This is a genomic window from Carboxylicivirga agarovorans (assembly GCF_050589845.1).
Taxonomy (GTDB): Bacteria; Bacteroidota; Bacteroidia; order Bacteroidales; family Marinilabiliaceae; genus Carboxylicivirga; species Carboxylicivirga agarovorans.
Map to the genome: position 1 here is coordinate 115,344 of NZ_JBNGPA010000006.1, position 57,671 is coordinate 173,014.

Consider the following 57,671-nt stretch of genomic DNA (forward strand, 5'->3'; position numbering starts at 1 on the left):
GGTAAAGCGTCTCTCATTAATAATCTCCTTAATTGGTAATCCTGATATTTTAATATGGGATGAGCCATTTAACGGACTTGACCCTTTGGGTATTGAAAAGTTGCAAGATTTGATTGAACAAGAGATCAAAGCCGGTAAGTTAATACTCCTCTCCACTCACCTCTTAAGTGAGCTGTCCAATACCATTGAAAAAGCTTTTATTATGGAAGATGGCCAGGTTAAAAAAACACTCACAAAAGATGAATTAAATACAAGCGATGATAAATCGACCATTTTAAAATGGTTACAAGTACAGGCATAATATGATCAAACGCTATCTAATATACGAATACCAGCTTTTGGCCAGCCGGCGAACACTCATTCCGCTACTGGTTCTTGCGTTAATACTATTGTTATCGTCATTTTTATCCCTCTGGACAGGAAACAATGACCATCTGACGGGCAATGAATTAGCCAGGTATTTGGCCACTAGTTCCATGTCATCCACTTTACCGGCACTATTCTTTGCCATGTGGCTTATACAAATGGTCTCTCACCTTGTAACATCGGGTTATTACAGTAGCTTGCTGTATTTTGGAAGCTCCAGAGCAAAACTGTTTGTCTACTGCCAGTTTCAGCTTGTGGTTTACTTGCTACTGTTTCTGTTCATCAGTTATATTGTTAATTCATGTGCGGGCATTTTCTTTGGCGTCTTTCCCTGGCAGCTACTCTTTGAACTTAAGCTCAACAGCTTGTTGTCATACACATTATTTTTGTATGCCATTGGTAATGCAGGTCTGCTTATAGGTCTTTATAAACCCACGCATTTAATTGTACTGCCTTTCTTCTTTTACTGGCTGATGGAATCATGGCTGGTAAGCTACCTTGTCCGCAAATTTGAGACGGATTATATTCGCGCATTGCCATTGTCCAGCTTTAAAGCAATAATAAGCAATGCGGTTTTAAGCCCCTATATGATGTTTATTGTGAGTCTGTATATCTCGGTATTATTATTCCTCACTCAACGCATCATCCTAAGCAAGAACTTCCGATAATATAGCACCTTATACAATGACTAAAAAAGCCCCATTCATAATTTCCATCATATTCATCCTGGTATTGATCAGCAACAATGCCATTTCCCGATGGGAACAAACGGCAGTATTCCGCAAATACCATAACATTGATGAACCAATCCGCAAAATATTACAGCAAGATGATTTTCTGGCTGATGAAAGTAATAATAGAATATTTGTCATCAACCTATGGGCCACCTGGTGTCAGCCATGTGCCAGAGAAATACCACACTTAAACAAGCTTGTGGACCAATATGAAGAAGACGGTGTTTTGTTTTTAGCCATCAACAGTGAGAAAGAAAAAGATGTCATTGAATGGCTAGACCTTCAGAAAAATGATTTCATCTATTTTCATTTACATGATCACCCCGATTTAACCAATTACCTTTTTCAACTTAATCCCGACCAACAATACAAAGCCGGTCTGAAACCTCAGCACCTGCCAACCAACCTCATTATAAAGAATGGTGAAATACTCTATTACCAAACAGGCTTTAGCGAAGAAAATATTCAAGCTTTGGAACTGGCAATTAAAGATTGCATCAAAAAGTGAGTTCTGTTATTCAATTTAATGTTATAAATCATGATTTTAATAATTTTAGGTACTATATGCGCTGAAATAATTTGAATTTATTACATTGCACTTCCCAATGTCAAAATGCCTAATGATCAAACAGGAAGTACATACCTTCATTTTGAAACAGTGCCATAATAACTACAGGCGCTGCATTATGCATTTTTCGTTTTCATCATTAGCCCTGATCAGCTTGTATGGCCGCTTTGGCACAGGTTTATTTGAGTGCTGGATTTCCTGATATTATTTTTTCTACCTGATTATTCTTAATGGCATTCTGCCATTATCATATTCGCGTGTACTCTTGTACATGTAACTCAACAAGCTAAACTGTTTATAAGTAAATCAAATTCAATGAAGAAGTTAATTATTCTTTTCTGTGTTACATGCTTTCTGGCGCCGGCAATAAGCCAGATAAGCATTGACACAACAGACTATCAGCGAGCCGAAGAATTTATTTCGTCGAACATTACTAAAAAGTACTACCGCTCATGGGTTAATCCTCATTGGGTAAAAGATGCTTCGTTCTTTTGGTATTCGGTCAACACAAAAAAAGGAACCGAATACATTAAGTGCGAGACTAATAACGGCCATAAAAATCCCTTATTCGATCAGGAAAAACTGGCAGCACTACTGTCAAAAGAACTTGATAAAGAAATAAAACCCTATGATCTGCCAATTGCATCCTTAGAAATGAACAAGGATGGTAAGGTATTGACATTCAAAACTCATCAACAATGGTATAAATACAATGTAGCCGATAACTCACTAAAAATATTTGATAAACCTCAGAAACAGAAGTTATCATCAGCCTCGCCTGACAAAAGCCGGCATGCAGTTGTACACAATTACAATATATGGCTGAAAACAGGTGAGGACTCTGTACAAATGACTTCAGATGGCACCCCAAGATATGGCTATGGTGTTTCTCCATCCTGGTATTCGACCAAAAACATTGAATTGGAAAGCGATCATCCCCTGGAACTGGATATAAACTGGAGCCCCGATGGCAAATACATAATAGCCGGCAAATATGATCGCAGGCAAGCCAGAAACCTGTATTTGTATAAAGTACTACCTGATGAAGGCCACCGCGCTGAAGTCCGGGAATATGAACGTCCCATTGCCGGTGATAGTATAGTACCAACGGTAGAATATGTTCTGATCGATGTTGAGCAAAAAACAGTCAAGCAACTGGATATACCCGCCAAAGCAACATTTCTGGCCTATGGCTTCGATTGGACAAACGATGGTTCTAAAGCTTACCAGGTAAGCTATGTGAGAGGCTACAAATCTGTTGAAATATTTGAACTGACAGCACAAACCGGCAAAGTAAGAACTGTTTTCACTGAAAGTGCCAATACATATGTTGACCCGAATACAAGCGATTTGCGCATTCTGAATAAAGAAAAGCAACTATTATGGTTATCAGAGCGTGATGGCTGGCAACACATCTATCGTATTGATCAGGTAAGTGGTAAAGTCATCAACCAGGTAACTAAAGGTGATTTTGTTGTACGTGGCATTCAGCATGTTGATGAAAAAGGAAAGCGTATCTATTTCACAGCTGGTGGTAAGGAAGATGGCCTTGATCCTTATTATCCACTGCTATATTCTGTTAGATTTGATGGTTCAGGCCTGAAGCAATTAACATCAGAACCAGCCTCCCATACCTTGTTCTTTAATGAAAACGGCCGGTTCTTTGTCGATAATTATTCAACAGTGCAGGAGCCAAATGTCGCCTTGCTCCGACGAAGTAAGGACGGGCGTATCATTGCCAAACTTGAAACAGGTGACATTTCTGAAATTCTGGCCATGGGCTGGCAAAAACCCGAACCCTTTAAAGTAAAAGGACGCGATGGCCAAACAGATATTTATGGCGTTCTGTTTAAACCATACAACTTTAATCCTGATAAGAAATACCCGGTTATTGAAGGCACATACAGCGGTCCGCAAACCATTCGTGCTCCAAAAACCTTTTACCGTGGTTTGTCTAATGATGATACCCCTCTAACGCAACTGGGTTTTGTGTTGGTAAATATTGATGGAATGGGTTCTGCATTCCGCTCAAAAGCCTTCCACGATGTTTCATACCGAAACCTTGGAGATATTGGTGGACCGGATAAAATAACCGCCATCAAAACATTGGCTGAAAAATACCCATGGATAGATATGAACCGTGTTGGAATATTTGGTCATTCTGCCGGAGGATATGATGCAGCAAGGGCACTATTGGCTTATCCTGAGTTTTATAAGGTAGGCGTGGCCACCGCCGGAAACCACGACCACCGATCAGCTAAAGCCTGGTGGCCCGAGCTGTACATGGGCTACCCGGCAGGCAGCAATTACGATGAACAAAGCAATTATACTCATGCTAAAAACCTGCAGGGACATTTGATGCTTGTGCATGGTGATCAGGATCAGAATGTGAACCCGACAGCATCCATGCGGTTAGCGGCTGAACTGATTAAAGCAAACAAAGACTTTGAACTATTGCTAATCCCCAATAAAGATCACGGTCAGGTATACTACGACAAATACATGATTCGCAAGCGCTGGGATTTCTTTGTGAAGCATTTGCATGGTATTGACCCACCCAAGAATTATAAGATAAAATAATTATCCTGCTGAATATAAATTACTAATATTAAACCCCATTACATATGTTTTCAAAAGACACTTATATTAAACGCCGTCAACAGCTGGCAAATGATGTTGACAAAGGCTTGTTATTATTTATCGGAAACACAGAAAGCCCGATGAATTATGCCGATAATACGTATCGCTTCCGTCAGGATAGCAGTTTCTTATATTTCTTTGGTTTAAATCATCCTGACCTGGTAGGTATAGTTGATGCCGAAAGCGGAGAAGCAGCCATTTATGGTGATGATTACACGATTGATCATATTGTCTGGATGGGCAACCAGCCTACCATTGCCGAGCGTTCGCTAAGCTGTGGTGTTAATAAAACGGGCACTACAGCCGACCTTGTGGCAACTCTCGCTAAGGCAAGATCAAATGGCCGCCCTATCCATTTCTTACCTGTTTACCGTGGCGAAAGTAAAATAAAACTACTGGAATGGCTTAATATCCAGCCATCTGAAATAAAAGAAAAAGCTTCACTGGAGTTGGTACATGCAGTTATTAAGCAGCGCAATTATAAAAGCGATGAAGAGATAGTTGAAATAGAAAAAGCGGTTAACACAACAGTTGAGATGCATTTGGCTGCCATGCGCATGGCACGTCCCGGTATGACAGAGGCACAGATTGCTGCCGAAGTAGAAAAGGTAGCCCTGGCTGAAAATGGTGGTATCTCCTTCCCTGTCATAGCAACCATTAACGGACAGACACTTCACAACCACTATCATGGTAATACTTTGGAGAGTGGTCAATTGTTTTTGCTTGACGCAGGAGCTGAAACATCAATGGGCTATGCCGGAGACATGTCAAGTACCTTCCCTGTAGGTAAAACATTTACATCACGACAAAAAGACATTTACCAGGTAGCTTTAAATTCTCACGAAAAAGCAATATCGATGCTAAAGCCTGGAGTGGCTTTTAAGGAGATATACCTGGAGTCGGCTCGCGAAGTATTGCGCGGCATGAAAGACCTTGGGTTTGTTAAAGGCAATATTGATGATGCCGTTACAAATGGTGCTCATGCCATGTTTTTCCCTTGCGGATTGGGGCACATGATGGGGCTTGATGTCCATGACATGGAAGACCTTGGTGAGCAATATGTTGGATATGACAATGAAGCAAAAAGCACACAATTCGGAATGAAATCTTTACGCCTTGGTCGTAAACTGGAACCGGGCTTTGTACTTACCATTGAGCCTGGTATTTACTTTATTCCTCAGCTTATTGACAAATGGAAATCTGAAAAACATTTGACAGAGTTCTTAAATTTCGATAAACTTGAAGAATACAAAGATTTTGGTGGCTGTCGGAATGAAGAGGATTTCTTAATAACAGAAAATGGTTATCGTTTATTGGGTAAACCGCTTCCAAAAACCATCGAAGATATTGAACAAGAACGCTTAAAAGCATTTTAACCGGTAATTATGCGAATTTTATCATCACAGGTTATTGATCAAGCTGCCACACCTGCTTTATGGACAGACATTATGGAATTAGCCCTGAGATCATCGTTTGACCAGGACTATTTTACACCCAACAGAATGCATGTGGATATTAATGACAACACTTTGTTATTAATGCCATCTGTTGGACCTGATATGTTTGCAACAAAGCTGGTTTCTGTATTTCCTGAAAATGTAAAAAAAGGAAAAGCAGCCATTAACGGAACTGTTGTTCTAAACGATGGCGCAACAGGAGAATCATTAGCACTGCTTAATGGAGCAAAGTTAACAGCTATGCGAACTGCTGCTGTAGCCTGTGTTGGTATTCGTCATTTATCAGATCCTTTAGCAACTACACTGGGCATTATCGGAGGTGGAGCACAAGGGCGTCACATCGCATGGCTGGCCAGTCATGAGCGTGACCTGGAACGGGTATATGTATATGATCGTTCGCCTCAAACCATCAATGATTTTATCAATTTCATGACCGATAAGTGCCCTGATGTGGATGTTGCTCTTTGCGAAGATGCACAACAGGTGGTGGTTAACAGTGAAATTGTGGCAACAGCAACAACATCTGTTGAACCTGTCATTCCTAACCTCGAAGATCTGATCCTTGGAAAATGCTTTATCAGTGTTGGTTCCTACAAACCGGAAATGAGAGAATTGCCCGAATCAATTTTCAGACTGATTGACAGTGTATGGATTGATGCAGAACATGGCATAAGCGAAAGCGGTGACCTCATCTATCCTCTGGAGAATGAATTGGTGAAACCCGAACAGGTAAAGCATATTGCGGAGCTTATTGAACAGCCAAACAACCTGGGATTCAGAGAAACACGCCTGTTTAAAACTGTTGGTCAGGGCATCTTCGATCTATTTGCAGCAAAGCTTGTTTATGAAAAAGCCTGCGAGAATAACTTAGGACATGAAGTGGAGGTTTAACAACACAACCAACGATAAGAGGTTCATTTTCAAACATTAGTAACAGATGACCAGTGATCTATGATCAATAAGAATTAAGCATCCTCTTAAGACTTAATAGTGATTAAGGTATATCAGTTAAACAGGCTTGACACTTCTGCTTTTCAACTATTAAACAGCTCAACAATTCAACTTACTACAATGATCAATTTAAACAAGTGGAACTGGACACCTCCAAAGGAGTGGCTCCGAATCCAAACTGTCGATCTGCATACTGGTGGTGAACCTTTGCGTGTGCTATATGGTGGTCTTCCTCATGTACCAGGAAAAGATATACTTGAGAAACGCCGTTACTTCAGAGATAATTTAGACCATATAAGAACCGGTACCATGTTCGAACCACGGGGGCATGCAGATATGTATGGCGCCCTTATAACAGAGCCGATAACTGAACAGGCTGACTTTGGCACCTTCTTTTTACACAATGAAGGATACAGTACTATGTGCGGCCATGCCATTATTGCCCTTACCAAATTAGTATTTGATACTGGTATGATTAGGAAGGAGGGTGATGAACCCGAACTGATCATTGACGCACCTCCTGGCCTGATTCGTTCAAAAGCCTTCCGTAAAAAGGGCATTGTTGAAAAGATATCATTCCTCAATGTACCATCATTTTTACTACTCAGAGACGAGACAATAACGGTAGATGGAATTGGCGAAGTAACTTTTGATGTGGCCTATGGCGGTGCTTTTTATGCCTTTGTTGATGCCGATAAATTAGGTATTGGCATGGAAGAGAAGAATTACAATCAATTGATTGATTGGGGACGGCGTATCAAATATGCCGTTATGGAGAAATACGATATCAGGCATCCCTTTGAAGAAGACTTAAGCTTTTTATACGGTACCATTTTCACCGGGAAACCACAAAATCCTGATCACCACAGCCGCAATGTCTGTATTTTCGCAGAAGGTGAAGTTGATCGCTCATCAACCGGATCAGGCGTGAGTGCGCGGGCTGCCCTGCACCATGCAAAAGGTGAATTAAAACAAGGTGAACGCATCACCATTGAAAGTATCCTGGGAACGACTATGGATGTGATGGTAACAGAGGAAACAAGCTATGGACCACACAAGGCTGTTGTGCCCGAAGTGACCGGGACAGCACATTTAACAGGAAAAAATGAGTTCTGGTTCGATCCTGAAGATACTTTAAAGGAAGGCTTCATTTTCAGGTAGGTAAAGATTCAATGACCTATAGATTATTTCAATTGAAATAAGAGAGCCACGACTAGCCATTACGAATTCCTGGTTCCTGATATCAGGAACCAGTTGCAAGAATATTAAAATCAATACAATGAAAACATTAATATCGACACTTATTCTTATGCTAGGTACATGCAGTCATATTATGGCCTGCACAGTAATTGCAATAGGAAAAAAAGCCTCTGCCGATGGATCGGTTATCGTATCACACACAGATGCAGGCCCTGATTGTCGCATCAACCTGGTACCTGGTCAACAATTTAAAGCTGGAGAAAAAGCTCCTGTTCACTGGGGCATGATCGAAACGGGACGCCCGTTGGGTGACTATGGCGAGGTAATTGGTCATATTCCTCAGGTGGAAAAGACCTATTCCTACTTCCAGACTGCTTATCCACAAATCAACTCAAAACAACTGGCTATTGGCGAGAGTACATTAAGTCAACGACCTGAATTGATGGTCGACCGTTCTGTGTGTGAGCAGATAATGACGATAGAACAAGCCCAGGCCTTTGCTTTACAGCGTTGCACCAAAGCTCAAGATGCTTTAAAACTTATTACCAGTTTACTCGAGACATACGGTTTTCTTCCATCGTGCATTGATGAAAGTGAGTCACTGGTCATTGCTGATACTGACGAAATATGGGTGTTAGAAGTATTTAGCGTAGGTAACGCCTGGAAAAAAGACAGCGGCAAGCCGGGATGTATCTGGGCGGCACAGCGTGTGCCCGACGATCATGTGATGATCATTCCTAACTGGAGCATTATTAAGCAGATAGACATTGAAGACGAAGACAACTTCAGAGCGTCATCAAACTATAAACAGGAAGCCATTGACCGCGGCTGGTACAAGCCAGAATCAGGCAAACCCTTTATCTGGCAAGAAGCCTACTCTCCTATTCCTCGCGAATGGTCCACGTCTCGCTTCTGGCTGTTTTATGCCACTTTTGCCCCTGAATATACCAAGTGGCCCGATCGCTTCACTTCATCGGTTTGGGAAGGTGAGAACCAGTATACACAATACATTGAACCACTATCCATTTATCCGTTTTCAGTTAAACCCCAGAGAAAATTATCTGTACAGGATGTGATGGCATTTCAGCGTTCAACCTTTAAAGGAACAATTTACGACAAAGAAAATGCCCCGGCCTGGTATTACCCTGATGAAAAAGGCCAACTAACCAAAAGTGCTTTTGCTACGCCATTTCCAACAAAAGAAATGCGTCGGGTAATGAATATAAACAGCCGCCGAAATGTGGCACGTGCCAGAGGTGAATACGGAATGGTGGCACAGTTGCGTTCATGGCTGCCCGATGAGATTGGTGGTGTTTACTGGTTTTATGTAGACAATGCTTATACCAGTGCCTATGTCCCAATATACACAGGTGTGACTGACGTGGCAGAATGTTACAAAGTATACAATCCTGAATACTATCAGGACAACAGCATTCGCTGGGCGGTAGATTTTGTTGACAACCTGATGTATCTGCGCTGGCAGGATGCCCACAAAAAGGTGATTGAAAAACGCGACCCAATGGAAGCACGTTTCTTTGCAGAGCAAAAGTCTGTTGATGAAAAAGCACAGGCATTAATGAATAAAAGCCCGAAAAAGGCAAAGGCCTACCTTACACAGCTTACCATTGACCGGATGAATGAAGTTCATGAGTTATTTAAAGAGCTGAAGCTGGATTTAATTTCTGAGTTTACCAATAATAAGCAAGGTATATAGGTCACCAGTAAGTTATAAACAGTGAAAGGCTGAAAACAAAAAAGGGATTTGCTTAAATGCAAATCCCTTTCTTCTATCTATTTGTTAGAATTACTTCTGAACAACCTCAATTAAATCAAGGTCAAAAATCAGCGTTGAGTTAGGGCCTATTTTAGCACCTGAACCACGCTCTCCGTATGCCAGTTCGGCAGGGATGTATAAACGCCACTTACTACCTTCGGGCATTAACTGTAAAGCTTCAGTCCAGCCTTTAATTACACCTGTTACAGCAAACTGGGCTGTATCCTGACGCTCAACTGAACTATCAAAAACAGTTCCGTCAAGTAAAGTACCGTGGTACTGACACTTAACGCGATCAGCTTTTGTTGCAACAGCACCATTTCCTTCTTTCAGCACTTCGTACTGCAGGCCTGATTCTGTAGTTTTTACTTCAGGGCGTTTGGCATTTTCTTCCAAAAACTTTTGTCCTTCAGCAAGGTTAGCAACTGCTTTTTCGGCGCGTTCTTCATCTTTTACTTTTCTGATTGACTCCATCACTTTACGCAAGTACATATCGGCAGTCATTTCAGTAAAATAAGATTTATTATAAGCAAACTCATTCATGAAACCTTTCATAAAAGCAGCTTCATCAATTTCATTGAACATACCTTTCAGGTGGTCTATGTTTGCTTTTTTTACTTCAGCCTGACCTAAAGCCTTCGCCAACTTGACACATGTTGTCGAGTCAACTTCTAAAGGCCAGCGTTCAAACTGTTTTTTCAAATTAGCAGCCTGAAGATAACCCAGTGCATAACTCACACTATCTGTCTGGTCTGCAAAATCCATTTTTCCGGTATTGGGAACTTTAGTACATGAAGCCATTACCATCACTACTAAGGTAAGGGCGGCTAATAGATTTGTTACTTTCATCTGATAATTATTTAGTTGAAATTTGGCAGGTGAAACAAGCCTGTGCATATTTCACCTGTTATTTGATTAAAGTTTGTTTACTTAATAGCCAACAACTCAACTTCAAAAATAAGCGTTGTGTGTGGTCCGATATGCTGTCCTGCACCGCGCTCACCATAAGCAAGGTCTGATGGAATGTATAAACGCCATTTACTACCTACAGGCATTAACTGTAAAGCTTCAACCCAACCCTGGATAACACCATTAACAGGGAATGTAGCAGGCTCACCGCGTTGTACTGAGCTATCAAACACAGTTCCGTCAATTAAGGTACCGTGGTAGTGACACTCAACCTGATCAGTTGCAGCAGGCTTGTCACCATTACCTTCAGTCACAACTTCATACTGCAAGCCGCTCTCTAAAGTAACAACACCTTCTTTCTTCGCATTCTCAGTAAGGAAGTCTTTACCGGCCTGAATAGCAGCTTCAGCCTGCTTAGCCTGTAATTCACCAAAGAATTGTTGTAATGTCTGATTAGCTTCGTCAGCTGTCATTTGAGTTTCTTTACCTTCAAAAGCAGCTTCCAGCCCTTTTGTAAATTCTGAATATTCAATCGACTCGATACCTGATGCTTTTAAATTCTGAGCCAGGTTCATCCCAAGGGCATAACTAATTTTGTTCATCTATTTTTTATTTAAAATGTTTCGAATAAAATCAGCTGCGAAAATACATTATTTAAGTGAAATAGAAAACTAACTTTTATACTGCCTCATGCAGTCAAAGAAGCTTATCAGTCTTCAATATTTCTTGCTATGGATGCTATACATTAAAGAACAAGGTCAGCAAATTACAAATAAAGAAGAACTGCAATTTGCTGACCTTGTGTGACGATTTTAAATATGACCTCGCTTCACTGGCAAAAGAGAGTCACTTAAAAGCTATACATTTCATTAAGAACCATGGTAAACTCTTTTTCGCCCGGTTTTCTATATTCAACCTTGGGTCCGTTCCATGCCTGGGGCCATCCTCCGATAATATTATTCAAATAAACAAGTTTAACCGGGTGCTTGCCTTTGGCAAGAGCTATTGTGCTGTTGTTTCGTGAGAACCGTTTTACTTCACCATCATTATCGATCAACAACTGACCTGCCAGATAAAACTGATCAAGGTTGGTCTGAAATTCATAAATGCCATCTTCTTCAATGGTCAGATAGCCTGTAAAAATATGAGACGATGGTTGTTTATAGTCTGTTTCACGGTATCTGGAACCACGGTTTTCAACAGCACCATCCCTTTCGTTCCAATCATTTACCTTAACAATGCCGGCAACACTTACAAAAGTCGTATCTGTGTACTGTTCTGTTAATCCCTCTTTAGATGTTACCGGATTTTTTGCATTGATCAACGCTGTCTTAACAAGCTCAACCGTTCTAACCTGACTTAATTTCCCATGTGGCAGCAGAGTAGCAATCTTTATGGTTTTATTAGCTGCGAATATTAAAGCATCCTTATATAATTCGGAATCTTTGCCGGGTTCTGTACCATCGGTTGTATATACCATCGGATAGTTACGGGTATTGGAAAACTCTATACGTGCATTATCGGTGTACACAACCCTATTAACAGGTCCTTCTGGCAAAGGGATGTGATAGTTAATGTTATGCAAATCTAAACGGGGTAAGGCCTTATCAAGACGATTGACAAAACTCTCATAGTCCTTATTTTCCTTTTTGCTCCAATTAACTTCAGCCAGTGCAATTAAACGCGGGTATACCCTGTATTCAACCAGCTCAGGTGTATACATATATTCGGTCCACACATTGCCCTGTGTACCCAGCACATGATGCGCTTTTTCCTCATCCAACTCTGATGGAACAGGCTCATAGTTATACGACTCTTCTAATGTTGTATAACCTCCAATGGCAACCGGTTCAACCCGATAATCGCCCTGATAATGATCCAGGTAGCACCAGTTACCGGGTGTCATCACCACATCATGACCTTGTGAGGCTGCTTCAATACCGCCTTTTTCACCACGCCATGACATAACAGCCGCCGATTCGGCCAATCCACCTTCCAGAATTTCGTCCCATCCGATCATCTTTTTCTTATGGGCGATCAATACTTTCTCAATGCGCTTAATAAAATAGCTTTGCAATTCATGCTCATCCTTAAGACCTTCCCGGCGCATTCGTTGCTGACACTTATTACAATCTTCCCAGCGTTCTTTTGGGCACTCATCTCCTCCGATATGAAAGTATGGTGACGGAAATAAGGCCACAACCTCGCTTATTACATCTTCAAGAAACTGGAAAGTTTCATCGTTACCAGCGCAATAAACATCAGGTTCAACCCCCCATACGTTTCGCACTTCAAACGGACCTCCTGTGCAGGAATACCCGGGATAAGCAGCCAGGGCTGCAAGGGCGTGACCCGGCAGCTCAATTTCAGGAACTACAGTTATAAAGCGTTGAGCTGCATAATCGACAATCTCTTTGACCTCCGCCTGTGTATAAAACCCTGAGTACTCATGCCCCTCGCCTTCAATACGCTTGGCACCAACCTCTGTCAGTTTCGGGTATTTTTTTATTTCAATGCGCCATGCCTGATCTTCAGTTAAATGCCAGTGAAAAGTATTAAGCTTAAACATGGCCATCATATCCAGGTGTTTCTTAATAGCATCAACGGGCACAAAATGACGACATACATCTAAATGCATACCTCTCCATTTGAATCGTGGTTCATCTTTAATTTCAACCACCGGAATGTTCCAGGCCGGCTTACTCACAGTCTTTGAACTCTCTATATCAGCGGGTAACAATTGCAGTAAGGTTTGTAAACCATAGAATAGCCCACGCTCAGAACCTCCACTGATGTATATAAAATCTTTGGTTACGGACAAAGCATAAGCTTCTTCACCTCCTGGCATTGCAGAATTAATATTCAGGGAAATGAAATTCGATTCAGGCTCTACCCTGACTTTCTTTAGATCATAACCCGTTGACTGTTTTATTTTACTGGAAAAGAATTGTATGATGGCGGCAGAGTCTTCTCCTTGAGTGACCCATTGAGTTGATTCATCCAGAATAAAAGAGCCACCTCCCTGCGACAGTTCGGCCGGTTGAGGGATAATATGAACAGCTTTAAACTTCTTCATCTCTTTCTTTTGGGGCGAACAGGCAATACAGGTTATCATCAGAAAGATGTTAATCCACTGGCAGGCTTTAGTAGTCATCATAATTTATAAGGTTTAAGTTTTATCACTTCTGGTCCATCATACTTCCTCAGGCACATATCAAGACTTAAAGTGACACGTAAATATATTACTAAAAAAAATAAAATGCTTGGCGAATCATTCTACTAAAACGATATCTGTTGGCACTGAACAAATAATCGTATCTTCGCAGCAGAAAAGTTAAAAAGGATTATGACACACAAAGCAGGTTTTGTAAATATAGTAGGAAACCCTAATGTAGGTAAATCAACTTTATCCAACGAATTGGTGGGTGAGCGTTTATCTATTATCACATCAAAAGCACAAACGACCAGGCATCGTATATTTGGTATTGTGAATAAACCCGAATATCAAATTGTTTTTTCTGACACTCCGGGGGTATTAAAACCTAATTACAAGCTGCAGGAGTCGATGCTCAAGTTTTCAAAGTCAGCGTTGACCGATGCCGACATTATACTGTATGTGACTGACACCTTTGAGAAGCCAGATAAGAATGATGACTTTTTGAGTTCAGTTCAAAAAACAGATATTCCGGTATTGCTGGTTGTGAATAAAATTGATCTGATAGACCAGAATAAACTTGATGATATAATGGATTTCTGGAAAGCTCAGTTGCCCAATGCCGAAGTTTTCCCCATGTCGGCATTACATAAATTCAATGTGCAGAATCTGTTTGATCGTATCATTGAATTATTACCCGATTCACCTCCATACTTTGATAAGGAATCGCTGACTGATAAATCAGAACGCTTCTTTGTAACTGAGATCATCCGTGAAAAGATACTCGTTCAATACAAAAAAGAAATCCCTTACTCTGTAGAAGTAGAGGTCGAAGAATTTAAAGAAACCAAGGAACGTATTGATATTCGTGCTGTTATTCATGTGGCACGCGAATCTCAAAAAGGAATAATTATAGGTCACAAAGGTGTTAAATTGAAGTGGGTGGGTATCGAAGCCCGCAAAGACATGGAAGGCTTTTTTAAGAAAAAAGTAAACCTCACCACCTATGTAAAAGTAAGCAAGGACTGGCGCGATAAAGAAAACTTTTTACGCGGTCATGGTTATGAATTGAAATAGTAAAACCATCTAAACCACAAATAAAGATTGGTGTAAAGCAGGAGTTTAACTACCTTTGCAGCCCCGAAAAAATAAAAGAATATTCGTCATGGGAAATATAGTTGCAATTGTTGGTCGCCCAAATGTAGGTAAATCAACACTTTTTAATCGATTAACCGGAACACGCCAAGCCATTGTAAATGAAGAAGCCGGTGTAACCCGCGACCGCTTGTACGGTAAAGCTTTTTGGAATGGTGTTGATTTTTCGGTGATTGACACCGGGGGTTATGCAACCAATTCTGATGATATATTTGAAGAGGCTATTCGTCGCCAGGTATTGATCGCCATAGAGGAGGCAGATATTATTGTTTTTGTGGTTGATGTGGTAAGTGGTATTACCGACTATGATGAAGGGGTGGCCGATTTGCTACGCCGCTCTCAAAAGCCGGTATTAATGGTGGTTAACAAGGTTGATAACAATGAGCGAATCACCGAATCCAGTTATTTCTACGCCCTGGGATTAGAGCACCTCTATCCTATCTCTGCAATAAATGGTGCCGGTACAGGTGAATTTCTGGATAAGCTGGTTTCTATGTTCCCCAAAGAGGAAAATGAGCAAGAGCTTGATTTACCTAAGTTTACCATTGTTGGGCGTCCCAATGCAGGTAAGTCATCAATCATCAATGCCTTTATTGGTGAAGAGCGCAATATAGTAACACCCATTTCAGGTACCACCCGTGATTCTATTTTTACGCGTTATAATAAGTTTGGTCACGACTTTTACCTGGTTGACACAGCAGGTTTACGCAAGAAATCAAAGGTCAACGAAGACTTAGAGTTTTATTCGGTGATGCGTGCCATACGCGCTATTGAAAACTCTGACGTTTGTATGCTGATGATTGACGCCACACGAGGTTTTGAGGCACAGGATCAAAAAATATTCAATCTTATTCAGCGCAACAAAAAAGGCATTGTAGTTCTGGTTAATAAGTGGGACCTGATTGAGAAAGACACCCATACTGTTAAGAAATTTGAAGCAATGGTGCGTGAAGCAATGGCTCCTTACACCGATTTCCCCATTGTGTTTACCTCTGCATTAACCAAACAGCGTATCCACAGGGCAATTGAAGAAGCATTGCAGGTGTATGAAAATAAAGAGACAAAAATTACAACCTCTAAATTAAACGATACACTACTGCCGTTAATTGATAAGTTCCCACCACCATCAACCAAAGGTAAGTTCATAAAAATTAAGTATGTAACGCAGCTACCTACGCAGTCTCCTACTTTTGCATTTTTCTGTAACCTGCCTCAGTATATAAAAGATCCGTATAAGCGATTCTTAGAAAATAAGATTCGTGAAAACTGGAATTTTAATGGTGTACAGGTCAATATTGTACTACGTAAAAAATAAAATCAATGATACCCTCATTGATTAATTATTCGAGGTGCCACATTTACCAAGTGTAAAAGTAGCACCTCGAATAATATAAAGCATTGCAAACTTTTTATCTATATTTGCCATTGGCTCAGCTTTTCAGTGCCATTTGATGTATTATAATTCGAACGAATTGATTCTAATAAATTATGATATCTAGCTTCAACAAATACCTTTTACCCCTAATTATAAGCCTTCTATTTGTATCGCATTCTCAAGCGCAACGAACGCTGGGAGCCACCGGACCTGACCAAATGGGTCAACGCGGCGGCGATCAAATGGGAGAAAATGAACAAGCTCAGGTTGATTTTATCCCTCCCGATGTACGCACCTGGCATTTAAGAGATCATTTCACCTTTAGCGACACCGTTGCTGTTGATACGCTTTCCAATGGCTACCAGGTTTATAATCCTATTTTTAGAGAAAGCATAGCTCAAAACTGGCTGGGAAATATGAATTCGGCCTATCAATCAATGATATTTGATGAGCAACAACGTCACTATGGTCACATGTTCTATAATTCATTCCTGTGCTATATTCCACAGCCACATGAAATATATTTCTACGATACCAAAACACCCTACGTCAACCTGACCTATCATTTTGGTGGTCCTAAGCGTCGTTCAGAAGAGGCCATTAGTGCCTTATATACGCAAAACATTAACAAAGACTTTAATGTAGGACTGCAATATCAACTCAATTCATCCATAGGCTTATACCAGGGACAAAAATCAGAAAACCAAAACTTTAAGTTCTGGAGCTCTTACAACGGTAAACGCTATAATATGCATATGGCATTTATCTATGCTAAAATTGAGAACCAGGAAAACGGGGGTATAAACCTGGCTGAAGCTGAAAGAGATTTTAACGATCTGGATCCAGAAGAAATACCGGTTTTTTTCCAATCAGCCTATACAAACATTAACAATTTACAGTTTTTTTACAACCATTCATTATCCATTGGTAATATCAACGTAAAAAACGATAAGGACTCAACCATGACTGAGCTTCCTGTCAGTACCATTTTCCACACCCTGAAATTTGATCAGGGAATACGCGAATATGAGATTGACGATCTGGAATCATACTATATAACCGAAACACCATTCTATCCGAACATTTATCGTGATTCGATACAAACAAGAGACAGTACTACATATAACAACCTGGTAAATACCTTTCAGATTAAGTTTAATGAAGAAGCTAATTCTCTACTACGTTTTGGATTGCGGGCTTTTATAACCAACGACATCATGTTTTATAAATTTCCGGGACAAACTTCCTGGAGAGAAGATGAAAACGGCGACCCCTTACCAACCTATCAAACACGCGACACAACACTGGTTACATCGGCAATTGGAGGCCAGATATTTAAAAACCTGGGGGAAAACTTCTGGTGGAATGCCGGTGTTAAATTATATTTTCAAGGTTATCGGGCAGGAGATTCTGAGATTACAGGTAATTTAAATTCTCGGTTCCGTATTAATAAAGATACGGCAGGTTTCTTTGCCAATGGTGGCATTTATCTGCGACAGCCTGAGTTATTTGAAAACCAGTACTATTCAAACCACTTGCAGTGGAGCAACGACTTTAACCAGGTAAAGAGTGTACGTATCAGAGGTGGTATTCGCATCCCCACGCGACGAATAGAATTGAGTGGTGGTGTCAACATTCTAACCGATCACATTTATTGGGAAGAATCCGGCATCCCTTCTCAAACAAGCACGGTAGTGCAGGTATTCAATGCACGCTTAAAAAAGCACTTTGTACTGGGCCGTATTCACAGTGTGAACGATGTAATACTGCAATACACCAGTCATGATGAGTACATTCCTGTACCCAAGGTGGCACTTTATAACTCAACCTATTATCAGAATACATTATTCCAGGTTCTACATTTTCAAATTGGTTTCGATGCCAGGTATAACAGCGAATACTATGCACCCAAGTATATGCCGGCCAGTGGCCAGTTTGTTAACCAGCGAAACGAAAAAGTAGGCAATTATCCGTTTGTTGATGTATTTGCCAACCTACAGCTAAAACGTGCACGTATTTACGTTAAGTTTGACCATATAAACGAAGGCTATCCTGACGATCCTTATTATACAGCCTATCAATATCCAGGCAATCCACGCAGCCTTAAATTTGGCGTATCGTGGAATTTTTATGACTAACAAAGTAACCTAAACAAGAATAAAAGGGTACAAGTCATTAACTTTGAAGTTGATTTAATACCTTGTTATGATGAAGTTTATTCCGTTATTGTTTGTCGTTCTGCTGACTTTGGGTTGCCAGCTTAAAAATGAGCAGGTCACCAAAAAGGAAATTGTTGAATCAGCTCCGATCGACTTAGACGACATCGTTAAACGGGGCAAAATAAGGGTTGTAACCGACTACAATTCAACCAACTACTTCGTATACAAGGGACGTCCGCTGGGTTATCAACTTGAACTTTTACAAGCCTTAAGCAACACGCTTGGACTTAAACTTGAAATTGTTGTTTCAAATGATGTTGAAAAGAACTTTGACAGTCTGTTGAAAGGAGAGGTAGATCTGATTGCAACCAATCTTACAATAACACGTGACCGGACACACCAGGTCACCTTCACCGAACCACACTGTGTTACTCATCAGGTGTTAGTGCAACAAAAAACGTCTGATGATGATAACTATACTAAAGCAATCATCCGTAATCAGCTTGACCTGGCAGGTAAAACTGTTTACGTTCAGGAAAATTCGGCTTATGTAACGCGTCTGAAAAGCCTTGCAAACGAAATCGGAGACAGCATTCACATCGTTGAAATACCAGACTATGAAGTTGAACAACTAATTGCTTTGGTTGCCGGCGGTGAGATTCCTTATACTGTTTGTGATGATAACCTGGCCAGGATCAACCTGAATTTTTATGACAATATCGATGTAGAAACGGCAATAAGCTTTCCACAAAAAATAGCCTGGGCGGTAAGACCCAATTCATCCGATTTAAAAGATGTTGTTGATAACTGGTTGATTAATTTCAAAAAAACCAATCAATATAAGCGCATCTACAGAAAATACTTTATCAATAAACGCTCAACACACCTCGTAAATTCAAGTTTTCACTCCATTAAAGGAGGACGTGTTTCTGCCTATGACGCAATCATTAAAGAGGAGAGTGAAAAGCATAATTTCGACTGGCGTTTAATTGCCGCCTTAATTTATCAGGAATCCCGTTTCTTACCAGAAGTAGAAAGCTGGGCCGGTGCAATTGGTTTAATGCAACTCATGCCTCAAACAGCAGAAAGCTTCGGCGTAGAAAAAATTACATCTCCACAAGATAACATTCAGGGCGGCCTTAAATTCTTGATTTGGCTTAACAGGCGTTTTGAAGATGATATCCCTGATCCTGATGAACGCTTGAAATTTGTTTTAGCATCGTACAATGTTGGTCCAGGTCATGTTGAAGATGCAATGCGACTGGCAAAAAAGAACAATAAAAATCCACATATCTGGGACGATAATGTGGACTATTATCTGCTTAACAAGTCGAAACCTTCATTTTACAATGACCCGGTTGTTAAATATGGGTACTGCAGGGGTGAAGAACCTTATCACTATGTCAACGACATTCTGGAGCGTTACACGCATTATAAGAACGTGATAACTGATTAGTGAAAATACCTGAGTATTTAACCTGTTCAAGAAACTCGCTTAACATCATGGCTGTTGCACCCCATATGACGTAATCGTCAATATTGTAGAATGGCGCATCAACATGAACACCGTTAATGTTGCGCTTGAAGCGGTGAACGGTTTCGGGCAATAATAACTCATTAACAGGAGCTTCTATCACTTCTGCCACTTCTCTTAAATCGGGAATAAACACCGGTTCAATTTCTGTAATACAAACCTGTGGATAGACGATAAAATTGGAATTTGGAATATACAATGAACTCATTTCAGTGATAAAACTAAGTTCATCACGATTAATACCCACCTCCTCCTCAGCTTCTCTTAAAGCCGTGTCCAGATACGAACAGTCTCCTTTTTCAAATTTTCCACCGGGAAAGCTAACCTGACCACTATGCGCTCCATCATATTTAGGGCGTTGAATCAATGGAATCATCCATTGATTATCTTTTTTATATAAGAGTATCAATACACTACTAACCCTTGCATTCTGAGGATCATATTTTGTATTTCCAGTAAATCTTACCGAGGGTGACATTAATTTCTGTGCATCTTTTCCGGGCAGCGGTCTGGTCAAAGCCCGGACAAGCATCTCAATCTCCTTCTTCATACACTTTTCTTTACAATGTAACTTTGAAAACCAACAGTTTGTTCTCTTTTAAGTTAATTATTTGTGATGATATTTCCTAGACTGCCACACTTTAAAATAAGGCATAAAAAAAGCCGGGCGTTCCCGGCTATTTGTCCCATTTATTAACTTAAACCTTAATTAAGTATTTGCCAGTTTTAAACCAACAACCATACCAATAATTGTAAAAGAATGATTTTTCTTTCTCAATATCGTACACAACAACACTAATCACCTGCTAAACAACGCCTTAAAAAGATGTATGTTTTTTACATTTTTTTTGAATTAATATTTTAACCCGGGAATGAGTATTTTAAAATGCACGAATCCGTACACCTATTGTCACTTAACGGACAATTACTTTTAGTTAAAACGAATGGCTTTGACCGGAAGAATGCGAGACACAAGATAGGTTGGTCCGAGCATCATTGTCATGGTTACAACGAGCACTCCCATGTTAAGAAGCAGCAAGTCAATCAGGTTTAAATGAACAGGAACGGTTGATAGATAGTAGTTAGCAGGATCAAGCTTAATAAACTGGGTATATTTTTGTAAAAGGCAGATAAAAATGCCTATTACATTACCCCATATCATACCTCTACCAATAATAAATCCGGATAAGTAAACAAACACTTTTCTCAGGCTCCAGTCTTCAGAACCCAGTGCTTTTAATATACCAATCATATTGGTTCGTTCCAGAATAAGTATGAGTAGTCCCGATATCATATTGAAACTGGCAACCAGGATTATAAGCAACAGAATAACATAAACATTTGTATCCAGGATATCGAGCCAGCCAAATATCTGTGGCTGCAGTTGTTTGATGGTTCTGTTGCGAAGCATTGTGCCATCCGCCTCCACTTTGGCACTTGTCAGGTAATAGATCTCTTCGTTAAGCTGCTCCATAAGCTTAAATTCAGAAACCCCTATTTCGTAACCTGTAATCTGCGACTCTTCCCAACCATTGAGCTTTTGAACATGTTTTAAATCAACAAAAGCAAACATCTTATCATATTCGGGGAAATGCGAGTTATAAATTCCCACAATATCAAACCGGCGAGCCAGAGCTTTGTCCTGTATAAAATACATCCGTATTTTATCTCCAATCTTTAACTCCAGTAAACGGGCAATCTCTTCCGATACAAGAATTTCATCTGACCGAACCGAATCATTATAAACAGGCAATCTTCCTTCAACCAATATGGATTGGATAAATTCCCAATTATATGCTTCGTCAACTCCCTTTAGAACAACCCCTTGAATGGCATCATTAGCCTTAATAATACCAGGTTTTGTGGCATATCGCTGCATATAGCTAACCCCGTCAAGTGACTGTACCTGGGCTTCCAGACCTTCATCGATCGAAATAGGATTGGTTTCAGGTGAATAATTGTAATCATAGCTCATGATTTGAATGTGAGAGGCAAAACCACTGATCTTCTCACGAATCTCCCCCTTAAAACCAAAACCAACAGCAATAGATATAATCATCACAATAACACCTAAAACGATGCCAAGAGTAGCCACCTTAATAACAGGTCCGGCCAATTTCTTCCCGGATAAACCACCAGAAGCAATTTTACGTGCTATAAAAAGTTCAATATTCAATGTGTACGGTTTTGTACAAAGTTAGAAAAAGCGTTGATAGTTCAGTATTGTCTGATACAATTCTGTTGATAACTACACAATGATATATAAAAAAACCGGGGCATAACCCCGGTTTCTTTGTTCCTTGAGACGTAAATCTATTAAAGAGTTCGTCCCGGATATGCTTTTAAGGCTGCTTCTAAAGTATCCAGAGCATTACCTAAATCTTCTTTGTTAAGAACATATGCGATGCGTACTTCGTTCTTCCCGGCACCTGGCGTGCTGTAAAAACCTGAAGCCGGAGCCATCATCACAGTTTGACCTTTGTGCTCGAAATCACTCAAAATCCACTGACAGAATTTATCTGAATCATCAATTGGTAATTTAGCCACAGTATAGAAAGCTCCTTTGGGTGTTGGTGTGTATACACCTTCAATTTTATTTAAGCCTTCCACTAAGAAATCACGACGTGCAATATACTCAGCATATACTTCATCAAAATACTCTTTAGGGGTATCCAAAGAAGCTTCAGCTGCAATCTGACCAAATCCAGGAGGGCTTAAACGTGCCTGACCGAATTTAAGAGCTGTATCTAAAATTGATTTATTCTTAGTTACCAAAGCCCCAATACGTACACCACACTCACTGTAGCGTTTTGACACCGAGTCAAACATTACCACGTTATTCTCAATCCCTTTCAGGTGCATGGCCGAAATATGCTTCTCACCATCGTAACAAAACTCGCGATAAACTTCATCTGAGAAAAGGTATAGATCATGTTTAAGCACAATTTGCTTTAACTGATCCATTTCTTCCTGAGAGTACAGGTATCCGGTTGGATTATTAGGGTTACAGATAACGATTGCCTTCGTGTTTGGCGTAATCATTTTCTCAAACTCCTCAATAGCCGGTAAAGCAAAGCCATCTTCAATGCTCGAGCGAATCGGCTTAACCTCAACACCTGCCGACACTGCAAAACCATTATAGTTTGCATAGAAAGGTTCAGGAATGATGACCTCGTCACCCGGATTTAAACATGTTAGAAAGGCAAAGGTGATAGCTTCAGAACCTCCGGCAGTGACTAATATTTCATTCTCATCAACATTGATATCAATGCTTTGATACATCTTAGCCAACTTTTGACGGTAGCTCACAATTCCTGCTGAATGGCTGTATTCAACCACTTTCAGGTCAATATTACGAATAGCATCAAGTGCCACTTCAGGCGTTTTAATATCAGGCTGTCCAATATTTAAATGAAATACTTTTGTTCCCTTTGCTTTTGCCGCCTCGGCAAATGGCACCAACTTACGAATTGGTGATGCCGGCATCTGCAATCCTCTATCAGAAATATTAGGCATTGTATTACTTTTTAATGCGTTTCTACATGTTAAAATCTCATGGCAAATTTAGGCTATATATTGATATAAAATTCATGCTTTTCAACAGTTTTTTTGCCTGATTTTTCTCATATTTTCATGTGCCTTTTTACGTCTCGTCAGAATGTTTATTTTTGTCACAAATCATTTTGACCATGCACAAAGGGATCACAACTATAATATTATTGACAGCCATTAGCTTTTCCACTCTTTCACAAATCGTTAGCATCGACAAACGTCGAACTAAAGATCCCAATAAGGGGTTTCAGGGCGATATTAACCTTGGCTTGAACTTTGTGCACACCACCACTGACATGACACAAATAATGTCACGTCTTAAGTTACAATACAACGATAACGATAATACTTACCTGTTTTCATCGGACATAGGATTCAGTAAGGTTGATGACGAACGTAATGTCAATAACGGTGGGCTGATGTTCAAGTATAATCACTGGGTACCTGATAAAATTATTATTGCCGAGGCTTTTTATCAATATCAGTATAACCGCGTAAAGCAATTGAAACACCGTCATGTATTAGGAGGTGGACCCCGCTTTAATATTGCCGACAAAGAAAAATTCTCGCTGTTCCTGGTTGCATATACCATTTACCTGAATGAACTGTTTGAGACTGATACCTATGAACGTCGAAAAAGCCTTGTGAAATTCAGTTCTATGCTTTCAACAGACTGGCAAATGACCGAAAACTCATCATTATCACATAGTACATATTACGAACCTGACTATTCTGACCCTGCCGATTTTCGTATTTGGAGCGAAACGCGATTTAATGTCAAAATAACCAGGAAATTTGCCTTTGCCCTTTATCTGCGCTTTGATTACGACAACCTTGTACCGCCAGAGGTAGATCAATTGTTTTACACTATCAACAACTCATTCAGCCTGAAATTTTAGAAATTTCATGACTTACTGTAACCTTTATTGATTCCTGTGCGCCTTACATTGAAATTATTGTCAATTTGGTGATCAGCTGCTATTATATTTAATAATAACATTTATTTTAGCATAGTTTTTGATTGGTCCCGTAAAGTTCAATCATTTAACTTAAACCAAACTACTTAATTCTAAACCTATGCACAAGATCTGTTTTGTTGTATTGTTATTCATGTTGCCTGCATTATCCTTTGCCCAGGGAGTTAAAGGAATCGTTAATGATGAAGCAGGCAATACAATACCGTTTGCCACCATTTATTTAAAGGAAACAACCACCGGAACAACCACCAATGACTTAGGGGAATACGAAATTCAACTTCCTGCAGGCAAATACACCATCGTTTTTCAAGGCCTGGGCTTTCAAAAAACAGAAGTAACTGTTAATGTAAGCGACAGCTTTATCACCAATGACATTGTACTTAAAAAACAAGAATACCGAATTAAAGAGGTAAGGGTTTATTCCGGTGGTGAAGATCCCGCCTACCCCATTATGCGAAAAGCCATTAGCCTGGCACCCTACTATCAGCGACAGACAGAGCAATATAAAGCTGAAGTATACCTAAAGGGCAGTCTTTACATGAAGAAGATTCCAAAACTTATACAAAGAATGATGAAAGCTGAGGTAGATGACAATGAGTTGGTGATCGAAGAAGGTAAAACTTACACCATGGAATCGATGAATGAAATTGACTTTAGCGCACCAGATATCTATGAGCACACCGTGTTATCTTCACGTTCAACATTCCCTGGTTCTGAAGAAGACAATGTGATGAGTTATATTACCTACAGCTTTTACGAACCTCATCAGGATATGGCCATATCGCCCCTTGCACCCAATGCCTTTTCTCATTATAAATTTGTCTACGAAGGTTTCTTCTATGAAGGCGACGTAGCTGTCAATAAAATCAAGATTGTACCAAGGCGTAAAAGTCAGCAAACATACAGCGGCTACATTTACATTGTTGATAACTTATGGAATATCCACTCGATAGATGTTACGAACAATGCCTTTTTTGGAGTTATCAACGTCAAACAGGTATATGCACCAGTTAAAGAACGCTCCTGGCTACCCATCAGCCACCGCTTTAAGGTAGAAGCATCAATCATGGGTGTAAAAGCTGATTTTCGTTATGCGGGATCGGTTAAGTACTCCGATATAAAACTGAACACCAATTTACCGGTTCCTTCCACTTTAATGAAGCAATATGCTGCCGAAGAAGCTGCTAAAAAGGCGGCCGAAAAGCAGGCGCAAAAGGAACAGGAAATGACACGTCAGCAGAAAAAGATGGAAGAACTGCTGGCCAAAGAAGAATTGTCAAACCGGGATATGATAAAATTATCGCGTCTCATTGAAAAAGAATCCAGAAAAGAGGAAGAGTTAAAAGACCAATCACTGGAAATTAAAAACACCTATCATTTCAAACACAAAAAAGACAGTGTTAAAAAAGATTCTACCTATTGGGAAAGCATGCGCCCCATACCTCTAACAAGCGATGAACTGCGTAGTTTTGAAATCAAAGATTCCATTAAGCTGGCTAAAATGGAGACTGACACCGTTAAAACTGAGAAGAAAAAGAAATCGGTGTTCAGTAAAATATCAGGTGGTTTTCTATCTGGTCACACTTTTTATGCCAACGACTCAGCTACCCGGATTACCTACCATGGTCTTATCGGCTTGAGCCAGGTCGATTTTAATGCCGTTGATGGCTGGAGCTATGAACAACGCTTTACCCTGCGACACACCATAGACTCTCTTCGTTCCTGGGGAGTTACGCCATCAGTAGCCTATGCTTTTTCACGTGAAAAGGTACTATGGGATGCCAATGCATGGTACTCATTTGGTTCAAAAAGCCGAACGAGAATAAGTGTTTCAGGAGGTCAGCAAAGCAAGGATTTTAACAGTAAATACGGTATTGACCGAACACTGAATATGATCTCTTCCTTATTCTTCAAAGACCACTATATGAAGCTTTACCAAAAGGATTTTGCCGCTATTAATGGTTCATTTGAACCTGTTCATGGAATGCGGGTCCGACTGGCTGCCTCTTACAGCTCATATAAACAGCTTGAAAATACCACCAACTGGTCAATTATTGATCAGGATAAGGACTACGCTCCAAACGTACCGCCCAATGACCAGGTAACACCTGAACATCTGATGGATCAGTCTGACATGTTTACATCCCTTGAAGTCAGCTATACTCCACGAATGCGTTACCGTATGTATAAAGGGCGTAAATACAATGTTGGTTCCAGGTACCCTACCTTAACAGTCAATTATCAGCGCGGCTTGAGCAATGTGTTTGACTCTGATGCTGATTATGAGTTGTTCCGTGGTGAGATATCTCAAAAGAAAGAATGGGGTATTTTTAACGCGTTTAACTGGCAGCTTGGTGCCGGATACTTTTCGCGCAATGACCAAATGCACTTTTCACGATTCCAGCATTTCAACACCTCTGAGATACCTGTTAATTTTAAATCGTGGGAAAATGCCTTTATGCTGCTCGATGATTATCGTTACAGCACCAATGAGTGGTTTGCCAAAGCCCACGTTTCCTATACAACTCCATATTTGTTACTGAAGTTCCTGCCGGGACTCAGCAACCGCCTGTGGACCGAAAACCTCTACTCCAGCTACTTAACACAACCTAACTACAAAAATTATGTGGAGGTGGGCTATAGTATGAACCAAATATTCCTGATTGGCAGTGCGGGTGTTTTTGCAGGCTTTGAAGATGGCAGTTATGCCCGATGGGGCTTTAGAGTTGGGATCAATATAAATTAAACATATTAAGAATAATAACAGGCTGTCCAAAAAAAATATTTCTCGCAAAGAACTCAAAAGAGAAAGTTCGCAAAGTTCGCAAAGTATTAAATTATAAAAACATATACTTTGCGGTCTTTGCTTAATACTTGGCGAAATTTGTGTGAAACCTGAATTCACTCCTCTTTCAGGCATAAAATCTACACCCATCCAAAGATCAAGGCAGTTGAAATAAGTGTTAGAAAAACCGATACCAGCAACTGAATAGTGCGCATAGTAACTTTCTTGAGTAATTTCTTCCCCAGTAAAGCACCCCCTATAGCTGCCAATGTAGCCGATATAAGCAGTGTAGTATTTTCGTGCAGGTGTGCCGCCGAAAAACGTGATGCATATACCGACAGGCGTGTCAAATCTACCAGGCACGCAATCACAACTCCAGTTGCAATAAAGGCTTCTTTGGATAATCCGCTTCGCACCAAAAAGGCGGTGCGTAAGGCTCCCTGAATACCTGTCAGACCACCAAAAAATCCACTTAACGCACCGCCAATTATCAGTTTATCCTTAGCAAATCGTATCCGTTGTATTGAGGGAAGCACTTCAATAACTGAAAAAACCATGAGCAGAAGTCCAATTATTAGCTTTACCGGTGAAATATCATATTCATTACCGAACAATGTATATTGAAACAGTGATGGCAAATCCATCATCTCCATTAATAGCCACGCACCTCCAAAGGCAGCCAAAATAGCAGGCACTCCAAATCGCCACAAAACCTGCATATTTGTCTTTCGGCCTACTAAAGCAATTTTAAATAAGTTATTCGTAAAGTGAACCACTCCGGTCAAGGCAATGGCTACATCAATGGGAAAAAACAATGCAAATACCGGTGCCAGTATTGTTCCAAGACCAAAACCCGAGAAAAATGTCAGAATGGCCGTTATAAAGGTAACTAGTGAAATAATTAAAATGTCCATGTTTCTGTATTTAAGATTTATACAGCAAAACTAACGGACACGGTTCTGAATGTGATGGTGCAATTAATTGTAAAAATGGTATTATTGAAAATAGTGATCCCTGTATTGTTTAGGCGTTAAACCGACATGCTTTTTGAAGAACTTAACAAAGTTGGAACTATCTGAAAAATGCAGAAATTCTGCTATTTCATTCATGTTATAATCCGTATGAAGAATGTATCTCTTAGCTTCTAAAACAAGCTGTTTATTAATCACCTCACTGGCGCTTACTTTTAATTCTTTCTGACATATATGATTAATATTCTGAGGCGTTGTATTTAACACTTCAGCATACTCATGCACCTTCTTAAGCCTTGGCACCTCCCTTGATATCAATTGATTAAACCGCGTCAACAAAGTTACTGTTCTCTTTTGTTGTGAATTGACCATCTGCAATTCATCGCTTAGCTTGGTAAATATTGTTAACAGTAAAGCATCCATCACTTTCTTTGATGATGAAAGGCTAAACTCAGCATGCATCAATTCCAATAATGTTTCATAAAACTGTGGAGATTGCAAACTTATTCGAACCAGGTCAAACAACTGCTTTAACAACTTAAGTAATTGACCATCATGGATACTGTCAAATGCCTCCTCTTTAAACAAGAGTACAAAGCCTTTTGGTATAGAAGTAAACTGCCAGTAATGCAACTGACCGGGCTTTAGAAAAAAGCACTCAGCAACCGAAATCTGATAGCGATCAGACTCAATGGAATGAAACCCTTCCCCACTCAACAGAAAGATTAACTCATAATACTGGTCGTGCTTATGCGGTTTGGTCCGCTTGATGACTTCCTTAAAACGGGAAACTTTAAATAATCGCCCTTCCAGTTTATCTTTAATAACTATTCCTGAATCCATTCTGTATTTATTATCAATGAAAGTTAATTACTTTCTGTCATGTTGCAAACAATAACAAGTATGCACTTGTTAAATTCTATGCTGGTTCGCTATCTTGCGGGCTTGTTGTATAGATAATAATTTTGCAAAATATGATTCAACCTAAAAACCATATACTTGTCATTTTTGGTGCTTCTGGCGATTTAACCTATCGTAAGTTAGTTCCGGCTGTATTCGATCTGTTTGAACAAGGATTGTTACCTGAAAAATTTGCCATCCTCGGATTGGGAAGAACCGACTTGAGCAATACCGATTTTCGTCAAAAGATGAAAGACGGTATCAAGCAGTTTTCCTTAAATAAGCCTGATGATGAAGCGAAACTTAACAGCTACCTTGAAAAGCTGCACTACTTTTCTTTTGACACCAAGGAACCCGATGAATACTGCCTGTTAAAAGGTAAACTGCGTGAACTGGATGAAGAGTGTGGCACCGAAAACAATTTTATCTACTACCTGGCAACACCGCCAAGTATGTACAAGATCATTCCCGAGCAGCTTTCACTGCAAGGCTTGAGCGATGAATCAACAGGGTTTAAAAGGCTGATAGTTGAAAAACCGTTTGGCTATGATCTTGCAACTGCCCAGAAGCTTAACAATCAATTACTCAAATACTTTAACGAAGAGCAGATTTACCGCATTGACCATTACCTTGGTAAAGAAACTGTTCAAAACCTGCTGGTAACCCGCTTTTCAAATGGTATTTTCGAACCATTATGGAACCGCAACTATATTCATCATGTTGAAATAACAGGAGCCGAGAATATAGGTGTTGGCAATCGCGGAGGATACTACGAAGGATCGGGTGCAATGCGGGATATGATTCAAAATCACTTATTATTGCTGGTAGGACTGGTAGCCATGGAGCCGCCAGCTTTAATTGACTCCAACAATATTCGTAATGAAATTGCCAAGGTGTTCCACTCCCTGCGACCAATTAAAGAAAAGGAGGTTGCTCAGTATGCCATTCGCGGTCAGTACATTGCGTCTACCATTAAAGGTCAAAAGGTAAATGGCTATCGCGATGAAGAAGGTGTTGCGCCAGACTCTCGTACAGAGACCTTTGCTGCCATTAAACTATTTATCGACAACTGGCGATGGGCCGATGTACCATTTTATATACGCAGTGGCAAAATGATGCCTACTCGTGTAACTGAAATCGTTATTCATTTTAAGGCCACACCACATCACCTGTTTGCCGATGATGAATCCATCGCTAAAAACCACAACCAGCTGGTTATTCGTATACAACCCGATGAAGGAGTACTGATGAAATTTGGCATGAAAGTACCCGGAGCAGGCTTTAAGGTGCAAAATGTTAATATGGATTTTCATTACAGCGACTTATCAGACACCTATTTGCCAAGTGCTTATGAACGCTTACTGCTCGACTGCATGTTAGGCGACAGCACACTCTATCACCGGGGAGATGCAGTGGAAGCAGCCTGGAAATTTGTTGACCCCATACTTAATGCCTGGAAAAGCGACAGCAGCATTCCTGTTCATGGTTATCCGGCCGGAACATGGGGGCCCGATGTTTCAGATGAACTAATTGAAGAAAAAAACATTACGTGGCGCTACCCTTGTAAGAACCTGGCCAATGATGGCAATTACTGTGAATTGTAATTTGAGTCATTAAATTAAGATTCAAGACTATTAACATGATTATAAAAATGAAAAATGAGCTATTGATAACTAATATAAATTCATCATCAGGTCGACAGTTCATCTCCTGATAGCTATCGGAATCGACGGGTAGACGATATAACAGTTTGACAGTTCATCAACCATTAACTCCCAACTAAAGAGCCATGCAAAAGATATTCGATAATAAAGAAGAATTAGCCAGATACTTTGGAGATTTACTATTGAAAGCCAGCCAGGAAAAACCTGAATTACACATCGCACTATCGGGTGGAAGTACGCCAAAGACTATTTTCGAGGTCCTGGCAAAAAACTATGCAAAGTCAATTGACTGGACTAAAATCCGCTTCTTTTGGGGAGATGAGCGTTGCGTCGCACCCAATGACCCGGAGAGCAATTTTGGCATGACCCGCGAATATCTCTTTGACCATGTTAAGACACGCGGAGTAAATATTTTCAGAGTAAAAGGTGAGTTAACGCCTAATGAGGCATTAGCTGACTACATCAGGCAAATTGATGAAAATGTTCCCAAACTCAATGGTCTACCTTGTTTTGACATGATGCTTTTAGGCATGGGCGACGACGGTCATACTGCTTCAATTTTCCCACACCAGGCCCAACTATGGAATAGCAAAGCCATATGCGAACTGGCACAGCACCCTGAAACAGGACAAAACAGAGTGACCCTGAGCGGAAATGTTATCAACAACAGTCAACAGATATTCTTTTTGGTCACCGGCGGCAATAAGGCTGAAAAAGTGGATGAGATCATTAATCAGAAAGGCAATTATAAGCAATATCCAGCTGCAATGGTTGATACAAATAAAACAGTCTGGCTAATGGATGCAGATGCAGCTAACAAATTAATGAAATGATCCGGGAAACTTTTACCATCTCATCTGTTTCAGGAAAGAAGTTATTTGGACAAACCTGGAGAACACCTGCAACTCCCAAAGCTGTGGTCGTATTAGTGCATGGTTTTGGCGAGCACTGTTCTCGTTACACTACATACATCAAGCTTTTCGAACACGAAAACATTGCCTTTATCAGTATGGATCAAATCGGGCATGGTCAATCAGAAGGTAAGCGTGGCCTTATTCAGTCATATCAGCAATTGCTTGATGATGTTGATAAGTTAATAGATAAAGCTGAATCATTGTACCAGGGTATTCCCAAGTTTCTGTATGGTCATAGCATGGGTGGTAACATAGCCTTCAATTACCTGCTGCAACGCAATTACCCGTTTAAAGGCGCCATTATCTCATCACCATGGCTAAGGTTAAGCAATGAATTATCTGCTGTTTCCAGACTCTTTGTCCGCCTTTTTAGTTACCTCATTCCCAATGTAACAACTAAAAGCAGAATGGACTCCAATCATATCAGCAGTAACCGACATGAAGTTCAGGCTTATAACATTGACGAACTCAACCACGGACGCATTTCCTTTCGTCTGCTAAACAACATTATGAAGCAAGGCAGGTGGGCCATGGCCAACAGTAAGCTACTGAAAGTACCAACGCTGCTGCTTCACGGAAGTAAAGACCAGATTACATCGCACCTGGCCAGCAGGGATGTTGCAGCCAAAACACCGGAATCCATCCAATACATCGAATTCGACGGCATGTATCATGAGGTACATAATGATGCGCAACGCGAATTACTTGCCGGTAAATGTATCGAATGGATCAAAAAGAGGATAGAGAACTAAGATCAGAGTCGTTAAAAATACACTACACACTGTATTACTGCCATTTACAATCACTCTTAAAACATCATAAAATCATTACGGGAAGTTTCATAAAACATAAGGAGCATTTTTAAAAACCATTACGGGGATTTTTAAAAATCAATTTATCACAAAAAGAGATCATTAGGATGTTTGTCGATTAAATTTGCCCCTCGCCTTCAGCTCCATTGGTAAAATACAATCGTAAACAAAGCGATTAACAGGTACATCCACGCCATATTTCTCTGCCAGCTTAACCACTGTCCCGTTCTGGTAATCAATTTCTGAAGGCTTACCCTCCCACACATCGCGCGTAAGAGACGAAGTAGATTCATAGGCCACCGCATCAATCACAGCAATGGTTTTATCTATAAAATCAGGCTTAATCTTTACACCCTTTTTCTGCGAAACAGCATATATTTCATTCAACAAGGCAATCATCATCTGCCGTGTTTCTTTCAGCTCGCGTAGTTCACCATAGCTTGTTTTTGTCACTGCCAGCAAAGCACTGGTGCAGATAAAAATAAACTTCTTCCATACATCGGCCTCAATATCACGTGAAGCTTTACAGGCGATACCTGCATTGTCAAATAACTGACTTAAAACCTCCATTTCTGGTGTTTGTACTCCATTTCTCTCTCCGAAAACAATTTCAGGTTTAAAACCAACATGGTTAATCACACCAGGCGCTTCTATTAAACTAAAGATCCGGCACAAACCTCCCATCACCTGCTTTTCAGGGATAACTTCAGCTAATTCATCGGCAGCCATCACGCCATTTTGCAAAGGCAAAACAATACTTTTTTCATGAATGATCTGCTTTATATCATTCCTGATATCCTTTATCTGCCAAGCCTTTACTGCTGTCAAAACTAAGTCGGCATTCGTAATATCGGTGATCGTATCACTAACTTGAGCATTGGGAATATGCATATCTCCATTAACACTTTTGACCAGCAATCCGTTTGACCTGATAGCCTCCAGGTGCTGCCCGCGGGCTATAAATGTTACATCATTGCCTGCCTGAGCCAGTTTGGCTCCAAAATATCCACCTACGCCTCCTGTTCCAATAACTGCAATTTTCATGTTCTTGTAAGTTTTTCTTAAATATCAATAACCTGCCATTGTAATACCTTAACAGGTACATGCCTGTACTTAATTTCATGACAAATATAAATTCATGAATCCGAATATTGTTATTTGAATAAGCAATATCCACGATATTTTTCATATGATTTGTAAATAAACGATTGTTTGGATTTATATGAACAATCGGTTTAAGTGGGTCGATAACATACTACACGATTGACAACTATCCTACAGAAACATGTTAATAATGCGAAGAATTCCTGAAGCGCCAGTTCAATACATCTTGTATATATAATGACCTTTAGATGATTTGGTCTTTCTTATTAATTGTGCCCGTCAATTATTTACATGATCGAGCATTAGCTATATCGGTGCATGGAACAGAAGCGCAAAGAAAAATTGCTGTTGCACCGGATTGATGGGCATGAGTTAACCCGGTGGCTATGTGCCCGCCGAAATGGCTGAACCGGATCGATTTCATGATATATATATTAAATCACCCAATGAAAATTCCTATTTTACAATAATACACTTACAGGAGCAGTTTATAGCAGATTTCTGTACCATTATGCCCTAAAAATGGCTTCGGTAATTCCATGAGTCTTCTTCGGAGCTCCTTCGGTATTTCTTCGGGACTTCTTCGGATCAACCTCGCTGGCAGCGAGGTTGATCCGAAGAAGTCCCGTATTTATTAGGGAGCAGGCGCCTCTGTGCCAGGACGCTTTAACAGGACGATTTTATTGCCATTTTGTTAAATACGAACCCAGCAAACGGGCCTCGGTATATTAAAATCTAACATGATTTAAGCAGATTTTTTCAGGCGAGCCAACGACTCGTTTAAAGGCCGAAAACTATTCAATGAATTGATCTGCTGTTAAAATCTAAAAACAAAAACTAAAATGCATTGTTATAATACCGACTCACCCAATATCGTTATTATGAAAAGGTTATTATCGCTTATAATCCTAAGCGCAGGCTTGCTGCTTACAAGCGGGTGTCATTCTAAGAACACCAGTAAACTACCCAATAATGCAGAACGATTATATAATGATTACTGCATTGGTTGTCACAATGATAATAAATCTCCTTTCACCAACCGGCAATGGTTGTTTGGCAGCAGCAAAGATGAAATTATTAACAGCATAAAACTGGGACGTATATCCTATGGTATGCCATCATTTGAGAAAGGATTAAACGATAAAGAGATCGAACAACTGGCCGATTACATTCTGACACTTTCCGAGGCAAAAACGTCAGAACCTGACGAATCATCATCTTCGTCCACCATACACAAAAGTGAAGTGCAATCTTTCAGGGTTGATACCATTGTCGATGGACCGGATGTTCCCTGGGGCTTAGAGTTTTTACCTGATGGTCAGCTGCTCATTTCTGAACGCAGTGGTGCCCTGTTGCTTTTCACCACTGACAAGCAACTTTTAACCATTAACAATTCTCCTGAAGTATTTGCAAAAGGACAAGGAGGATTGCTTGACCTTGAGCTACACCCCCGCTATGAAGAAAATGGCTGGATATATATAGCCTACTCATCACCTGATGATGACAATAAAGGCATTGCCAATACGGCTATTATGAGAGCCCGCCTGCAAGGCACTCAACTAACAGATAAAGAGTTAATATTTAAGGCTTCTCCTTCCACGAACAAACGTCATCACTTTGGATGTAAACTTGAATTCGATAAAGAAGGCTACCTCTATTTCTCAGTTGGTGACAGAGGAAACCGGGATCGTAATCCCCAGACATTGGATAACGACTGTGGCAAGATTCACCGAATTCATGATGATGGTCGTATACCCAAAGACAATCCGTTTGTCAATGATAAAGATGCACGCCCTACTATCTACTCATACGGACACCGCAATCCGCAAGGCGTCTGTATGCATCCTGAAACAGGACGTATCTGGACCGATGAACATGGCCCCAAAGGTGGTGATGAAATCAATATCATTGAGGCCGGCAAAAACTATGGCTGGCCGGTCATTTCATTTGGCATCAATTATAACGGAACAACATTTACAAACGATACCGCCAAAGCGGGCATGGAACAGCCACTGCATTACTGGGTACCCAGCATCGCCCCATGCGGAATGACGTTCGTCAAGGGCGATCGCTATCCTAATTGGAAAAACAATATACTAACCGGTTCCCTGCGGTTTGAATATCTTCACAGAGTAGTGATCAATGGTGAAAACATTATCCATGAAGAAAAGCTGTTGGAAGGGATTGGCAGAGTTAGAAATGTTGAAATGAGTCCTGACGGCTATATCTATGTGGCCATTGAAAAACCAGGGAAAATATTGAGGCTAGTGCCAATAGATAATTAAATGTTGCATAAGGCTCTATTGACATACAAGTACTGTGCAGTGCGGATTCTAATAGTGATGACCACTCTGCTCATTACATTAAGCAGTCGTGCACAAACGTCTTTTGCAAATGCTGATACGACAGAGATCAAGCCTCTTCAACTTGATGAAGTCACAATAAATGCACCGGTCACCATTCTGTCTGAGCAGCAGTGGCCGGGCAGTATCGTTCATATTGATTCATTGACGATTCATGCCGGTAACTCATTCCTATTGTCACAACAGCTTAATAATATGCCGGGTGTATTAATGCAGCAGGGAGCACTTAATACCAGCAGGATAACCATCAGGGGCATTGGTTCACGCACCCCTTATAACAGCAATCGCATAAAGGCTTATTGGGGAGATATTCCGATAACCGATGGGGATGGTGTAACATCAATAGAAGACATTGGATTTAACGACATCAACAGCATCAGAATATTAAAAGGTCCGTCATCAGCTCTTTATGGCGCCGGATTGGGAGGCGTGGTTCTTATTGATCCATGGCACAGAACTACCCGGACAAGCCTGACTGCAAATAGCGAAACTGGCAGTTATGGAACATTCTCCAACCAGTTGTCGGCTGCGATCAAACACAACAAAGGCACTACAGGGATAACAGCCAATCACCTCACCTCCGATGGCTACAGGGATAACAGTGAATATGAGCGTTTCAACATCACCCTGAAAGCCAGATACAGTCTGGGTACCCATATATTGCATTATCTATATAATTATCGATACCTCAATGCTCATATACCAAGTTCACTTGACAGTATCGACTTTTATAATCAACCTGAAAAAGCAGCTGACTCCTGGGCAGCTATCGAAGGCTATGAAAAATCCCAAAGGCAGATCCTGAACATCGGCCTGAGCTCAGGCCTTGGCAATCGCCTTTCCAACTCACTCAATCTGTTTGGCATTACAACAGGTCTGGATGAACTCAGACCCTTTAACCGTCTTGATGAAAAAAAAAGGGCTATTGGCATCCGTAATAAACTGACATACCAAACAGGTCGTTTCCGACTAACTGCCGGACTTGAGGCCATGAATGAATTCAATACCATAAAACTATATGGTGTGAAGCCAACTAATGAGGGACAGCTATTGAGTGAAAATGACATAGAACGACGCTACATCAATCTTTTCGGCTTACTCGATATCGATGTCACTGATAAACTAATTATACAAACAGGCTTAAACTTTAATAGTACAGCATATAAGAATGAGGATCAGTCAACCGGACAAGAGTCGAACCATCAATACCCGGCCACCCTGTCTCCCCGCTTGGGCATCAATTATGCACTCACTAACACGTCCAATCTTTTCGCGGCGGCTGGTCATGGGTTTTCAACGCCATCTGTCGAAGAAGCACAAATGCCCGATGGTAGCTTTAATGCCTCAGTGAAACCTGAGGAAGGTTACCATTTCGATATCGGTTATCGTTACGAGTCGGTAAATAACAAGACCAAAGCCGATCTGACAGTTTATTGGATGAAACTGAATAACCTACTGGTTACCAAACGCGAAAGCGAAGAAATATTCTATGGCATCAATGCCGGGGAAACAAGTCATAAAGGATTAGAAGTATCAGCCTGGCATCAATTGCTCATTAATACAAACAACACCATCGTTTTTAAAGGTACATTCTCAGGCTCCATCAATCAATTTGAAGATTTCACAGATGACGGGGTTAACTATAGTCAAAAGCATCTTCCGGGTATTCCTGAGTACACAGCTCATCTGTCAGCTGACTATACGCTAAAACACAGCCACTTCCATTTTAACTATCAGTTCTTTGGTCAGCAATACCTCAATGACAGCAACAGTAAAACATATACTGATCACAGTGTACTAAATGGTAAAGTGAGTCATCGTATTCAAATAGCAGGTCTGTCAGGCAGTTTATATCTCGGAATTAATAACATAGCGGATAATCATTATGCGTCGATGCTACTTATTAACGCCCCCTCTTTTGGCTCTAAGCCGCCAAGGTATTATTACCCGGCACCGCCACGAAACTGGTATGCAGGCATTATCATTCAATTATAGGGTATGATGCTGACTGATTAAAATCATGATATATTTCTTTATTTAATTGCAGATTTTTTTCTTTATAATTGTTTTACAACCAATAATTTACAGCACATCACTGGCAATATTGCTTAATTATAGCTAATTAACTGTAAGATAATCCTCTTATTTTAATTCATTCTAAATACAAATATGTTTCCTTAGTTACAACAATTCCATTACTTCGTTACATTTGTGACCCTACGTATATGGCAGACATAGATTACATAGAACACGAAGGCTTTGTGGAAGAAGTTAATCCACAGCATGTAAAAGTGAGAATTGTTAACGAATCGGCATGTGCTTCTTGCCATGCAAAAGGTTCATGTACAGCGGCTGATTTACAGGACAAACTGATTGATGTCTATCAATTTGAAAGTGACCTGCATGTCGGGCAAAAAGTCATGCTTTTGGGTAAGAAATCGTTGGCTCCCAAAGCAGTATTACTGGCTTACATCTATCCTATCATTCTCATTTTAGCGGCTCTTATATCAACATTCTACCTAACTAATAATGAATTATTAGCAGCCGGATTAGCATTGGCCATTCTTGTTCCGTATTATGCTATCATATACGCCAATAAAAATAAGCTGAAAAGAACTTTTTCATTTACTATAAAACATCAAATCAACTAAATATGAATGTTGTTCTGATAACTATAATTTCGTTAGGTGTGTTAGGGGCTTTAGCTGCTATCATACTTTATTTTGTAGCACAGAAATTCAAAGTTTTTGAAGATCCGCGAATCGATCAGGTTGAAGAAGCATTACCAGCTGCCAATTGTGGTGGATGTGGTTTCCCTGGATGTAGGGCCTTTGCTGAGGCCATGGTTAAATCTGATGACATTTCAGATTTAAACTGTCCGGTGGGTGGTGCTGATACCATGAGTGCAGCAGCAGCTATTTTAGGTAAAGAAGTTGCAGCAGCAGCTCCGATGGTAGCCGTTGTTCGTTGTAACGGAACGTGCGAAAACCGTCCTCGCATCACAGAGTATGACGGTGCTACTTCTTGTTCAATTGCATCATCTTTATACGGTGGTGACACGGGCTGTTCAAATGGATGTTTAGGCTTAGGCGAATGTGTTGATGCCTGTGCATTCAATGCCATGTACATGGATGAAGAAACAGGACTTCCTGTTATTATTGAAGACAACTGTGTATCATGCGGTGCTTGTGTGGATGCGTGTCCTAAGAACATCATTGAGCTTCGCAAAAAAGGACCTAAGAACCGTCGCATTTTTGTATCGTGTATTAATACCGACAAAGGTGCAGCTGCTAAAAAAGCATGTTCGGCGGCATGTATTGGTTGTAAAAAATGTCAGAAGATCTGTCCATTCGATGCCATTACTGTTGAAAACAACCTGGCCTACATCGACTACGACAAATGTAAATTATGCCGTAAGTGTGTAGCAGAATGTCCAACCAATGCAATTCATATGGTTAACTTCCCGCCTCCGAAGCCTAAGGTGGAAAAACCAGTGGAAGAAAAAGCAGAATAGAAGCGCTTAAAAAAATAAAAACAGTATTAAACATTATAAAATAGGAGGACCAATCGTGTTAAAAACATTCTCATTAGGAGGGGTTCACCCGGCAGAAAACAAATTCTCAGCCGGTCAAAAGATTGAGGTCTTGCCCGTTCCCGAGCAAGTTTCGGTTCCTATTGCCCAACATATTGGAGCACCTTCAGAGCCTGTTGTTAAAAAAGGTGATGAAGTAAAAGTGGGTCAGTTAATTGCCAAATCAACCGGTTTTGTATCAGCCAATATCCATTCACCTGTTTCAGGTACTGTATTTAAAATTGACGAAGTTTTAGATGCCAGTGGTTACAAACGCAAAGCAATCATCATTAAAGTTGAAGGCGATGAATGGGATGAAAGCATTGACCGCTCAGAAGAATTAGTTAAGGAAATTACAGCTTCGCCAGAAGATATTATTAAGAAAGTGGGTGAAGCAGGTATTGTTGGACTAGGTGGTGCAACCTTCCCTGCTCATGTTAAGCTTTCTGTTCCTCCGGGAAAAAGCTGTGAGGTATTAATATTGAACGGGGTAGAATGTGAGCCATATTTAACAGCTGACCACCAGTTAATGATGGAAAAAGGCGATGAAATCATGGTTGGAACACAATTACTAATGAAAGCTCTTAAAGTGGATAAGGCGATCATTGGTATTGAGAACAACAAGCCTGATGCCATTAAGCACATGAGCGATCTTGCCAAAAATTACACTGGCATTAGCATTCAATCATTGAAAGTTCAGTATCCTCAGGGTGGTGAAAAACAGCTGATCGATGCTTGTATTGGCCGTCAGATCCCTTCGGGTAAGTTACCTATTGAAGTTGGCGCCGTTGTTCAGAATGTAGGTACGACGCTGGCCGTTTATGAAGCGGTACAAAAGAATAAGCCTCTGTTTGAACGCGTTGTTACAGTGACCGGTAAATCTGTAACTAAACCATCGAACTTCCTAACCCGTATTGGTACGCCCCTTAATCAACTGATTGATGCGGCCGGCGGACTACCTGAAGATACCGGTAAGGTAATTGGTGGTGGTCCAATGATGGGTAAAGCACTTTCTTCTATTGAAGTACCGATTACCAAAGGTAGTTCTGGTGTGCTGATCATGCCTCAGCCAATTGCCAAACGACCTAAATTGGAGGCATGTATCCGCTGTTCAAAGTGTGTATCTGTTTGTCCAATGGGATTGTCTCCTTATTTACTGAGCACAGTGTCTGACAAAGCGATTTGGGACAGAGCAGAAGAGGAAAAGATCATGGACTGCATCGAATGTGGCTCATGTAGTTACACCTGCCCTGCCGGTCGTCCATTGCTGGATTACATCCGCTTAGGAAAAGGCAAGGTTGGACAAATCATGCGAAGCAGAACTAAATAATTAAGAATATTATAATACAATATAAAATGAATAGGTTAACCGTATCACCATCCCCGCATGTGCACAGTGGCGACTCTGTGAAAAAGAACATGTATGGGGTGATTATAGCCCTTCTTCCGGCACTGGCAGCCTCTTTGTACTATTTCGGCCTGGGCGCTGTAATAGTAACCTTAACAGCGGTTGTGTCATGCGTATTTTTTGAGTGGGCTATTCAAAAGTTCCTGTTAAAAACCGAGTCAACCGTTATGGATGGTTCAGCGGCTTTAACCGGATTACTTCTAGCTTTTAACATGCCTACCAACCTTCCAATATGGATCATTATCATTGGTAGTTTAGTGGCCATTGGAATAGGTAAGATGTCATTTGGTGGATTGGGGAACAACCCGTTTAACCCAGCCTTGGTTGGACGTGTCTTTTTACTTATCTCATTCCCTGTGCAGATGACCTTGTGGCCAAAACCTGTGGTTTCTCAAGCGCACTATCTTGATGCTGAAACTGGTGCAACACCTCTGTCAATTATGAAAGAGGGATTGGCCAATGGCGAAAGCGTAAGTAGCTTAATGAACCATGCAGATATGCCATCCATTACTGAGATGTTCTTTGGTTTCTCTGGAGGTTCAGCAGGGGAAATTGCCGCAGTAGCCTTATTGGTAGGATTGCTGTTTATGCTGATCAGAAAGATCATCACATGGCACATTCCTGTAGCAGTACTTGGTTCAATCGCGGTATTCACCGGAATATTACACTTAGTGAATCCTGATGCCTATGCAGGTCCTTTGTTTCACCTGTTAACGGGAGGTGTTATGTTAGGTGCTATTTTTATGGCAACCGACTATGTTAGTTCTCCTATGGCTAACAAGGGAATGATCATATACGGTATTGGTATTGGAGTTATAACCGTTGTAATACGTGTTTTCGGTGCCTATCCGGAAGGTGTTTCATTCGCTATCCTGATTATGAACGGATTTGTACCTCTAATTGATAAATATGTGAAACCTAAGCGTTTTGGCGAAGTTGTGAAACCAGCTAAAGCTTAATGCAGGAAAAATAAGATCATGGCAAAAACAGAATCGACGCTTAAAAATATGGTTTTAACCCTGCTGGTAATCACATGTATAGCAGGGGCTTCACTGGGCGCTATGTATGAGCTCACTAAAGGACCTATTGCAGCTGCAAAAGCTGCCAAGCAGCAAGCTGCAATTAAAGAAGTAGTACCTGGGTTTGACAACAACCCGGGTGAAGAAATGTATGAACTGACATCGAAAGAGGGTTTTGTAATTAAACTTTTCCCGGCTAAAAAAGGCGGTGAGCTAATTGGTGTTGCTATCGAATCACAAACCAATAAGGGGTTTAGTGGCAATATTAAAATAATGGTTGGCCTAAAGCCTGACGGTAGTATCATTAATTACCAGGTGCTGGAACATAAAGAAACACCAGGTTTAGGTACCAAGATGGCCGATTGGTTTAAATCCGACAAAGGCAATCAAAGCATTTTGGGTAAACACCCCAAAAACAACAACCTGACTGTCAGCAAAGACGGTGGTGAAGTAGATGCTATTACAGCAGCTACCATTAGTTCACGTGCATTTTTAGATGCGGTGCGCATCGCTTACGAAACATATACTGAAAACCAAGGCAGCCAGCCGGTTGCTGTAAATACCTCGTCTGAGGAAGGAGGTGCAGAATGAATCAGTTAAATAATTTTACCAAAGGATTTTTCAAGGAGAATGCTGTATTTACCCTTCTTTTGGGTATGTGTCCTACGCTTGGAGTAACATCTTCAGCCTTTAACGGTTTGGGTATGGGATTGGCAACAACGTTTGTATTGGTTATGTCAAACCTGGTGGTTGCTCTTATCAAAAACTTTATTCCGGATAAAGTACGTATCCCTTCATTTATTGTGGTGATCGCAACTTTTGTAACGATCGTAGAAATGACCATGCAGGCATATGTACCGGCATTATTTGAGTCATTGGGATTATTTATTCCACTGATTGTAGTAAACTGTTTAGTACTGGGGCGCGCTGAAGCATTTGCTTCAAAAAACAATCTTATCTCATCTATCATCGATGGATTGGGAATGGGACTTGGTTTTGCAATGGCCCTTACAATTCTAGGTGCTATCCGTGAGATACTGGGTAGCGGTAAAATGTTTGGAGCAGCTATCTTCCCTGAACATTATGGTATGTTGGTATTTGTTTTAGCACCAGGTGCTTTTATTGCACTGGGATACCTGATCGCATTTATTAACCATGTTAAAAAGGAGGCTTAAACCATGGAATATGTATTAATTGTAATATCGGCCATCTTTGTTAACAACATTGTATTAAGCCAGTTTTTAGGAATATGCCCTTTCTTAGGTGTTTCTAAAAAGATTTCTACCGGTATTGGTATGACAGGTGCTGTTACCTTTGTTATGGTAATTGCAACCATTGTAACATTCTTTATCCAAAAAGCAGTACTTGAACCTTTTGGGGTTGAATACCTGCAAACAATAACCTTTATTCTGGTAATTGCTTCATTGGTGCAATTGGTAGAGATTATTCTTAAAAAAGTAAGTCCTCCATTATACCAGGCCTTAGGTGTATTTCTACCTCTGATTACCACTAACTGTGCTATACTGGGTGTGGCAATTCTGGCTCTTGGTCTTGAAGACACTAATATTGTTAAGTCGGTAGTATTTGCTATATCTCATGCTATTGGATTCGGCTTAGCCTTAATTACTTTTGCCGGAATTCGTGAGCAGCTTGATCTGATGGATATTCCTAAAGGAATGAAAGGCACACCAATTGCCTTGGTAGTGGCAGGTTTGTTAGCATTAGCATTTATGGGCTTTGCCGGTATTGTTTAAGAAACAATTATAGAATTGATATATGAAAGAGAAGTTCTCATTGAGCTTCTCTTTTTTATTTCAGCAGCTTGGGTATAATAAAACTAAAGCGGGTACCAACATCGCGTTGCGATTCTACATTTATATGCCCGCCAAGCAATTCAACATAGGCCTTTGTTATGGCCAGGCCTAAACCAGTCCCCCCCTTTTTAACGTCAGTATCTTTGGCCTGCCAGAAGCGGTCAAATATAAAATCCACATCATTGGTATCAATACCAATACCTGAATCCTGAACGAACAGCTCAATTTCAGAAGACTTAAGTATCTCATAACCAAAAATCACCTGCCCTTTTGTGGTAAACTTAATGGCATTGGATATTAAGTTAGTCAATACCTGGCGCAATTTAACCTCATCAGAGTATATCTCAAACTCAGTATGGTCACCCTGCTCAAATACCAATTCAATGCCTTTATCGTTTGCCAGATCGTAGAAAAAAGCCTGCAGGTCCAAACCCAAACGCACCATATCAAAATAACCGGCACGCACATCAATCTGGCCGGATTCAATCTTTGAAATATCAATGATATCATTAATAATATTGAGTAGCTGACTTGAGCTTTGGTGAATGAGCCTCACATACTCCCTTCTGTCATCAGGTGTTAAACCATCAAACTGCAAGAGCTCAGAGAAACCAACAATACCATTCATCGGCGTGCGAATTTCGTGCGATAGATTTGCCAGGAAAGCTGACTTCAATCGATCACTTTCCTCCGCGTCCTGCTTCGATTGTCGTAACTCCTTCTCCAAATGAAGGTGTTCACTGACAGCTTTAGCCAGCTTCAGGTTTTTATACCCCATGGCTGACAATTCGATGGTGAGAACATTAAGCAGGTTCAGTATCTTTTCAAAATTATTGGGAGCAACCTTTACCATCTTCTCAAAGTCAGTGATAATACTGCTATCATCCAATCCCAGACTCCGTGTATATTTAAGTAAATGCTCAGGATCCAAATTATTGGGTCTCACCTGTCCGATCAACCAGTTGCCAATATGATTACCATCAACAATAATAGGCGAAGCTGCATCAATAAAACCACATGATTGACAGGGGCTTGAGACAGGCCCTTGAACTTTTTTAGCCCGCTCTCCTAATTCCCGTGCACTTTTAACACACATTCGCTGCCCCTTTTCAGTTGACCGCACTTTTTCGCAAATGCTATTGGAAAAAGACATTTTTGTTATAGGATCTCCATTAACATTAGTAATAAGAGAAGAAATTCCCGTGGCAAATGAAAAGGCGTCCTGCATTTTTTGTAATTGATCCAACTCAAAAACATCAAGGAGGGTTATTTGCTTAGCATCAACTAGCGGATGCACAATATTGTCAATCTCTTTTCGTAATATTCGCTCATTATCCATCAGGTTGCTGACCTTGCGCTTCTGCTCACTTACATCTCTGAAAACAATGATTACAAGCTTATTTCCAACCTGTTGAAAACTATTTATTCCCAGCTCTGCGTCAAATTCATCACCATTAATACGGCGCAATCGCCACTCAACATTCTGAGGATTTCCTTTTTCAGCTTCAGTTATATAAACATTGGCATAAGCGGGCGACTTTTCATCAGGTTGGTATGTCGCTGACAACTCCACAAGGCTTTTGCCGGCAATTTGTTTTAAGGGACCATGTAACTCTTCCATAGCCTTAGCATTGGCATCAATACAAATGCCATTATTAAAAACCAATATACCCTCACTAACAGACTCAAAGAGTGTTTGATACATGTTTTTATTGTCCACAATCTGTCGCTCATTCCTTACCCGAACCAACAAATTTGCAAAGGTTCGCGCCAATAACTTAAGATTGGACACTTCACTCTTTGACCATTGCTTTTGCATGTGAACATGATCAAGACCAACAAAACCAATAGGCTTTTCCCCTTCGCTGAATGGGATCATCAGAATGGACTGAATGCCCTCCTTGGCAAATTCTTCCCGCTCTTCAATGGCTTCATCAGGCAAATCATTTATATCATCAACACAAACCAGCTCCATCTTGAGAAGCTTTTTCTTGAGGTATGGAAAAGAGTTTATTGGAATGTTTTGTAATTCATCGATATAAGGATCAATACCTGCTGCACACCACTCATTGATATTGCTCTTAAACTTTAAATCCTCACTGTATTCAAAAACATAGCTTCTGTCACATAAGAAATAATTACCAACCATATTTAATGACTGATCAATTATCTGTGGTATCTCATCTACATTAACATTGGTATTATATGCCAATAACTGATCCAGCATCTCGCGATAAGCGATCATGTTATCAAGCTTCAACAGGCTTTCCTTGGGCAGTGTATTATCGCGAAATACCGCAATAATATAGTCATTCTCACCACTTTTAACCAATTGCACATAAGCCGATAACCATCTTACCTTTCCTAAGCGTACAGGCCAGTCAACCAACTTTGGCTCATCATATTCCAAAGCTTCAAATATCTCTGTTGCTGCACTTTGATTAAACTGATCGGCACGGCTGCAAAAATGACGCAATGAGTAGCACTTTCCTTTTTCCAGGTTAAAAAACTCACATGCTTTATCATTTACCAAAGTAGTTTCATACTCTGATTTATCAAAAACCACAGTCGGTTCTATCGCTGCGTTGACAATTAGTTTTATATCGTGCGATTGGCTGGTCATATACATCAGTAAAAGTAGCCTTTAAAGTATTAAATATATTGACCATTAACAAACCCGCCACTAATACAACACAAAACACCCACCTTAACCATTGTTTTTCTGCATCTTACAATCTATTACTATTTTTATAGTCATAAAACTAGCGAAATAATTTGATGACTATTTTTATAGTTATATATTTGTATCAAACATTTTGGGAAAATGATAGAATTAACGAAAGCAGAAGAACAGGTGATGCAATACCTGTGGACCATTGATAAAGGATTTTTAAAAGATATTGTTGAACAATATCCTGAGCCACGTCCCGCTTACACGACTGTTTCAACCGTAGTTCGGGTTTTAGTCAGGAAAAAAGCGATTGGCTTTAACACATATGGTAAAGTCAATGAATACTATCCGCTCATTAAAAAATCCGATTACTCTAAAAAGTACATGAAGAATCTTGTGCAAAACTTTTTCAATAACTCACAGCAGCAATTCGCCTCTTTCTTTACCAAGGAAAGCGAGCTCACCGTATCTGAACTGGAAGAGTTAAAAGCGTTAATTGATAAACAGATTTCCGAAAAGCAGAAATAATGGAAGCATTAGCTATTTACTTACTTAAAAGCACCCTTGTTTCTGGTGTATTCTATTTGCTATACAGATTTTTACTACGTAGAGAATCATTCTTTGCGATCAATCGGTTTTATCTGCTGTTCAGCGTTTTATTTGCTTATCTTTTCCCTTTTATAAAGATTAATCTCAACACTAACACTGTTGAACCTGAAGTTATAAACACGATCAACACGGTCGTTAATCAGTTTAATTTCGTTGACGAAATTCCTTTCAGACAAGAGGAAGCATATAGTTCAACGGATAACCACTATCAATGGTGGATATTACCTCTTGCAATTATATCTGCAGTATTCCTGTTCAGATTTCTTAAGAATCTATTCCAACTTTATAAAACTATTCATGCCAATGAAAAAATAACTCAAGCCAAATTTACACTGGTTCTGTTTAACCAGTCACAAGCCTTTTCTTTCTTTCGTTATATCTTCATTTCCCCTTTTGTTTGGAATTCTCCAAAGGGAAAGAGCATTGTAGCCCACGAGCTGAGCCATACCAAACACAGGCATTCGCTCGACCGGCTGTTTATTGAAACCATGCTCATATTCTTCTGGATGAATCCGTTTATTTATTTATACCGAAAGGCTTTAGAAGAGGTTCATGAATACCAGGCAGATGCCGATGCTACAGAAAAAACGTCTGTTAAAGAGTACTTTAACCTTGTTTTACAGCAATCATCTGCCCACAATTATTCGCCTCTGATGAGCCCTTTTAGTTACAAACTCATCAAAAAACGAATAAAAATGGCAAATTATAAATCACATCCGGTAATTAAATTTCGATTAATCATCCCATTATTAATTGGAATAGCGATTTTAACAACATCTGCAATTAACTTTAGAAAACTCCAGTCAAATAGTGTTGAACATGAACTAGTCGGTGAAATTGACAACATGTCTGTAAACACTTTCGTTTTACCAATACAGAATGGCAATATATCAACAGGTTGGGGCTACAGCATACATCCGATATTAATGGTTAGGAAATTTCATGAAGGAATTGATATTACCGCCCCTCTTAACACGCCTGTAATTGCAAGCCAATCGGGAACTGTAACTCTTGTTAGATCTGATAAAAAAGGATATGGTAAACGAATTGAGCTCTCGCATAGTAACAACCAAAAAACGCTTTACGCCCATCTAAACAATTTCAATGTTAAAGAAGGACAAGAAGTAAAACAAGGTGATATAATTGGCTATGTAGGAAACTCTGGTGCTTCAACTGCTCCACATTTACATTTTGAGATTCATAAAGATGGAACAAAAACAAACCCTCAAGCACTATTAGGGATTGAACTGGAGAGCAAAAACAGGGTAGTCGAAAGCAACGTTTTCAAATCTCCCATCAAAAAGGAAGAACTAACCAAAATATCTTCAGGTTATGGCATGCGCAAGCACCCGATTACCAAAGAGATGAAGAAACACAATGGAGTAGACTATGTGGCACCTTTAAATACGAATGTTCTAGCCATTGGCGATGGTGTGATTCGTAAGGTGAACAATGATTTTATTGAAGGAAAGGGTTATGGACGATTCATAATTATCGATCATAAAAACGGCTACTCGTCATTGTATTCGCAATTGAATGAATACAAGGTAAAAGAAGGCCAGAAAGTAAAGGCAGGCGATGTTATTGGCCTGTTAGGCAGTAGTGGTATGTCCACAGGTCCTCACCTCCATCTGGAAATAAAAAAGGATGGTCAATTCATTGATCCTGAATCAGTAATCGAAAAATAACAACAAAGAGAGTCATATTGGCTCTCTTTTTTTTGCTTAATCTGCAAACATTTTTCACTTGCCGGCGTACTACTTTATACCTACCACACATTAAGAAAAATTCAGAGTGTTAATAACTAATGCGGCACGCTTTTTGGTTTGTTTAACCGAAAAATTATTTTTGGTGTCCATTGAAATTTTTGAGAGATAGAGAGGTTATGAAAGCGAGTTTTTTCACAAAATTATTATCAGTATCAGCTGCAGTTATAGCAATTGTTTTAGTTTCACAATTATTTATCCACTCGTCGGAACCGACAGTCAGGACCGAAAACCAAACAAAGGATATTAGCTATGCCATTTCTTCGCTTGACATTCCCACCTCTGTTAACTTCGCAGGTGAAAAAGTGCCTGTTGAGCGCTACGATGTTAAAGAAAGCTTCGATCGTGAACTACTCGTAAATACTTACTGGCAATCTCAAACGATACTATTTATAAAACGGGCTAACCGTTATTTTCCGATTATTGAGCCTATCTTAAAAGAACAGGGCATTCCTGATGACTTCAAGTACCTCTCTTTAATCGAAAGTAGCTTTATGCCCCGTGCCAAATCTCCTGCCGGCGCTGTTGGTCTTTGGCAGTTTATGCGTGCCACTGCTCGTGAGTATGGTTTGGAAGTCAACAAAGAAGTTGACGAGCGTTACCACATAGAGAAATCTACTAAAGCGGCCTGTAAGTATCTGAAAAAAATGCATGATCATTATGGAAGCTGGACATTGGCTGCCGCTGCCTATAACGCAGGTCGTTCAGGTATTAACCGCCAATTGGATCGTCAGAAAACAAAAAGCTATTACGACTTGCTTTTGGGCGAAGAAACCGGACGCTATGTTTATCGTATCTTAGCCATTAAGGAAATATTGAATAATGCCGAACAATATGGCTTCCATGTCAAGAGCGCCGATTTATACCCTACAATCAAAACAACTGAAATTGAGGTAAAAACAGGCGTTAAAAACTTCGCTGACTTTGCCATTCAATACGGTACGACCTACAAAGAGTTAAAAAACCTAAATCCGTGGTTGCGCGAGGCTTACCTTACCAATTCCGGAAAGAAAAGCTATTCTATAAAGCTGCCAAAGGATTCCGAGAGTCTTATTAACAAGCCGAAAGAAGCAGTAAAAGATACTTCTGCTGTTAAGTGATGAATCTTTAAATAAGAGCTTTCCGATGTGATCAAATTCGGCTTCTTTGCATTCGAACTTATGACTATCTTTGCGTGTTCTTAAGTTGATGAAAGTGAAAGAAACAAGCAAAAAGGCCGTTGAGCAAATAGATGAAACCGAGCAAATTGATGTATTTGGGGCTCGCGTTCATAACCTTCAGAATATAGATGTTAGCATTCCGCGTAATAAACTTGTTGTTGTAACAGGCTTAAGTGGAAGTGGCAAATCCTCCCTGGCGTTTGACACTATCTACGCAGAAGGACAGCGTCGCTATATTGAAACTTTCTCGGCTTATGCCCGTCAGTTTTTGGGAAATATGGAACGTCCGGATGTTGATAAAATAACAGGCTTAAGCCCGGTAATTTCCATTGAGCAGAAAACCACCGGTAAAAATCCACGTTCAACAGTGGGTACCATCACAGAAATCTACGACTTCCTCCGTTTGTTTTATGCACGTGCAGGTGAAGCCTTCTCTTACAAAACAGGGGAGCAAATGGTGAAATACACCGATGAACAAATATTGGACTTAATTCTTGAGCAGTTTAAAGGTCGTAAAGTTTACATAGCTGCTCCTCTTGTAAAAGGACGTAAAGGCCATTATAAAGAGCTGTTTGAACAAATCAGAAAAAAGGGCTTTATCCATGTCAGGATAGATGGTGAAATCCAGGAAGTGGTTCACGGCATGAAAGTGGATCGCTATAAAACCCACTTCATTGAAATGGTGGTTGACCGTATTGCTGTTTCACAAAAAGACACCATGCGCCTGAAGGAAAGCATCAAACTGGCCATGCAACATGGCAAAGGCATTATGATGCTGATTGATAAAGACACCAATGAGCAACGTTTCTATAGCCGACAGTTAATGTGCCCGACATCAGGCATCTCCTATAATGAACCTGCACCTCACTCCTTCTCGTTTAACTCGCCACAGGGAGCCTGTCCCAAATGTAAAGGGCTTGGCACCGTTGATGAAGTCGATTTTGACAAGATTGTTCCCGATGCTAATTCGACCATTAAAAAAGGAGGGATCGCTCCTCTGGGTAAATACAAAAACAACCTGATATTCTGGCAAATTGAAGCCATTGGGGAAAAGTATGGTTTCACTTTGAACACGGCCATAAAGAATATCCCCGAGGAAGCGATGGATACGATCCTGCATGGTTCGAGCGAACCCCTGACCTTGAAAAACACACCTCTTGGTTCTTCCTCCAATTATTACCTGAGTTTTGAAGGTGTTATCAAGTACATACTCGAACAACAGGATAACGATACATCAATGAAAGCCCGTAAATGGGCCAACCAGTTTATCAAAAACAATACATGTACCGAATGCGAGGGGCAACGATTAAATAAGGAAGCCCTTCATTTTAAGATCGACCATAAAAACATTGCCGAATTGGCAGAAATGGATCTTGGCCTGCTGCATGAATGGTTTCAGGGACTGGAAGATCGCATGACAGCCAAACAAAAAACCATTGGCTACGAGGTACTGAAAGAGATACGCAATCGTTTAGGTTTCCTGATTAATGTCGGTCTTGAGTACTTATCACTTAATCGCAGCGCAATGACACTGTCGGGTGGGGAAAGCCAGCGAATCAGACTGGCAACACAAATTGGATCTCAACTGGTTAATGTTCTGTACATCCTTGATGAGCCAAGTATTGGCTTACACCAGCGGGATAACCACCGCCTAATTGATTCACTTTGTCAATTGCGTGATACAGGCAACAGCGTATTGGTGGTTGAACACGATCATGATATGATGATGGCTGCTGATTATGTGGTGGATATGGGGCCCCATGCCGGGCGACACGGTGGAGAGGTTGTGGCACATGGCACACCTTTACAAATATTACAGAGCAACTCATTAACGGCAGATTACCTGACAGGTAAGAAAAAGATCGAAACACCAAAGAAACGCAGGGAAGGCAATGGCAAGTCCATTACCATCAAAGGCGCTACCGGTCATAACCTGAAAGGTGTCAATGTGGAAATTCCACTGGGCAAACTCATCTGCGTGACAGGCGTTTCAGGCAGTGGTAAGTCGACCCTGATCAATGAAACGCTCTACCCTATTTTAAACCAGCATTTTTACAATGCAGTAAAAGACCCTCTTCCTTACAACAAAGTAGAAGGTATTGAGCACATTGATAAAGTAGTGGATGTTGACCAGAAACCCCTGGGTAGAACACCACGCTCCAATCCGGCTACATACACCAAAATATTCGACGAAATAAGAAAGCTGTTTGCCGAACTGCCTGAATCAAAGATCCGTGCCTACAAACCAGGGCGCTTCTCTTTTAATGTCGCGGGTGGCCGTTGTGAAACCTGTAAAGGCGGTGGCGTTCAGGTGATAGAGATGAACTTTTTACCGGATGTGATGGTAGAATGCCCCGATTGTGGCGGGCGACGCTATAATCGTGAAACCTGTGAGGTTCGCTATAAGGGCAAATCCATCAGCGATGTTCTGGATATGACTATCAATCAGTCAGTAGAGTTCTTCCAGCACATCCCTAAGCTATCTAAAATATTGAAAACGCTGCAGGATGTTGGCTTAGGATATATAACACTGGGACAGCCTTCAACGACCCTTTCAGGGGGAGAAAGTCAGCGTGTTAAACTGGCTGCCGAATTGGCCAAACGGGATACTGGTAAAACCATCTACATACTTGATGAGCCAACGACCGGTCTTCATTTTGAAGACATACGCGTGCTGCTGGACGTATTACATCGCCTGGTGGCAAAAGGCAATACTGTACTGGTGATAGAGCACAATCTGGATGTCATTAAAGTAGCAGACCACATCATTGATATTGGTCCTGACGGCGGACGCTTTGGTGGTGAATTAATGGCTGCGGGAACACCTGAACAGGTAGCTCGTAAAAAGAAGAGCTACACAGCCAGGTACCTGAAAGAAGAACTTAAAAAGTAATTGACGAAGTATTTCTAAAGACCGGATTTCTTCCTTTATAAAGAATAAAAAAGATCGCATCCCGTATGACATTAAGCCATACAAGATGCGATCTGTTTTTATACATAAGCTATTCCGCTTGCTATAAATTTCTAAAGATATAATCTGCTTTCATGCGATAAAGGTGATTACGCACATTACCACCATAAATACTATGGTTGCGATTTGGATAAGCAAACATATCAAATTGCTTACCTGCCTGCACTAAGCGGTCAACATATTCCATTACATTCTGAAAGTGAACGTTATCATCTGCTGTTCCATGAATCAGGAATAAACGACCACTTAAGTTATCAACATGATTAATTGGGCTGTTGTCGTCATAACCACTGGCATTCTCCTGTGGCTTACGCATGTATCGCTCAGTATAAACAGAGTCGTAATAGCGCCAGTTAGTTACAGGAGCTACTGCAATACCAACCTTAAACACATCTGACTTACTCAAACATAAGGATGACATAAAACCACCATAACTCCAGCCCCAGATACCGATACGCTCTGCATCAACGTAATCTAACCCACCAAGGTATTTAGCCGCCTCGATCTGATCATCCGACTCAAACTTACCCAGTTTGCGATAGGTACACTTACGAAATTCTTCACCTCTTGCACCTGTTCCGCGCGGGTCAACACAAGCTACCATATAACCTTCAGCTGCCAGATACTGCTCCCAGCCAATACGCCAGTTATCAAGCACCTGCTGAGAGTTTGGTCCGCTATATTGTACCATTAATACCGGATACTTCTTAGAAGCATCAAAGTTCAATGGTTTTACCATCCAGCCATTCAGATCAACACCTTCGCTTGTTTTAAAAGAAAAGAATTCTTTAGGGCTTATTTCAAATTTAGCCACTCGCTCTTTCAGAGCCTTATTATCTTCCAGAACACGGATCTGTTTGCCTTTGCTATCGTGCAAAGTAACCTGCGTAGGAGTTGTCGTATTTGATAAATAATTGATGTAATATTTAAATCCATTGCTAAATACCGCCTTGTTGGTTCCATCTACCGTTGAAAATGCTATGCTTTTCTTTCCATCGTTACGAACTGCATATACTTCACGTTGCATTGGCGATTTAGCTGCAGCCTGGTAATAAAACATACGTGTTTTGGAATTATAACCCAGGTAATCGGTAACATCCCATTCACCTTTGGTTATCTGGCGCACCTGTCGACCTGCCATCGTGTACAGGTAAATGTGATTGTAGCCATCCATCTCACCCACGTAAACAAAATGCTTTCCATCATCCAAAAACTGCAGATTATCCAATACATCCTGCTCAATATATCGCTCATTTCTATCGGTAAATACCGTATTACAAACACCTGAATTAGTATTGGCGATCATCAACTCCAAAAAGTTCTGATGACGATTCAGCTTAATAATACCAAGTTTACCCTCTTCTTTTGTAAAACGAACGCGAGGAATATAAATATCTTTTTCCTGGCCAATGTCCATTGTTTTCGTAGTGCGGTTCTTAATATTATAAACATGGACACTTACAATAGAATTATCCTGACCAGCCTTAGGGTACTTAAATTTGTACTGACCCGGATACAGGCTGTACTCTTCATTATTGGGGAAAGATGCCTGATAGATTGGAAAAGCAAATTCTTTTACCTTTGACTCATCAAAACGAACAAAAGCAATTTCCTTACTGTCGGCCGACCAGTCATAAGCCTTATTATAACCGAACTCTTCTTCATATACCCAGTCAGGCATACCGTTGATTATTGAATTATATTCCCCATCACTTGTGATGGCACTCTCTGTTCCAAACTTAAGTTTCGCCAGGTGCAAGTCATTGTTCCGCACAAAAGCTACCATCTCGCCATTTGGTGAAAAAGAAGCGATTTGCTGCTTTCCATCCTTTGACAAGGCATTCAGCTCATTATACTGAATATCATATACGTAATAATCTGCCTTGAACGAGTGACGATAAATATATTCGGCATTGGTATAGATCAGTATTTTGGTTTCATTGCCGTTAAACTCATATCCTTCAATACGCTTTATATCGTATTCGCCTTTCATTTCTTTTTCCAGGTCAAATACGTCAGCCACTTTCTTACCGGTTGAATACTGGTATTTAACAATGCGCTTCCCATCCTCAAGCGTTGTATAATGAATACCATCTGCCATGGAACGTACACCTCGCACAGAACGGGCGTAAAAGGTACCTTTAGCAGTTATATCTTCAAGTGAAACGGTTTGCTTTTGAGCAAACACAGTTCCTGACATTAAAATCAATGCCAGTAAAATACTTAAATGCCTCATTTGTAAATAATTTATTTTTAAACTGTCCTATTTATCTCAAATCCAAAACTAACAAAATCAGTGCCGATAAAACAAGGGTATTTGACAGCATTTTTAAATTAGCCTTAATTATCATGAAAAAAAGCCTCATCTCACCAATGCTTTCATGGCTTTTGTATATCTTTGCGTGTTTTTTAAAATCTAAGCAATAGGAGCATGATAAAAATTACCTTTCCAGACCAAAGTGTCAGAGAGTTTGAAGCAGGCGTAACTGGTTTAGAAATTGCGCAAAGTATTAGCCCACGATTGGCTAAAGAAGTTTTATCAATTACGGTGAATGACACCCTAACGGATTTAACGCGCCCTATTACCACCGATGCCAGCATCAAATTACATAAGTGGGAAGATGAGGAAGGGAAGCATGCTTTTTGGCATTCATCAGCTCACTTGATGGCTGAAGCCATTGAAGCACTTTATCCAGGAACAAAATTTGGTATTGGCCCAACCATTGAAAACGGCTTTTACTATGATATAGATACAGGTGACACCATTATTAAAGATTCTGACTTACCTAAGATCGAAAAGAAATTTAAAGATCTGGCCAGTCAGAAAAACGCCTATGTAAGAAGTGAAGTATCAAAAGCTGAGGCATTGGAATACTTCACCAACAAGAATGATGAGTACAAGTTAGAGTTGATCAACGAACTGGAAGACGGTACTATTTCATTTTATGAACAAGGCAACTTCACCGATTTGTGTCGCGGACCTCACTTGCCATCAACAGCACCAATAAAAGCCATAAAGCTATTGAGCGTAGCTGGTGCATACTGGCGTGGTGATGAAACACGCAAGCAGTTAACTCGTATCTATGCCATCTCTTTCCCTAAAGCTAAAATGCTTGAGGAATATTTGGTAATGCTTGAAGAGGCTCAAAAACGTGATCACCGTAAAATAGGTAAAGAGTTAGAACTATTCGCTTTCTCTCAAAAAGTTGGTCAGGGTTTACCTTTATGGTTACCAAAGGGAGCCAAGTTACGTGAGCGTCTTGAGAACTTCTTAAAGCGCGTACAGGTTAGATATGGTTATGAGCCGGTAATTACGCCTCACATTGGAAACAAAGAATTATATGTGACATCTGGTCACTATGCAAAATATGGTAAAGACTCATTCCAGCCTATAAACACACCGGCTGAAGGTGAAGAGTTCTTATTAAAACCTATGAACTGCCCTCACCACTGTGAGATTTACAAAACCAAACCACGTTCATACAAGGATCTTCCAATCCGTTTTGCAGAGTTTGGTACTGTTTACCGTTACGAACAAAGTGGTGAGCTGCATGGATTGACAAGGGTAAGAGGTTTTACCCAGGATGACGCTCACTTATTCTGTCGTCCTGATCAGTTAAAGGATGAATTTAAGAAGGTAATTGACATTATCTTATACATCTTTAAAGCGCTTGATTTTAAAGACTACATTACTCAGGTATCTTTACGTGATCAAAACGACCATTCAAAATACATTGGTACTGAGGATAACTGGAACAAAGCGGAGCAAGCTATCATTGAGGCCTGTGAAGAAAAAGGCATGAACACCATCGTTGAATATGGTGAGGCTGCTTTCTACGGACCAAAGCTTGACTTTATGGTGAAAGATGCCCTTGGTCGCAAATGGCAGTTGGGAACCATTCAGGTAGATTATAACTTACCTGAGCGTTTCGAGTTGGAATATATCGGAAGTGATAATCAGAAACACCGACCAGTTATGATTCACCGTGCACCATTTGGTAGTATGGAACGTTTCGTAGCGGTTTTGATTGAACACACAGCCGGTAAATTTCCATTGTGGTTAACACCTGAGCAAGTGGTTATTTTGCCTATCAGCGAAAAATATAATGATTACGCAGAAAAAGTTTTAAATTTCCTAAATAATTCCGATATTCGTGCCGTTCTAGATGACCGTAATGAGAAAATCGGTAAAAAGATCAGGGACAATGAGTTAAAGCGAATTCCATACCTTCTGATTGTAGGAGAAAAGGAAGCAGCAGAGGGCAAAATTGCCGTTCGCAAGCAGGGAGAAGGTGATAAAGGCGCAATGACTCAACAAGATTTTGTTGATTTTATCAATCAGGAAGTAGAGAAAATGCTTTCTGAGATCGAACAATAAGTATTAATTAATCAAAGGAGGGTTTAACAATAGCTAGACCAAACAGAAGGCAGGTACGTCCGGTAAAACAGGAGCCTGCTCACAGAATTAACAGAAATATCAGGGTACCTCAGGTACGATTGGTTGGAGATAACATCGAAAACCCAGGTGTGTACCCTACAATGGAAGCCATTAAGATTGCTGACGAGATGGACTTGGATTTGGTAGAAATTTCTCCAAATGCAGATCCTCCTGTGTGTAAGATAACGGATTATCAAAAGTTCCTTTATCAACAAAAACGCAAACA

At 40.4% G+C, this 57,671-nt stretch carries 43 protein-coding genes (2 of these 43 cut by a window edge); 32 read left to right on the plus strand and 11 right to left on the minus strand.

What is annotated here, in order from left to right; translation table 11 throughout:
• The 8 genes from ACRD69_RS08855 to ACRD69_RS08890 all read left to right on the plus strand — a co-directional run.
• On the plus strand, positions 1-301 hold the 3' end of the coding sequence (locus tag ACRD69_RS08855) for an ATP-binding cassette domain-containing protein (protein WP_430814714.1). 389 nt of this gene lie to the left of the window's left edge; the window shows 301 of its 690 coding nt (coding positions 390-690); its start codon lies off the left edge, out of view; it ends in the stop codon at positions 299-301.
• Position 302: 1 nt separating this feature from the next.
• The gene (locus tag ACRD69_RS08860; protein ID WP_430814715.1) at positions 303-1,034 is read left to right on the plus strand and encodes a hypothetical protein; all 732 of its coding nucleotides are present in this window, start codon (positions 303-305) and stop codon (positions 1,032-1,034) included.
• A gap of 16 nt (positions 1,035-1,050) precedes the next feature.
• Positions 1,051-1,608: a TlpA family protein disulfide reductase gene (locus tag ACRD69_RS08865; RefSeq protein ID WP_430814716.1), complete on the plus strand. Its 558-nt coding sequence runs from the start codon at positions 1,051-1,053 to the stop codon at positions 1,606-1,608.
• Positions 1,609-1,983: 375 nt separating this feature from the next.
• Positions 1,984-4,248, plus strand: coding sequence for a S9 family peptidase (locus ACRD69_RS08870; protein ID WP_430814717.1), 2,265 nt, complete (start codon positions 1,984-1,986; stop codon positions 4,246-4,248).
• Between the two features lie 44 nt (positions 4,249-4,292).
• On the plus strand, positions 4,293-5,684 hold the full coding sequence (locus ACRD69_RS08875; protein WP_430814718.1) for an aminopeptidase P family protein: 1,392 nt from the start codon (positions 4,293-4,295) through the stop codon (positions 5,682-5,684).
• 9 nt (positions 5,685-5,693) lie between these two features.
• The gene (locus tag ACRD69_RS08880) at positions 5,694-6,656 is read left to right on the plus strand and encodes an ornithine cyclodeaminase family protein (protein WP_430814719.1); all 963 of its coding nucleotides are present in this window, start codon (positions 5,694-5,696) and stop codon (positions 6,654-6,656) included.
• A gap of 180 nt (positions 6,657-6,836) precedes the next feature.
• Positions 6,837-7,877, plus strand: coding sequence for a proline racemase family protein (locus ACRD69_RS08885; RefSeq protein WP_430814720.1), 1,041 nt, complete (start codon positions 6,837-6,839; stop codon positions 7,875-7,877).
• Positions 7,878-7,995: 118 nt separating this feature from the next.
• Positions 7,996-9,630, plus strand: a complete 1,635-nt coding sequence (locus tag ACRD69_RS08890) for a dipeptidase (protein WP_430814721.1) — start codon at positions 7,996-7,998, stop codon at positions 9,628-9,630.
• A 90-nt stretch (positions 9,631-9,720) separates the two neighbouring features.
• On the opposite strand, the gene bamJ (ACRD69_RS08895) is transcribed toward ACRD69_RS08890, so the two are convergent.
• The 3 genes from bamJ (ACRD69_RS08895) to ACRD69_RS08905 form a co-directional block, all read right to left on the minus strand.
• Positions 9,721-10,539: a BamJ family beta-barrel-assembly machinery protein gene (gene bamJ, locus ACRD69_RS08895; RefSeq protein ID WP_430814722.1), complete on the minus strand. Its 819-nt coding sequence runs from the start codon at positions 10,537-10,539 to the stop codon at positions 9,721-9,723.
• Positions 10,540-10,616: 77 nt separating this feature from the next.
• A complete protein-coding gene (gene bamJ / locus ACRD69_RS08900) occupies positions 10,617-11,201 on the minus strand; it encodes a BamJ family beta-barrel-assembly machinery protein (protein ID WP_430814723.1) in 585 nt (194 codons plus the stop codon).
• A 248-nt stretch (positions 11,202-11,449) separates the two neighbouring features.
• Positions 11,450-13,756 carry a family 20 glycosylhydrolase gene (locus ACRD69_RS08905; RefSeq protein ID WP_430814724.1) on the minus strand — a complete coding sequence of 769 codons (2,307 nt, stop codon included), beginning with the start codon at positions 13,754-13,756 and terminating at the stop codon, positions 11,450-11,452.
• Positions 13,757-13,945: 189 nt separating this feature from the next.
• Between ACRD69_RS08905 and era the strand changes: the two genes are divergently transcribed.
• The 4 genes from era to ACRD69_RS08925 all read left to right on the plus strand — a co-directional run bounded on the left by era (position 13,946) and on the right by ACRD69_RS08925 (position 19,898).
• On the plus strand, positions 13,946-14,830 hold the full coding sequence (era, locus tag ACRD69_RS08910; protein ID WP_430814725.1) for a GTPase Era: 885 nt from the start codon (positions 13,946-13,948) through the stop codon (positions 14,828-14,830).
• Positions 14,831-14,918: 88 nt separating this feature from the next.
• The gene (gene der / locus ACRD69_RS08915) at positions 14,919-16,223 is read left to right on the plus strand and encodes a ribosome biogenesis GTPase Der (RefSeq protein ID WP_430814726.1); all 1,305 of its coding nucleotides are present in this window, start codon (positions 14,919-14,921) and stop codon (positions 16,221-16,223) included.
• Positions 16,224-16,501: 278 nt separating this feature from the next.
• The gene (locus ACRD69_RS08920) at positions 16,502-18,421 is read left to right on the plus strand and encodes a putative porin (protein ID WP_430814727.1); all 1,920 of its coding nucleotides are present in this window, start codon (positions 16,502-16,504) and stop codon (positions 18,419-18,421) included.
• A gap of 67 nt (positions 18,422-18,488) precedes the next feature.
• Positions 18,489-19,898, plus strand: a complete 1,410-nt coding sequence (locus ACRD69_RS08925; RefSeq protein ID WP_430814728.1) for an MltF family protein — start codon at positions 18,489-18,491, stop codon at positions 19,896-19,898.
• Here the strand turns inward: ACRD69_RS08925 and ACRD69_RS08930 are convergent.
• From ACRD69_RS08930 to ACRD69_RS08940, 3 genes are all read right to left on the minus strand, one after another.
• Positions 19,846-20,526: an NUDIX hydrolase gene (locus ACRD69_RS08930; protein WP_430814729.1), complete on the minus strand. Its 681-nt coding sequence runs from the start codon at positions 20,524-20,526 to the stop codon at positions 19,846-19,848. The genes ACRD69_RS08925 and ACRD69_RS08930 overlap by 53 nt on opposite strands.
• 381 nt (positions 20,527-20,907) lie before the next feature.
• Positions 20,908-22,152: an ABC transporter permease gene (locus ACRD69_RS08935; RefSeq protein ID WP_430814730.1), complete on the minus strand. Its 1,245-nt coding sequence runs from the start codon at positions 22,150-22,152 to the stop codon at positions 20,908-20,910.
• A 140-nt stretch (positions 22,153-22,292) separates the two neighbouring features.
• Positions 22,293-23,492: a pyridoxal phosphate-dependent aminotransferase gene (locus ACRD69_RS08940; protein WP_430814731.1), complete on the minus strand. Its 1,200-nt coding sequence runs from the start codon at positions 23,490-23,492 to the stop codon at positions 22,293-22,295.
• A gap of 173 nt (positions 23,493-23,665) precedes the next feature.
• On the opposite strand from ACRD69_RS08940, the gene ACRD69_RS08945 reads away from it, so the two are divergent.
• Both ACRD69_RS08945 and ACRD69_RS08950 read left to right on the plus strand, forming a co-directional pair.
• Positions 23,666-24,427: a DUF481 domain-containing protein gene (locus ACRD69_RS08945; RefSeq protein ID WP_430814732.1), complete on the plus strand. Its 762-nt coding sequence runs from the start codon at positions 23,666-23,668 to the stop codon at positions 24,425-24,427.
• 178 nt (positions 24,428-24,605) lie between these two features.
• A complete protein-coding gene (locus tag ACRD69_RS08950) occupies positions 24,606-27,251 on the plus strand; it encodes a DUF5686 family protein (RefSeq protein WP_430814733.1) in 2,646 nt (881 codons plus the stop codon).
• A gap of 179 nt (positions 27,252-27,430) precedes the next feature.
• Here ACRD69_RS08950 and ACRD69_RS08955 read toward each other — a convergent pair whose 3' ends face one another.
• Together ACRD69_RS08955 and ACRD69_RS08960 are read right to left on the minus strand one after the other, a co-directional pair.
• Complete coding sequence (locus ACRD69_RS08955) at positions 27,431-28,204, minus strand: sulfite exporter TauE/SafE family protein (protein ID WP_430814734.1); 774 nt, start codon at positions 28,202-28,204, stop codon at positions 27,431-27,433.
• 81 nt (positions 28,205-28,285) lie between these two features.
• Entirely contained in the window at positions 28,286-29,104 is an 819-nt protein-coding gene (locus ACRD69_RS08960) for a helix-turn-helix transcriptional regulator (protein WP_430814735.1), read from the minus strand.
• Positions 29,105-29,235: 131 nt separating this feature from the next.
• Here ACRD69_RS08960 and zwf point away from each other — a divergent pair, with 131 nt between their 5' ends.
• The 3 genes from zwf to ACRD69_RS08975 all read left to right on the plus strand — a co-directional run bounded on the left by zwf (position 29,236) and on the right by ACRD69_RS08975 (position 32,491).
• A complete protein-coding gene (gene zwf, locus ACRD69_RS08965; protein ID WP_430814736.1) occupies positions 29,236-30,765 on the plus strand; it encodes a glucose-6-phosphate dehydrogenase in 1,530 nt (509 codons plus the stop codon).
• A gap of 185 nt (positions 30,766-30,950) precedes the next feature.
• The gene (gene pgl / locus ACRD69_RS08970; protein WP_430814737.1) at positions 30,951-31,658 is read left to right on the plus strand and encodes a 6-phosphogluconolactonase; all 708 of its coding nucleotides are present in this window, start codon (positions 30,951-30,953) and stop codon (positions 31,656-31,658) included.
• Positions 31,655-32,491: an alpha/beta hydrolase gene (locus tag ACRD69_RS08975; RefSeq protein ID WP_430814738.1), complete on the plus strand. Its 837-nt coding sequence runs from the start codon at positions 31,655-31,657 to the stop codon at positions 32,489-32,491. Before pgl ends, ACRD69_RS08975 begins: the two co-directional genes overlap by 4 nt.
• A gap of 162 nt (positions 32,492-32,653) precedes the next feature.
• Here the strand turns inward: ACRD69_RS08975 and ACRD69_RS08980 are convergent, their stop codons facing one another.
• Positions 32,654-33,595 carry a ketopantoate reductase family protein gene (locus ACRD69_RS08980; RefSeq protein ID WP_430814739.1) on the minus strand — a complete coding sequence of 314 codons (942 nt, stop codon included), beginning with the start codon at positions 33,593-33,595 and terminating at the stop codon, positions 32,654-32,656.
• Between the two features lie 941 nt (positions 33,596-34,536).
• Between ACRD69_RS08980 and ACRD69_RS08985 the strand changes: the two genes are divergently transcribed.
• The 9 genes from ACRD69_RS08985 to ACRD69_RS09025 all read left to right on the plus strand — a co-directional run bounded on the left by ACRD69_RS08985 (position 34,537) and on the right by ACRD69_RS09025 (position 43,770).
• Positions 34,537-35,940: a PQQ-dependent sugar dehydrogenase gene (locus ACRD69_RS08985; RefSeq protein WP_430814740.1), complete on the plus strand. Its 1,404-nt coding sequence runs from the start codon at positions 34,537-34,539 to the stop codon at positions 35,938-35,940.
• Positions 35,941-38,013 carry a TonB-dependent receptor gene (locus tag ACRD69_RS08990; protein WP_430814741.1) on the plus strand — a complete coding sequence of 691 codons (2,073 nt, stop codon included), beginning with the start codon at positions 35,941-35,943 and terminating at the stop codon, positions 38,011-38,013.
• A 230-nt stretch (positions 38,014-38,243) separates the two neighbouring features.
• The gene (locus ACRD69_RS08995; RefSeq protein ID WP_430814742.1) at positions 38,244-38,669 is read left to right on the plus strand and encodes a SoxR reducing system RseC family protein; all 426 of its coding nucleotides are present in this window, start codon (positions 38,244-38,246) and stop codon (positions 38,667-38,669) included.
• A gap of 2 nt (positions 38,670-38,671) precedes the next feature.
• Positions 38,672-39,532 carry a Fe-S cluster domain-containing protein gene (locus ACRD69_RS09000; protein WP_430814743.1) on the plus strand — a complete coding sequence of 287 codons (861 nt, stop codon included), beginning with the start codon at positions 38,672-38,674 and terminating at the stop codon, positions 39,530-39,532.
• Between the two features lie 55 nt (positions 39,533-39,587).
• A complete protein-coding gene (gene rsxC / locus ACRD69_RS09005; RefSeq protein WP_430814744.1) occupies positions 39,588-40,919 on the plus strand; it encodes an electron transport complex subunit RsxC in 1,332 nt (443 codons plus the stop codon).
• A 26-nt stretch (positions 40,920-40,945) separates the two neighbouring features.
• Positions 40,946-41,956, plus strand: coding sequence for an RnfABCDGE type electron transport complex subunit D (locus ACRD69_RS09010; RefSeq protein ID WP_430814745.1), 1,011 nt, complete (start codon positions 40,946-40,948; stop codon positions 41,954-41,956).
• Positions 41,957-41,974: 18 nt separating this feature from the next.
• Positions 41,975-42,607 carry an RnfABCDGE type electron transport complex subunit G gene (locus ACRD69_RS09015; protein ID WP_430814746.1) on the plus strand — a complete coding sequence of 211 codons (633 nt, stop codon included), beginning with the start codon at positions 41,975-41,977 and terminating at the stop codon, positions 42,605-42,607.
• On the plus strand, positions 42,604-43,191 hold the full coding sequence (locus ACRD69_RS09020) for an RnfABCDGE type electron transport complex subunit E (protein ID WP_430814747.1): 588 nt from the start codon (positions 42,604-42,606) through the stop codon (positions 43,189-43,191). Before ACRD69_RS09015 ends, ACRD69_RS09020 begins: the two co-directional genes overlap by 4 nt.
• A 3-nt stretch (positions 43,192-43,194) precedes the next feature.
• Positions 43,195-43,770, plus strand: coding sequence for an electron transport complex protein RnfA (locus ACRD69_RS09025; protein WP_430814748.1), 576 nt, complete (start codon positions 43,195-43,197; stop codon positions 43,768-43,770).
• A gap of 55 nt (positions 43,771-43,825) precedes the next feature.
• Here ACRD69_RS09025 and ACRD69_RS09030 read toward each other — a convergent pair whose 3' ends face one another.
• Positions 43,826-46,459, minus strand: coding sequence for a PocR ligand-binding domain-containing protein (locus tag ACRD69_RS09030; protein ID WP_430814749.1), 2,634 nt, complete (start codon positions 46,457-46,459; stop codon positions 43,826-43,828).
• A gap of 195 nt (positions 46,460-46,654) precedes the next feature.
• Here ACRD69_RS09030 and ACRD69_RS09035 point away from each other — a divergent pair, with 195 nt between their 5' ends.
• From ACRD69_RS09035 to uvrA, 4 genes are all read left to right on the plus strand, one after another.
• Positions 46,655-47,029 (plus strand): BlaI/MecI/CopY family transcriptional regulator, encoded by a 375-nt coding sequence (locus ACRD69_RS09035; RefSeq protein WP_430814750.1) that lies wholly within the window; start codon positions 46,655-46,657, stop codon positions 47,027-47,029.
• Positions 47,029-48,798: a peptidoglycan DD-metalloendopeptidase family protein gene (locus ACRD69_RS09040; RefSeq protein ID WP_430814751.1), complete on the plus strand. Its 1,770-nt coding sequence runs from the start codon at positions 47,029-47,031 to the stop codon at positions 48,796-48,798. Before ACRD69_RS09035 ends, ACRD69_RS09040 begins: the two co-directional genes overlap by 1 nt.
• Positions 48,799-48,995: 197 nt before the next feature.
• Positions 48,996-49,976, plus strand: coding sequence for a lytic transglycosylase domain-containing protein (locus tag ACRD69_RS09045; RefSeq protein ID WP_430814752.1), 981 nt, complete (start codon positions 48,996-48,998; stop codon positions 49,974-49,976).
• A gap of 94 nt (positions 49,977-50,070) precedes the next feature.
• On the plus strand, positions 50,071-52,929 hold the full coding sequence (gene uvrA / locus ACRD69_RS09050) for an excinuclease ABC subunit UvrA (protein ID WP_430814753.1): 2,859 nt from the start codon (positions 50,071-50,073) through the stop codon (positions 52,927-52,929).
• A 121-nt stretch (positions 52,930-53,050) separates the two neighbouring features.
• Here uvrA and ACRD69_RS09055 read toward each other — a convergent pair whose 3' ends face one another.
• Positions 53,051-55,243, minus strand: a complete 2,193-nt coding sequence (locus ACRD69_RS09055) for a S9 family peptidase (RefSeq protein WP_430814754.1) — start codon at positions 55,241-55,243, stop codon at positions 53,051-53,053.
• Between the two features lie 195 nt (positions 55,244-55,438).
• Between ACRD69_RS09055 and thrS the strand changes: the two genes are divergently transcribed.
• Together thrS and infC are read left to right on the plus strand one after the other, a co-directional pair.
• Positions 55,439-57,385 (plus strand): threonine--tRNA ligase, encoded by a 1,947-nt coding sequence (thrS, locus tag ACRD69_RS09060; protein WP_430814755.1) that lies wholly within the window; start codon positions 55,439-55,441, stop codon positions 57,383-57,385.
• A gap of 86 nt (positions 57,386-57,471) precedes the next feature.
• Positions 57,472-57,671, plus strand: the 5' portion of a protein-coding gene (gene infC / locus ACRD69_RS09065; RefSeq protein WP_430814845.1) for a translation initiation factor IF-3. 307 nt of this gene lie beyond the right edge of the window; only the first 200 of its 507 coding nucleotides appear in the window; it begins with the start codon at positions 57,472-57,474; the stop codon falls past the right edge of the window.

Coding starts and splice junctions, on each gene's coding strand:
- ACRD69_RS08905 (WP_430814724.1), bottom strand. CDS start 13,756: ATGATGACTACTAAAGCCTGCCAGTGGATTAACATCTTTCTGATGATA.
- ACRD69_RS09020 (WP_430814747.1), top strand. CDS start 42,604: ATGAATCAGTTAAATAATTTTACCAAAGGATTTTTCAAGGAGAATGCT.
- bamJ (WP_430814723.1), bottom strand. CDS start 11,201: ATGAACAAAATTAGTTATGCCCTTGGGATGAACCTGGCTCAGAATTTA.
- ACRD69_RS09010 (WP_430814745.1), top strand. CDS start 40,946: ATGAATAGGTTAACCGTATCACCATCCCCGCATGTGCACAGTGGCGAC.
- der (WP_430814726.1), top strand. CDS start 14,919: ATGGGAAATATAGTTGCAATTGTTGGTCGCCCAAATGTAGGTAAATCA.
- ACRD69_RS08925 (WP_430814728.1), top strand. CDS start 18,489: ATGATGAAGTTTATTCCGTTATTGTTTGTCGTTCTGCTGACTTTGGGT.
- ACRD69_RS09030 (WP_430814749.1), bottom strand. CDS start 46,459: ATGTATATGACCAGCCAATCGCACGATATAAAACTAATTGTCAACGCA.
- ACRD69_RS08875 (WP_430814718.1), top strand. CDS start 4,293: ATGTTTTCAAAAGACACTTATATTAAACGCCGTCAACAGCTGGCAAAT.
- bamJ (WP_430814722.1), bottom strand. CDS start 10,539: ATGAAAGTAACAAATCTATTAGCCGCCCTTACCTTAGTAGTGATGGTA.
- ACRD69_RS08870 (WP_430814717.1), top strand. CDS start 1,984: ATGAAGAAGTTAATTATTCTTTTCTGTGTTACATGCTTTCTGGCGCCG.
- ACRD69_RS09025 (WP_430814748.1), top strand. CDS start 43,195: ATGGAATATGTATTAATTGTAATATCGGCCATCTTTGTTAACAACATT.
- ACRD69_RS08885 (WP_430814720.1), top strand. CDS start 6,837: ATGATCAATTTAAACAAGTGGAACTGGACACCTCCAAAGGAGTGGCTC.
- ACRD69_RS08990 (WP_430814741.1), top strand. CDS start 35,941: ATGTTGCATAAGGCTCTATTGACATACAAGTACTGTGCAGTGCGGATT.
- ACRD69_RS08880 (WP_430814719.1), top strand. CDS start 5,694: ATGCGAATTTTATCATCACAGGTTATTGATCAAGCTGCCACACCTGCT.
- zwf (WP_430814736.1), top strand. CDS start 29,236: ATGATTCAACCTAAAAACCATATACTTGTCATTTTTGGTGCTTCTGGC.
- ACRD69_RS08860 (WP_430814715.1), top strand. CDS start 303: ATGATCAAACGCTATCTAATATACGAATACCAGCTTTTGGCCAGCCGG.
- ACRD69_RS08980 (WP_430814739.1), bottom strand. CDS start 33,595: ATGAAAATTGCAGTTATTGGAACAGGAGGCGTAGGTGGATATTTTGGA.
- ACRD69_RS08920 (WP_430814727.1), top strand. CDS start 16,502: ATGGGTCAACGCGGCGGCGATCAAATGGGAGAAAATGAACAAGCTCAG.
- thrS (WP_430814755.1), top strand. CDS start 55,439: ATGATAAAAATTACCTTTCCAGACCAAAGTGTCAGAGAGTTTGAAGCA.
- ACRD69_RS08950 (WP_430814733.1), top strand. CDS start 24,606: ATGCACAAGATCTGTTTTGTTGTATTGTTATTCATGTTGCCTGCATTA.
- ACRD69_RS08975 (WP_430814738.1), top strand. CDS start 31,655: ATGATCCGGGAAACTTTTACCATCTCATCTGTTTCAGGAAAGAAGTTA.
- ACRD69_RS08945 (WP_430814732.1), top strand. CDS start 23,666: ATGCACAAAGGGATCACAACTATAATATTATTGACAGCCATTAGCTTT.
- ACRD69_RS09040 (WP_430814751.1), top strand. CDS start 47,029: ATGGAAGCATTAGCTATTTACTTACTTAAAAGCACCCTTGTTTCTGGT.
- ACRD69_RS09035 (WP_430814750.1), top strand. CDS start 46,655: ATGATAGAATTAACGAAAGCAGAAGAACAGGTGATGCAATACCTGTGG.
- ACRD69_RS09015 (WP_430814746.1), top strand. CDS start 41,975: ATGGCAAAAACAGAATCGACGCTTAAAAATATGGTTTTAACCCTGCTG.
- ACRD69_RS08960 (WP_430814735.1), bottom strand. CDS start 29,104: ATGGATTCAGGAATAGTTATTAAAGATAAACTGGAAGGGCGATTATTT.
- ACRD69_RS08940 (WP_430814731.1), bottom strand. CDS start 23,492: ATGCCTAATATTTCTGATAGAGGATTGCAGATGCCGGCATCACCAATT.
- ACRD69_RS09045 (WP_430814752.1), top strand. CDS start 48,996: ATGAAAGCGAGTTTTTTCACAAAATTATTATCAGTATCAGCTGCAGTT.
- era (WP_430814725.1), top strand. CDS start 13,946: ATGACACACAAAGCAGGTTTTGTAAATATAGTAGGAAACCCTAATGTA.
- ACRD69_RS08995 (WP_430814742.1), top strand. CDS start 38,244: ATGGCAGACATAGATTACATAGAACACGAAGGCTTTGTGGAAGAAGTT.
- ACRD69_RS08985 (WP_430814740.1), top strand. CDS start 34,537: ATGAAAAGGTTATTATCGCTTATAATCCTAAGCGCAGGCTTGCTGCTT.
- ACRD69_RS08890 (WP_430814721.1), top strand. CDS start 7,996: ATGAAAACATTAATATCGACACTTATTCTTATGCTAGGTACATGCAGT.
- pgl (WP_430814737.1), top strand. CDS start 30,951: ATGCAAAAGATATTCGATAATAAAGAAGAATTAGCCAGATACTTTGGA.
- ACRD69_RS09000 (WP_430814743.1), top strand. CDS start 38,672: ATGAATGTTGTTCTGATAACTATAATTTCGTTAGGTGTGTTAGGGGCT.
- ACRD69_RS09055 (WP_430814754.1), bottom strand. CDS start 55,243: ATGAGGCATTTAAGTATTTTACTGGCATTGATTTTAATGTCAGGAACT.
- ACRD69_RS08955 (WP_430814734.1), bottom strand. CDS start 28,204: ATGGACATTTTAATTATTTCACTAGTTACCTTTATAACGGCCATTCTG.
- ACRD69_RS08930 (WP_430814729.1), bottom strand. CDS start 20,526: ATGAAGAAGGAGATTGAGATGCTTGTCCGGGCTTTGACCAGACCGCTG.
- ACRD69_RS08865 (WP_430814716.1), top strand. CDS start 1,051: ATGACTAAAAAAGCCCCATTCATAATTTCCATCATATTCATCCTGGTA.